This window comes from Crenobacter caeni, from assembly GCF_010435965.1.
Taxonomy (GTDB): Bacteria; Pseudomonadota; Gammaproteobacteria; order Burkholderiales; family Chromobacteriaceae; genus Craterilacuibacter; species Craterilacuibacter caeni.
This window is the reverse complement of record NZ_JAAGAA010000002.1, coordinates 110241-164818: the sequence shown is the minus strand read 5'-3', so window position 1 is coordinate 164818 and position 54578 is coordinate 110241. Positions and strand designations below refer to the sequence as shown.

The 54578-nt window shown below is 63.9% G+C and carries 61 protein-coding genes (2 of these 61 cut by a window edge); 19 read left to right on the top strand and 42 right to left on the bottom strand.

Going from position 1 to position 54578, the window contains the following annotated elements; all coding sequences use genetic code 11:
* On the top strand, nt 1–195 hold the 3' end of the coding sequence (yaaA, locus tag GZH52_RS02860; protein ID WP_163315003.1) for a peroxide stress protein YaaA. The gene continues 582 nt to the left of window position 1, outside the view; the window shows 195 of its 777 coding nt (coding positions 583–777); the start codon falls outside the window, past its left edge; the stop codon is at nt 193–195.
* 57 nt (nt 196–252) lie between these two features.
* Here the strand turns inward: yaaA and GZH52_RS02855 are convergent, their stop codons facing one another.
* The 4 genes from GZH52_RS02855 to GZH52_RS02840 all read right to left on the bottom strand — a co-directional run bounded on the left by GZH52_RS02855 (nt 253) and on the right by GZH52_RS02840 (nt 4470).
* The gene (locus tag GZH52_RS02855) at nt 253–528 is read right to left on the bottom strand and encodes an acylphosphatase (protein ID WP_163315002.1); all 276 of its coding nucleotides are present in this window, start codon (nt 526–528) and stop codon (nt 253–255) included.
* A gap of 168 nt (nt 529–696) precedes the next feature.
* On the bottom strand, nt 697–891 hold the full coding sequence (locus GZH52_RS02850; protein WP_203525597.1) for a hypothetical protein: 195 nt from the start codon (nt 889–891) through the stop codon (nt 697–699).
* A gap of 191 nt (nt 892–1082) precedes the next feature.
* A complete protein-coding gene (gene metG, locus GZH52_RS02845; RefSeq protein WP_163315001.1) occupies nt 1083–3140 on the bottom strand; it encodes a methionine--tRNA ligase in 2058 nt (685 codons plus the stop codon).
* Nucleotides 3141–3201: 61 nt separating this feature from the next.
* Complete coding sequence (locus GZH52_RS02840; RefSeq protein ID WP_163315000.1) at nt 3202–4470, bottom strand: MFS transporter; 1269 nt, start codon at nt 4468–4470, stop codon at nt 3202–3204.
* Nucleotides 4471–4753: 283 nt separating this feature from the next.
* Here GZH52_RS02840 and apbC point away from each other — a divergent pair, with 283 nt between their 5' ends.
* Nucleotides 4754–5845, top strand: coding sequence for an iron-sulfur cluster carrier protein ApbC (gene apbC, locus GZH52_RS02835; RefSeq protein ID WP_163315170.1), 1092 nt, complete (start codon nt 4754–4756; stop codon nt 5843–5845).
* Between the two features lie 59 nt (nt 5846–5904).
* Nucleotides 5905–6687, top strand: coding sequence for a glutamate racemase (gene murI / locus GZH52_RS02830; protein ID WP_163314999.1), 783 nt, complete (start codon nt 5905–5907; stop codon nt 6685–6687).
* On the opposite strand, the gene GZH52_RS02825 is transcribed toward murI, so the two are convergent.
* Together GZH52_RS02825 and GZH52_RS02820 are read right to left on the bottom strand one after the other, a co-directional pair.
* Nucleotides 6679–7839: an aminotransferase class I/II-fold pyridoxal phosphate-dependent enzyme gene (locus tag GZH52_RS02825; protein ID WP_163314998.1), complete on the bottom strand. Its 1161-nt coding sequence runs from the start codon at nt 7837–7839 to the stop codon at nt 6679–6681. The two genes, murI and GZH52_RS02825, sit on opposite strands and share 9 nt — an antisense overlap.
* Nucleotides 7840–7952: 113 nt before the next feature.
* Complete coding sequence (locus GZH52_RS02820) at nt 7953–8732, bottom strand: basic amino acid ABC transporter substrate-binding protein (RefSeq protein WP_163314997.1); 780 nt, start codon at nt 8730–8732, stop codon at nt 7953–7955.
* A gap of 239 nt (nt 8733–8971) precedes the next feature.
* Here GZH52_RS02820 and GZH52_RS02815 point away from each other — a divergent pair, with 239 nt between their 5' ends.
* Both GZH52_RS02815 and GZH52_RS02810 read left to right on the top strand, forming a co-directional pair.
* A complete protein-coding gene (locus GZH52_RS02815; protein ID WP_136553674.1) occupies nt 8972–9109 on the top strand; it encodes an entericidin A/B family lipoprotein in 138 nt (45 codons plus the stop codon).
* Between the two features lie 115 nt (nt 9110–9224).
* On the top strand, nt 9225–9473 hold the full coding sequence (locus GZH52_RS02810; RefSeq protein ID WP_163314996.1) for a hypothetical protein: 249 nt from the start codon (nt 9225–9227) through the stop codon (nt 9471–9473).
* 3 nt (nt 9474–9476) lie between these two features.
* Here GZH52_RS02810 and GZH52_RS02805 read toward each other — a convergent pair whose 3' ends face one another.
* From GZH52_RS02805 to GZH52_RS02730, 16 genes are all read right to left on the bottom strand, one after another.
* On the bottom strand, nt 9477–10058 hold the full coding sequence (locus GZH52_RS02805) for a methyltransferase domain-containing protein (RefSeq protein ID WP_163314995.1): 582 nt from the start codon (nt 10056–10058) through the stop codon (nt 9477–9479).
* 88 nt (nt 10059–10146) lie between these two features.
* Nucleotides 10147–10275: a DUF3149 domain-containing protein gene (locus GZH52_RS02800; protein ID WP_136553668.1), complete on the bottom strand. Its 129-nt coding sequence runs from the start codon at nt 10273–10275 to the stop codon at nt 10147–10149.
* A gap of 179 nt (nt 10276–10454) precedes the next feature.
* Complete coding sequence (gene sucD / locus GZH52_RS02795; protein ID WP_136553666.1) at nt 10455–11339, bottom strand: succinate--CoA ligase subunit alpha; 885 nt, start codon at nt 11337–11339, stop codon at nt 10455–10457.
* Nucleotides 11340–11366: 27 nt separating this feature from the next.
* A complete protein-coding gene (sucC, locus tag GZH52_RS02790; protein WP_163314994.1) occupies nt 11367–12536 on the bottom strand; it encodes an ADP-forming succinate--CoA ligase subunit beta in 1170 nt (389 codons plus the stop codon).
* Nucleotides 12537–12638: 102 nt separating this feature from the next.
* Nucleotides 12639–12902, bottom strand: a complete 264-nt coding sequence (locus GZH52_RS02785; RefSeq protein WP_163314993.1) for a hypothetical protein — start codon at nt 12900–12902, stop codon at nt 12639–12641.
* A gap of 21 nt (nt 12903–12923) precedes the next feature.
* Nucleotides 12924–14357: a dihydrolipoyl dehydrogenase gene (lpdA, locus tag GZH52_RS02780; protein ID WP_163314992.1), complete on the bottom strand. Its 1434-nt coding sequence runs from the start codon at nt 14355–14357 to the stop codon at nt 12924–12926.
* A 40-nt stretch (nt 14358–14397) separates the two neighbouring features.
* Entirely contained in the window at nt 14398–14586 is a 189-nt protein-coding gene (locus tag GZH52_RS02775) for a hypothetical protein (protein ID WP_163314991.1), read from the bottom strand.
* Nucleotides 14587–14643: 57 nt separating this feature from the next.
* Entirely contained in the window at nt 14644–15897 is a 1254-nt protein-coding gene (gene odhB / locus GZH52_RS02770; RefSeq protein WP_163314990.1) for a 2-oxoglutarate dehydrogenase complex dihydrolipoyllysine-residue succinyltransferase, read from the bottom strand.
* A gap of 55 nt (nt 15898–15952) precedes the next feature.
* Nucleotides 15953–18781: a 2-oxoglutarate dehydrogenase E1 component gene (locus GZH52_RS02765; RefSeq protein ID WP_163314989.1), complete on the bottom strand. Its 2829-nt coding sequence runs from the start codon at nt 18779–18781 to the stop codon at nt 15953–15955.
* Between the two features lie 122 nt (nt 18782–18903).
* A complete protein-coding gene (gene gltA / locus GZH52_RS02760; RefSeq protein ID WP_163314988.1) occupies nt 18904–20193 on the bottom strand; it encodes a citrate synthase in 1290 nt (429 codons plus the stop codon).
* A 37-nt stretch (nt 20194–20230) separates the two neighbouring features.
* Entirely contained in the window at nt 20231–20479 is a 249-nt protein-coding gene (locus GZH52_RS02755; protein WP_136553650.1) for an FAD assembly factor SdhE, read from the bottom strand.
* A complete protein-coding gene (locus tag GZH52_RS02750) occupies nt 20476–21186 on the bottom strand; it encodes a succinate dehydrogenase iron-sulfur subunit (protein WP_163314987.1) in 711 nt (236 codons plus the stop codon). The genes GZH52_RS02755 and GZH52_RS02750 overlap by 4 nt, the downstream gene beginning before the upstream one ends.
* Nucleotides 21187–21198: 12 nt before the next feature.
* A complete protein-coding gene (sdhA, locus tag GZH52_RS02745) occupies nt 21199–22986 on the bottom strand; it encodes a succinate dehydrogenase flavoprotein subunit (RefSeq protein WP_163314986.1) in 1788 nt (595 codons plus the stop codon).
* The gene (gene sdhD / locus GZH52_RS02740; RefSeq protein ID WP_163314985.1) at nt 22986–23330 is read right to left on the bottom strand and encodes a succinate dehydrogenase, hydrophobic membrane anchor protein; all 345 of its coding nucleotides are present in this window, start codon (nt 23328–23330) and stop codon (nt 22986–22988) included. The genes sdhA and sdhD overlap by 1 nt, the downstream gene beginning before the upstream one ends.
* Nucleotides 23324–23698, bottom strand: coding sequence for a succinate dehydrogenase, cytochrome b556 subunit (gene sdhC, locus GZH52_RS02735; RefSeq protein ID WP_163314984.1), 375 nt, complete (start codon nt 23696–23698; stop codon nt 23324–23326). Before sdhC ends, sdhD begins: the two co-directional genes overlap by 7 nt.
* A 207-nt stretch (nt 23699–23905) precedes the next feature.
* Complete coding sequence (locus tag GZH52_RS02730; protein ID WP_163314983.1) at nt 23906–24634, bottom strand: GntR family transcriptional regulator; 729 nt, start codon at nt 24632–24634, stop codon at nt 23906–23908.
* 196 nt (nt 24635–24830) lie between these two features.
* Between GZH52_RS02730 and GZH52_RS02725 the strand changes: the two genes are divergently transcribed.
* From GZH52_RS02725 to GZH52_RS02685, 9 genes are all read left to right on the top strand, one after another.
* Nucleotides 24831–25817, top strand: a complete 987-nt coding sequence (locus GZH52_RS02725; RefSeq protein ID WP_163314982.1) for a malate dehydrogenase — start codon at nt 24831–24833, stop codon at nt 25815–25817.
* A gap of 112 nt (nt 25818–25929) precedes the next feature.
* A protein-coding gene (prfB, locus tag GZH52_RS02720; RefSeq protein ID WP_349290631.1) for a peptide chain release factor 2 occupies nt 25930–27034 on the top strand; the annotation gives its coding sequence in 2 pieces (ribosomal slippage) (nt 25930–26010 and nt 26012–27034; 1104 coding nt in all).
* 67 nt (nt 27035–27101) lie between these two features.
* Complete coding sequence (lysS, locus tag GZH52_RS02715; protein WP_163314980.1) at nt 27102–28607, top strand: lysine--tRNA ligase; 1506 nt, start codon at nt 27102–27104, stop codon at nt 28605–28607.
* A gap of 169 nt (nt 28608–28776) precedes the next feature.
* Nucleotides 28777–30018, top strand: coding sequence for a tyrosine-type recombinase/integrase (locus tag GZH52_RS02710; RefSeq protein WP_163314979.1), 1242 nt, complete (start codon nt 28777–28779; stop codon nt 30016–30018).
* A gap of 189 nt (nt 30019–30207) precedes the next feature.
* A complete protein-coding gene (locus tag GZH52_RS02705) occupies nt 30208–30846 on the top strand; it encodes a hypothetical protein (RefSeq protein WP_163314978.1) in 639 nt (212 codons plus the stop codon).
* Nucleotides 30843–31055, top strand: a complete 213-nt coding sequence (locus GZH52_RS02700) for an AlpA family transcriptional regulator (protein ID WP_163314977.1) — start codon at nt 30843–30845, stop codon at nt 31053–31055. The genes GZH52_RS02705 and GZH52_RS02700 overlap by 4 nt, the downstream gene beginning before the upstream one ends.
* 142 nt (nt 31056–31197) lie before the next feature.
* Entirely contained in the window at nt 31198–32322 is a 1125-nt protein-coding gene (locus GZH52_RS02695; RefSeq protein ID WP_203525595.1) for a toprim domain-containing protein, read from the top strand.
* Entirely contained in the window at nt 32312–33952 is a 1641-nt protein-coding gene (locus GZH52_RS02690) for a DUF3987 domain-containing protein (RefSeq protein WP_163314975.1), read from the top strand. Before GZH52_RS02695 ends, GZH52_RS02690 begins: the two co-directional genes overlap by 11 nt.
* A complete protein-coding gene (locus tag GZH52_RS02685; protein ID WP_163314974.1) occupies nt 33949–34389 on the top strand; it encodes a hypothetical protein in 441 nt (146 codons plus the stop codon). The genes GZH52_RS02690 and GZH52_RS02685 overlap by 4 nt, the downstream gene beginning before the upstream one ends.
* A gap of 148 nt (nt 34390–34537) precedes the next feature.
* Here GZH52_RS02685 and GZH52_RS16960 read toward each other — a convergent pair whose 3' ends face one another.
* Nucleotides 34538–34666, bottom strand: coding sequence for a hypothetical protein (locus GZH52_RS16960; RefSeq protein ID WP_275405021.1), 129 nt, complete (start codon nt 34664–34666; stop codon nt 34538–34540).
* 111 nt (nt 34667–34777) lie between these two features.
* On the opposite strand from GZH52_RS16960, the gene GZH52_RS02680 reads away from it, so the two are divergent.
* Both GZH52_RS02680 and GZH52_RS02675 read left to right on the top strand, forming a co-directional pair.
* Nucleotides 34778–35788 (top strand): IS5 family transposase, encoded by a 1011-nt coding sequence (locus tag GZH52_RS02680; RefSeq protein WP_163314973.1) that lies wholly within the window; start codon nt 34778–34780, stop codon nt 35786–35788.
* Nucleotides 35789–35991: 203 nt separating this feature from the next.
* Nucleotides 35992–38385 carry a hypothetical protein gene (locus GZH52_RS02675; protein ID WP_163314972.1) on the top strand — a complete coding sequence of 798 codons (2394 nt, stop codon included), beginning with the start codon at nt 35992–35994 and terminating at the stop codon, nt 38383–38385.
* Nucleotides 38386–38948: 563 nt separating this feature from the next.
* Here GZH52_RS02675 and GZH52_RS02670 read toward each other — a convergent pair.
* The 3 genes from GZH52_RS02670 to GZH52_RS02660 all read right to left on the bottom strand — a co-directional run bounded on the left by GZH52_RS02670 (nt 38949) and on the right by GZH52_RS02660 (nt 40447).
* The gene (locus GZH52_RS02670) at nt 38949–39287 is read right to left on the bottom strand and encodes a YmgD family protein (protein ID WP_163314971.1); all 339 of its coding nucleotides are present in this window, start codon (nt 39285–39287) and stop codon (nt 38949–38951) included.
* A 40-nt stretch (nt 39288–39327) separates the two neighbouring features.
* A complete protein-coding gene (locus tag GZH52_RS02665; RefSeq protein WP_239057990.1) occupies nt 39328–39672 on the bottom strand; it encodes a hypothetical protein in 345 nt (114 codons plus the stop codon).
* Nucleotides 39673–39787: 115 nt separating this feature from the next.
* Nucleotides 39788–40447 carry a Crp/Fnr family transcriptional regulator gene (locus tag GZH52_RS02660; protein ID WP_163314970.1) on the bottom strand — a complete coding sequence of 220 codons (660 nt, stop codon included), beginning with the start codon at nt 40445–40447 and terminating at the stop codon, nt 39788–39790.
* Nucleotides 40448–40553: 106 nt separating this feature from the next.
* Between GZH52_RS02660 and GZH52_RS02655 the strand changes: the two genes are divergently transcribed.
* Complete coding sequence (locus GZH52_RS02655; protein WP_163314969.1) at nt 40554–41480, top strand: sensor domain-containing diguanylate cyclase; 927 nt, start codon at nt 40554–40556, stop codon at nt 41478–41480.
* A 65-nt stretch (nt 41481–41545) separates the two neighbouring features.
* Here the strand turns inward: GZH52_RS02655 and GZH52_RS02650 are convergent, their stop codons facing one another.
* Nucleotides 41546–42913 (bottom strand): TrpB-like pyridoxal phosphate-dependent enzyme, encoded by a 1368-nt coding sequence (locus tag GZH52_RS02650; RefSeq protein WP_163314968.1) that lies wholly within the window; start codon nt 42911–42913, stop codon nt 41546–41548.
* A gap of 173 nt (nt 42914–43086) precedes the next feature.
* On the bottom strand, nt 43087–44493 hold the full coding sequence (gene hemN, locus GZH52_RS02645) for an oxygen-independent coproporphyrinogen III oxidase (protein WP_163314967.1): 1407 nt from the start codon (nt 44491–44493) through the stop codon (nt 43087–43089).
* A gap of 113 nt (nt 44494–44606) precedes the next feature.
* Between hemN and fnr the strand changes: the two genes are divergently transcribed.
* Entirely contained in the window at nt 44607–45356 is a 750-nt protein-coding gene (gene fnr / locus GZH52_RS02640) for a fumarate/nitrate reduction transcriptional regulator Fnr (RefSeq protein WP_136553624.1), read from the top strand.
* A gap of 1 nt (nt 45357) precedes the next feature.
* Here fnr and GZH52_RS02635 read toward each other — a convergent pair whose 3' ends face one another.
* The 3 genes from GZH52_RS02635 to GZH52_RS02625 are packed head-to-tail and all read right to left on the bottom strand — an operon-like array spanning nt 45358 to nt 47424.
* Nucleotides 45358–45819 (bottom strand): NAD(P)H-dependent oxidoreductase, encoded by a 462-nt coding sequence (locus GZH52_RS02635; RefSeq protein WP_163314966.1) that lies wholly within the window; start codon nt 45817–45819, stop codon nt 45358–45360.
* Nucleotides 45816–46697, bottom strand: coding sequence for a DUF1853 family protein (locus tag GZH52_RS02630; RefSeq protein ID WP_163314965.1), 882 nt, complete (start codon nt 46695–46697; stop codon nt 45816–45818). The genes GZH52_RS02635 and GZH52_RS02630 overlap by 4 nt, the downstream gene beginning before the upstream one ends.
* Complete coding sequence (locus GZH52_RS02625; RefSeq protein WP_163314964.1) at nt 46666–47424, bottom strand: RNA methyltransferase; 759 nt, start codon at nt 47422–47424, stop codon at nt 46666–46668. Before GZH52_RS02625 ends, GZH52_RS02630 begins: the two co-directional genes overlap by 32 nt.
* Nucleotides 47425–47562: 138 nt before the next feature.
* Here GZH52_RS02625 and GZH52_RS02620 point away from each other — a divergent pair, with 138 nt between their 5' ends.
* Nucleotides 47563–48354, top strand: coding sequence for an inositol monophosphatase family protein (locus tag GZH52_RS02620; RefSeq protein ID WP_163314963.1), 792 nt, complete (start codon nt 47563–47565; stop codon nt 48352–48354).
* Nucleotides 48355–48580: 226 nt separating this feature from the next.
* Here GZH52_RS02620 and GZH52_RS02615 read toward each other — a convergent pair whose 3' ends face one another.
* The 11 genes from GZH52_RS02615 to GZH52_RS02565 form a co-directional block, all read right to left on the bottom strand.
* Nucleotides 48581–49057, bottom strand: a complete 477-nt coding sequence (locus GZH52_RS02615) for a lysis system i-spanin subunit Rz (RefSeq protein ID WP_163314962.1) — start codon at nt 49055–49057, stop codon at nt 48581–48583.
* Between the two features lie 239 nt (nt 49058–49296).
* Nucleotides 49297–49737 (bottom strand): lysozyme, encoded by a 441-nt coding sequence (locus tag GZH52_RS02610; protein ID WP_163314961.1) that lies wholly within the window; start codon nt 49735–49737, stop codon nt 49297–49299.
* Nucleotides 49734–50189: a hypothetical protein gene (locus GZH52_RS02605; protein ID WP_163314960.1), complete on the bottom strand. Its 456-nt coding sequence runs from the start codon at nt 50187–50189 to the stop codon at nt 49734–49736. The genes GZH52_RS02610 and GZH52_RS02605 overlap by 4 nt, the downstream gene beginning before the upstream one ends.
* Nucleotides 50190–50225: 36 nt before the next feature.
* Nucleotides 50226–51236, bottom strand: coding sequence for a reverse transcriptase domain-containing protein (locus tag GZH52_RS02600; protein ID WP_163314959.1), 1011 nt, complete (start codon nt 51234–51236; stop codon nt 50226–50228).
* Nucleotides 51237–51280: 44 nt separating this feature from the next.
* Nucleotides 51281–51568 (bottom strand): hypothetical protein, encoded by a 288-nt coding sequence (locus GZH52_RS02595; protein WP_163314958.1) that lies wholly within the window; start codon nt 51566–51568, stop codon nt 51281–51283.
* On the bottom strand, nt 51544–51906 hold the full coding sequence (locus GZH52_RS02590; protein ID WP_163314957.1) for a four helix bundle protein: 363 nt from the start codon (nt 51904–51906) through the stop codon (nt 51544–51546). Before GZH52_RS02590 ends, GZH52_RS02595 begins: the two co-directional genes overlap by 25 nt.
* 34 nt (nt 51907–51940) lie before the next feature.
* Nucleotides 51941–52996 (bottom strand): phage major tropism determinant, encoded by a 1056-nt coding sequence (locus GZH52_RS02585; protein WP_163314956.1) that lies wholly within the window; start codon nt 52994–52996, stop codon nt 51941–51943.
* Complete coding sequence (locus tag GZH52_RS02580) at nt 52996–53337, bottom strand: hypothetical protein (RefSeq protein ID WP_163314955.1); 342 nt, start codon at nt 53335–53337, stop codon at nt 52996–52998. The genes GZH52_RS02585 and GZH52_RS02580 overlap by 1 nt, the downstream gene beginning before the upstream one ends.
* Entirely contained in the window at nt 53322–53609 is a 288-nt protein-coding gene (locus GZH52_RS02575; RefSeq protein WP_163314954.1) for a hypothetical protein, read from the bottom strand. The genes GZH52_RS02580 and GZH52_RS02575 overlap by 16 nt, the downstream gene beginning before the upstream one ends.
* 4 nt (nt 53610–53613) lie before the next feature.
* A complete protein-coding gene (locus GZH52_RS02570) occupies nt 53614–54195 on the bottom strand; it encodes a YmfQ family protein (RefSeq protein WP_163314953.1) in 582 nt (193 codons plus the stop codon).
* Nucleotides 54186–54578, bottom strand: the end of a protein-coding gene (locus GZH52_RS02565; RefSeq protein ID WP_163314952.1) for a baseplate J/gp47 family protein. Its footprint extends 699 nt past the window's final position; the window shows 393 of its 1092 coding nt (coding positions 700–1092); its start codon lies beyond the right edge, outside the window — the gene reads right to left on this strand; it ends in the stop codon at nt 54186–54188. The genes GZH52_RS02570 and GZH52_RS02565 overlap by 10 nt, the downstream gene beginning before the upstream one ends.

Genomic DNA, 54578 nt, shown 5'->3' with positions numbered 1-54578 from the left:
GACAGCAAGGATGGTGGGCCGTTCAAGATCGTCAGCTTCTACGCGAAGCGCGCGCGCGGCCTGATGGCGCGCTGGGCCGCCCAGCACGGCGTCGACGACCCGCAAGCGCTGAAAGACTTCGACGTCGACGGCTACCGCTTCGACGCGGCGCGCTCCGGCGAACACGAGTGGGTGTTCTGCCGCTCGCACGGCTGAAACCGCCGGTATGAAAAAAGCGCGCCGTGGGGCGCGCTTTTTTCATACCGGCCCCCTTTACAGGGTCGGCTTGCGCTCGAAACCCTCAACCGCCTCGGCGCTGACCTCGCTCGCGTCGACACGGTCGACCCGCGCCGAGAGCGGCCCCTGATGCGCCCATTCGACAAAGCCCGCGACGGCCGACGGCTCGCCTTCGACCCAGGCTTCGACCGTGCCGTCTACCCGGTTACGCACCCAGCCGGCCACGCCCAGTTCGCGGGCACGGGCGACCGCGGTGTCGCGGTAGTAGACGCCCTGTACCTTGCCGTGAATGCGCAACAAACATGCCTTCATTTTCTTCCGACTCCAGATTACCTGCGCGCGCCCCGCCGCGCCGCTTCGTCGGCCGCCCGCCCGAACGGGGCCAGGGCTGCGGCCAAAAAGACCAAGGGCCGCAACGCGGCCCTTTCGTCATCCGCTTGCGGCACCGCAGCACCGCAAGTCATCCAGTGTAGCAGGCGTTCAGCCGTTGGCCGCGTTCAGGTACGCTTCCGCCGGGTAAATCGCGCTCTCGCGGCCGCCCTTGGTGTCGAAAGTGACTTCGACCATGCGGCCGGCCGGGGCAACCTGCAATACGGTGAAACGGTCGACTTCGCCGTTATCCTTGTGCTCGTGAACTTCGTGGCCGGGCTGCAGCTGGCTGACCTTGATCATCATCGTCTCATTCCTCTCTTTTATTTTTGATATCTGTAGAAAATTGCAACAAAGCATTCGATATCTCGCAATCTTCAAGTAAAACGAATTAATCACCTGCTGTCAACAATAGACGACTTCCTGCCTGAATGCCGTAGATAAAAGACAACCCCCCTGCTCCGGAAGGAGACAGGGGGGTTGTCTTGTCATACGTTTTAACCAATACGCATACCCGGCTGTGCACCGGCGTCGGTGTCGAGCAGGAACAGGCCCTGCGCGTCGTCGGTGCCCGACGCGCAAACGATCATGCCGGCCGATACGCCAAAGCGCATCTTGCGCGGCGCGAGGTTGGCCACCACGATCACGCTGCGGCCGACCAGCTTTTCAGGCTCGCCGTACGCCTTGCGGATGCCGGAGAAGATGTTGCGGGTCTCGAAGCCGAGATCCACGGTGAATTGCAGCAGCTTGTCCGAGCCTTCGACGAACTGGCAGGCGAGCACCTTGCCCACGCGCAGGTCGACCTTGGCAAAATCGTCGATGGTGATGGTCTCGGCCAGCGGTTCACACTGGGCGGCAGCGGGTGCGGTGTTCTGTTCCATGCTTTGCTTGTTCGCTTCAATCAATTTGTCGACCAGTGCAGGCTCGATGCGCTGCATCAGGTGCTGGTAAGGCTGGATCACGTGGGCAAACAGCAGGTTCTCGCTGTCGGACCAGGTCAGCGGGTCGATGCCGAGGAAAGCCTCGACGCCTTCCGACAGCTTGGGCAGCACCGGCTTGAGATAAATCGTCAGCAGGCGGAAGGCGTTGATCAGCACCGAGCACACTTCCTGCAGGCGGGCATCCTGCCCTTCCTGGCGCGCCAGCTCCCACGGCTTGTTGGCGTCGACGTAGGCGTTGACGAGGTCGGCCAGCGCCATCACGTCGCGCAGCGCCTTGGCGTACTCGCGCGCCTCGTAGGCGGCGGCGATGGTCGCGGCCTCGCGCTGCAGGCGGACCAGCAGTTCGTTGTCGGCGATGGACGACGCGAGCTGGCCGCCGAAACGCTTGGCGATGAAGCCGGCGGCACGGCTGGCGATGTTCACGTACTTGCCGACCAGGTCCGAGTTCACCCGCGCGATGAAGTCGTCGAGCGACAGGTCGATGTCCTCGATGCGCGCGTTGAGCTTGGCGGCGATGTAGTAACGCATCCACTCGGGGTTCAGCCCGCACTCGAGGTAGCTCTTGGCGGTGATGAAGGTGCCGCGCGACTTGGACATCTTCTGGCCGTCGACGGTCAGGAAGCCGTGCGCGAACACGCCGGTCGGCGCGCGGTAGCCCGCGTATTTCAGCATCGCCGGCCAGAACAGCGCGTGGAAGTACAGGATGTCCTTGCCGATGAAGTGGTACATCTCGGCGGTCGAGTCCGGCTTGAAGTACTCGTCAAAGTCGATGCCGGTGCGCTCGCACAGGTGCTTGAACGACGCCATATAGCCGATCGGCGCGTCCAGCCACACGTAGAAGTACTTGCCCGGTGCGTCGGGGATCTCGAAGCCGAAGTACGGTGCGTCACGCGAGATGTCCCAGTCCTGCAGGCCGCCTTCGATCCACTCGTTCATCTTGTTGAGCGACTCGTGCTGCAGGTGCGCCATGCGCACGCCGTCGGCGCGCAACGTGGCGCCGGCGGTCCATTCCTTCAGGAAGTCCGCGCACTCGCCCAGGCGGAAGAAGTAGTGCTCGGAGCTTTTCAGCACCGGCGTCGCACCGGACACCGCCGAGAACGGGTTCTTCAGCTCGGTCGGGCTGTAGGTCGCGCCGCACACCTCGCAGTTGTCGCCGTACTGGTCCTTGGCGCCGCACTTCGGGCACTCGCCCTTGACGAAGCGGTCCGGCAGGAACATCTGCTTTTCCGGGTCGAACAGCTGCTCGATGGTGCGCGAAACGATCTTGCCGTCGGCCTTGAGCTTGCGGTAGATGGTCTCGGCGAACGCCTTGTTTTCAGGGCTGTTGGTCGAGTAGTAGTTGTCGTAACCGATATGGAAACCGGTGAAGTCGGCCAGATGCTCGGTGCGGACCTGCTCGATCAGCGCCTCCGGCGTGATGCCGCGCTTCTCGGCCGCCAGCATGATGGGCGTGCCGTGGGTATCGTCGGCGCACACGTAGTGGCAGTCGTGGCCGCGCATCTTCTGGAAACGCACCCAAACGTCGGTCTGGATGTGTTCGACCATATGGCCAAGATGGATCGCACCGTTCGCGTACGGCAGCGCACTCGTCACCAGTATCTTGCGTTTTGTCATCTGTCTGTCCTGAACCGGAAAACCAATCGGCCGATTATATCAGCGCCCGGCGATGCTCGCCTCAGCCCTGCTCCGCACACAGCGCAAGCTCGCCCTCGTCAGCTTCCGGCTGCGATGCCGGCTCGGCACGCTCGGCCATAGCCAGCGGCACCATACGGCTGGCAACCAGCGCGAAGGCCAGGGCGTAACCGAGCGCCAGCGTACCGAAGCCGGCGAGCCCGCCCGCGCGGTACGCCCAGCGCAGCGTCTCGATGCCCAGCGCGTAGGAAGCCATGCACAGCATGCTCATCGCCGCCGACACCGTGCCCTTGCCCTCGTTGCACGAGGTCAGCGCGAAACGGTAGAGCACGCCGAAGGCCATGCCTTCGGCGAACGCCATCAGCGTCATGCCGCCGGCCATCCAGTACTGCGGCGCATCCGACAGCAGCACACCGCCCAGCAATACGGCAACCCCAAGCGCGACCGGCCCGCGGGCGAGCAACGCAGAGCGGCCAAGCGGCCAGCGCTCGGCAACGGCGGCCAGCACCAGGTTGCCGAGGATCAGGCCGGCGAACACTGGCACCTGCAGCACGCCGTACTCGAACGAAGACAGGCCGAGGTCCTCGACCAGCAGCACCGGCGACAGCGCAATCCAGCCCATCAGCGGCATCGCGATCAGCGGGATGCACAGTGCGGAGAGCACGAAGCGTCGGTTGGAAAACACCTTGCGGTAGTCGCGCGCGAAGGCGGAGAGCGGCAGCTTGTCGTGGCTGGGCTTGACCGTTTCCGGCATGAAGCAGGCGAGGCCGACCAGCGCAACGAAGGACACGGCGGCGATCAGCGCGAAACCCAGGCGCCACGGCGCGAACTCGATCAGCGTCGCGCCGGCCAGCGGGCCGGCCAAGGGCGCGATCAGCGCGACGTTCGCCATCAGCGCGGTCACGCGCACCGCGGTGTTCTCCGGGAAGGCTTCCTGCACGGCGGCGTAGCCGACCGCGTTGATGAAGCACAGCCCCACCCCCTGCAGCACGCGCAGCGCCATGAAGCTCTGGATGTCGTCGACCAGATAGGTCGCCAGGCACGCGAGCGTGAACCACGCGACGCCGAACAGGAGCACCGGGCGGCGGCCGATGCGGTCGGATAGCGGGCCGGTCAGCCACGGCAGCAAGGCGCCACCGGCGAGGAAGGCGGTCATCGACAACGGTGCCCACGACACGTCGACCGCGAATTCGCGGGTGACGGCGAGCATTGCCGGCTGCACCATGTCGTTGCAGATGTAGACGGCGAACTCGAACAGCACGAGGGCCAGCGGGAACAGCAGGGAAATGCGGGGATGGGCTTTGGCGTTCATTCTGTAAAGAGCGGGCGCGCGACGCGCGCACGAAAGGCGAAAAAGGGCGCGATTCTACGCCCGGGCGCCAGCGGCGGCCAGAGCCGCCCGCGCTTTTACCCACAGCGCATTTCCGGCGAGCGCGATGGTTCACAATGCCATCGCGCTCGGCGTATCATCGCGCCAGCACCCGGCATCCGCCACGCAAACCAGAACAAGCAGCCATAGCGACTTCAGCCCACCCATGTTTTCCAAGATCCTCGCCCACTTCAGCGCCAAAGACGCGCAAGGAGACACCGCCGCCATGGAACTGACCGCACAAACCGTGCTCGACGCCGTCGGCACCCTCGTCGACCCGAATACCGGCAAACCCTACGTCGCCGGCAAGGCGGTCAAGCCGCCGCGCATCGACGCGCACACGCTCGCGCTCGACGTGGTGCTGCCCTACCCGGCAGCCAGCCAGCTTGACGCCGTGCGCGAGCGTTTCGAGGCGGCGCTCGCGCCCATCGCGGGCGGACGCAAGGTCGAGGTGACGGCCAGGAGCCAGATCGTCAGCCACAGCGTGCAGCGCGGCGTGCCGCTGCTGCCGGGCGTGAAAAACATCGTGGTGGTCGCCTCGGGCAAGGGCGGCGTCGGCAAGTCGACCACCGCGGTCAACCTGGCACTGGCACTCGCAGCCGAGGGTGCGCGGGTCGGTTTGCTCGACGCCGACATCTACGGCCCGTCTCAGCCGCTGATGATGGGTGTCGCCGACGCCAAGCCCGAACTGGTCGAGGACAAGGGGCTCGCCCCGGTGCTCAGCCACGGCGTGCAGGTGATGTCGATCGGCTTCCTGGTCGACCCCGACCAGGCGATGGTGTGGCGCGGCCCGATGGTCAGCCAAGCGCTGCAGCAACTGTTGAACGACACCCGCTGGGACGACCTCGACTACCTGGTCATCGACATGCCGCCGGGCACCGGCGACATCCAGCTGACGCTGTCGCAGAAGGTGCCGGTCACCGGCGCCATCGTCGTGACCACGCCGCAGGACATCGCGCTCTTGGACGCGCGCAAGGGCTACACCATGTTCCAGAAGGTCGGCGTACCGGTGCTGGGGCTGGTGGAGAACATGGCGATCCACGTGTGCTCGCAGTGCGGCCACGCCGAACACATCTTCGGCGAGGGGGGCGCGTCGAAAATGGCGGCCGACTTCGGCGTCGAGGTGCTGGGCGCGCTGCCGCTGGACATCCGCATCCGCGAGGCGGTCGACGCCGGCACGCCGACCTTGGTCGCCGACCCGGACGGCGAACTGGCCGCCACCTACAAGGCGATCGCGCGCAAGGTCGCGGTCAAGGTCGGCGAAAAGGCGCAGGACTTCTCCGGCCGCTTCCCGAAGATCGTCATCCAGAACGGCTAAGTTCTCTCCGGCGCGGGTCTCCCCGCGCCGTCTTCATTCACCCAGGCAGGATTCAAGGCATGATCGGCATGTTCGACTCGGGACTCGGCGGGCTGTCGGTGTGGCGCGAGCTCACCCGCCAGTTGCCCGGCGAGCCGGTCATCTACTTCGCCGACCGCGCGTGGTGCCCGTACGGGCCGCGCTCGCACGCGGAGATCGCCGCGCGCAGCGAGCGGATCGCACACTGGCTGTTCGACCAGGGCGCAAGCTCGCTGGTGATTGCGTGCAACACGGCAACCAGCGCGGCGGCGGCGCCCTTGCGCGCACGTTACCCGCACGTACCCATTATCGGCATGGAGCCGGCGATCAAGCCCGCCGCGCTCGCGACCGAGACCGGCGAGATCGCGGTGCTGGCCACCCGCGCGACGCTCGCCGGCGACAAGCTCGAACAGCTGGCTGCACGCTACCGCCAGCAGGCGCGCATCCGCCTGTTGCCGGGCGACGGCTTTGTCGAGGCGGTCGAGGCGGGTGAACTGGACTCACCCAACGCACGCCAAGTCGTCGCGCGTGCGCTCTCGCCCCTTGCCGGCACCCGCACCGACCAGATCGTATTGGGCTGCACGCACTACCCCTTCCTCGCGCCCCTGATCGCCGAAGCGGCGCCGCAGGCGACGCTGATCGACCCGGCCTCCGCCGTGTGCCGGCAGGTGCGCCGCCTGATCGCACTTAACGCGCTGGAAACGCCCGCCGGCGAGCCGCCCCGCTACCGCTTCGTCACCACCGCCGGCGCCACGGACATGCAGGCCTTCATCGACCGGGTGCTCGGCCGCGATACGCGCGTCGAGACGCTGGCGCTAGACTGAGCGCGCGCCCAGCGCCGCGATGCGTTCGATCGCTTCGGCGAGCCGTTCGATACCGGTGGTATACGCGATGCGCAGATGCGCGCCGGCACGGTGCGTGCCGAAGTCCGCCCCCGGCGTCAGCGCGACGTTCGCCTCCTCTAGGATGCGCGCGCAGTACGCGTAGCTGTCGTCGGTCACCGCGCTCACGTCCGCGTACACGTAGAACGCGCCGTCCGGGCGCACCGGCAACTGCCAGCCAAGCGCGGGCAGCGCGGCAAGCAGAAAGTCGCGCCTGGCCGCGAACACCTGGCGGCGCCGTTCGACCTCCTCTGCCACTTCGGGCGTAAACGCGGCGAGCGCCGCCTGTTGCGCGATCGCGCTCGGGCACAGGAACAGGTTCTGCGCGAGACGGATCGCCGGCTCGATCAGCGCGTCGGGCACCACCAGGTAGCCCAGCCGGAAGCCGGTCATCTGCCAGGTTTTGGAAAAACTGTTGATGACCAGCGCGTCCGGCGCGACGGCGAGCGCGCTCTGCGCCGGCCCGTCGTAGCTGAGCCCCTGATAGATCTCGTCGACGATCAGCCCGGCATCTTTCTCGCGGCACAGCACACCGAGCGCGCCGATCTCGGCCGCACTCAACGAAGTGCCGGTCGGGTTGGCCGGCGTCGCCACCATCAGCGCGCGCGTGTGGTCGCGCCAGACAGCCCGCGCGAGCGCTGCGTCCAGCTGGTAGCGCGTAGCCGGCCCCACCGCGACGCTTTGCACGTCGCCGCCAAGCAAATGCACGAAGTGGCGGTTGCACGGGTAGGTTGGGTCAGCCAGCAGCACGCCGTCGCCCGGCGACACCAGCAGCGACAAGGCGATCAAGAGCGCGCCGGACGCGCCCGGCGTCACGATCACCCGCGCCGGGTCAAGTTCGATCCCCTGGTGCCGGTAGTCGGCCGCGATCGCCTCGCGCAGCGCGGGCAGGCCCTGCGCCGGCGTGTAGAAGGTCTGCCCGGCGCAGAGCGCCGCCTGCGCGGCGTCGACGATGGGCTGCGGGGTCGGGAAGTCCGGCTCGCCGATCTCGAGGTGGATCACGTCACGTCCCGCCGCTTCCAGCGCGCGGGCGCGCTCGAGGATCGCCATCACCTCAAAGGGCGCGATACGCGCCAACCTAGCTGCCAACTGCATGTCGCCACCCATGACGTAAAAATATCGATCTGACCACAGTTCGCCGCCGTCCACCAGCGGCGCAAGAAAATGCCCCGGACGCGCCGGGGCATGTTCGGGAGCTGGTCTCGTGCTTAGCTCTGGCCGAAGTACTTGTCGTGGATGGACTTGAAGGTACCGTCTTCCTTCACCTTGCGGATGCCGGCGTTCAGCTTGTCCAGCAGCGCCTGGTCACCCTTGCGCACGGCCATGCCGTAGTACTCCTTGTCGAAGTCGATGCCCTCGACGATGTCGAGCTTGTCGGCGCCATTGTACTTGATGAAGTTGGCCACCACGCCGTTGTCGCCGATGGACGCCTGCACGCCGCCGTTCTCCAGCTCCTTGAGCGCGAGTTCGAGCGACTCGAAGCGCTTGATGTCGGTACTGGTCGCGCCCAGCAGCTTCTGCGCGATGGTGTCGCCGGTCGAGCCGGTCAGCACCGAGACCTTCATGCCCTTCAGCGCCTCGGCGTTGGCGATCTGTTTGCCCTTGGGCAGCACCACCAGCTGGGTCGCCTCGAAGTAAGGCTCGGTGAAGTCCATCGTCTCCTTGCGCTGCTCGGTGATGGTGATCGCCGACATCAGGAAGTCGCTGTCGCCGTTGGCGAGGCCGTTGAAGATTCCTTCCCACGGGGTATTGCTCATCTCAACCTTGATGCCGGCCGCGTCGGCGACCGCCTGCGCAAGCTCGATCTCGAAGCCCTGCAGCTTGCCGTCGGCGCCAACCGACTCGAACGGCGCGAACGCGGCGTTCACGCCCATGCGGTAAACCTGCGGCTCGGCCGCAGCCTTCGCGGGTTCGGCCTCCTGCTTGCCGCCGCATGCGGCGAGCACGACCGAGAGTGCGACCATCGTTGCCTTGACCCAGTGTTTCATGACTTGTCCCTTCGACTTTGTTGGCGGGCCCGTTCTGACGGGATAATTTATTCAAATTGGTTAATTAGGATAAAGCAAAAGCTGCCAACAGTCTGCAAATTGCCAAGCAAAAAATATCAAAAAACAGGAGGTTCAACGCAGGAAATCCGGAAAGCCCAAGCTGCCGCGGTGGCGGAGCGCGCCGGCACGGCCTATGTTGTCAAAGGCCACCGTGCGCCACCGACAAGAAAGGGAGCAAGATGAAGACGATCATGCTGGTCCTGATGGGGACCTTGCTGCTGTCCGCCTGCAACACCATGGCGGGAATGGGTCAGGATGTCTCGGCGGCCGGAAGCGCCGTCAGCAACGCGGCCGACGACGTGAAAGCCAAGATGTAGCTCCACAGGGAATCCGGGCTTAACAGCGGACGATGATAGGCACATAATCAGGCAAGCGCCGTCACCATCCGGCTTCTTTCACGAGAGGCGGCGGCGCAGCCACCAGGAGTCGAACATGCCCGTTCTGCTTGGTCTTGCCCTTGCCCTGCACGCCTGCTGGCCCGTACTCGGCCGCCAGCTCAAGGGGTGCGCCGTCACGCCCCGCCACTGCCAGTTCGCGCTCCTTGCAGGCTGCGTCGAGATCGGCATCGCCGGTCTCCTGCTCGCCTCGCACGACGCGCTCGCGGTTTGGCTGTTTGCCGCGCTGCCAAGCGCCGTCTACCTCGCTGCCGTCTCGATCGATGTGCTCGGCGCCGACGCGTAAGCGTCAGCGCCGCCGCCAGCTCATCCAGAACTCGCCGCCGGAAAACACCGGCAGGCTGTCGTCCATCGCCTCGCACTCGACGCAGTCGAACGCATCGCCCAGCAAGTCGTTAAGCAGCTGCCGGCTCGCGCCGAACGGCGGCCCCTTCGGCCGTTCGGCGATAAAGAACGCGCCGGCAAGCCAGCCACCGGGGCGGACCAGGCGTGCCATCGCCTCTGCGTAGGCGGACCACAGCCTGGGCGGCAACGCGCACAGGAAGGCGCGTTCGTACACCCAGTCGTAGGGCCCTGCCAGCGCGAAGACGTCTCCTTGGCGCACATGGCGCGCGTAGGGGCCGAGTGCGTCGCGTGCGGCCGCAAGCGCGGCCTCGCTGAAGTCGACCCCGTCCGGCGTGAAGCCGGCGTCGGCAAGGTAGGCGACCTCGTAGGCGGCGCCGCAGCCGGGCAGCAACACCTCCCTGCCCGGCCGTTGCCGCGCAACAAAAGCCGACAGCGCGGCGGGAATGCAACCCGCGCTATCCCAGGGCTTGACCCCGCCCAGGTATCGGGTTTCCCAGAAGTCAGGCTGGCTACTGTCCTGTGCCATGTCTGTTCCACGCGCAAAGCAATGACTATAGCATCAAACAAAAAAGGCGGCCGTCACGGCCGCCAATGGCTCTTCCTTCCTGCAAGACCTACTTGCCACCCCGGGTACGCTGGTAAATGACCATCAGGATCACGCACACGATGACGGTGGTCACCCCGATCACCGCCAGGCTCGCGACACCCACCTCGTCGGACAACAACTGACGCCACAATTCCATCTCGACCTCCCGATAATGTCATTTAGATTAACGTCAGCTTAGATGACCGGAATGCCGGCAGGGTTGATCAAGGTCAAACCACGCCCATTCCCCGCGACGCGCAGCCGCACCGGCACGCGCGCGCCACAAATGAAAAACGCCCCGCAAAGCGGGGCGTCTAGTCAAACCGGCGAGCCGGATCAGATCATGTTCTTGCTCTTGAGGAGTTCATACATGGTCTTGCCGATTTCGGCCGGGCTGCGGGTGTAGGCGATGCCCGCACGCTCGAAGGCCTTGAACTTCTCTTCGGCCGTGCCCTTGCCGCCGGAGATGATCGCGCCGGCGTGGCCCATGCGCTTGCCCTTCGGCGCGGTGACGCCGGCGATGTAGCCGACCACCGGCTTGGTCACGTAGGCCTTGGCGAACTCGGCCGCCTCTTCCTCGGCCGAACCGCCGATCTCGCCGATCATCACGATCGCGTCGGTGTCCGGGTCGTCCTGGAACAGCTTGAGCGCGTCGATGTGGCTGGTGCCCGGGATCGGGTCGCCGCCGATGCCGATACAGGTCGACTGGCCTAGACCCAGCGCGGTGGTCTGCGCGACGGCTTCGTAGGTCAGCGTGCCGGAGCGCGACACGATGCCGATGCGGCCCGGATTGTGGATGTGCCACGGCATGATGCCGATCTTGCACTCGCCCGGGGTGATGATGCCGGGGCAGTTCGGGCCGATCAGGCGCACGCCCGCTTCGTCGACGGCCTTCTTCACGTACAGCATGTCCAGCGTCGGCACGCCTTCGGTGATGCACACCACCAGCTTCACGCCGGAGTCGATCGCCTCGAGGATGGAGTCCTTGGCAAACGCTGCCGGTACGTAGATCACCGAAGCGTCAGCCTGGGTCTCGCGCACCGCGTCCTTCATGGTGTTGAACACCGGCAGGCCCAGGTGCTCGGAACCGCCCTTGCCCGGGGTCACGCCGCCCACCACCTTGGTGCCGCACTTCAGCGCCTGCTCGGCGTGGAACGTGCCGTTCTTGCCGGTGAAACCCTGCACCAGCACCTTCGTGTCTTTGTTAACGAGAACGCTCATCTTGATTTCCTTGTTCGGTGCTGGTGATTACAGGGCGGCAACCGCGGCGACGATCTTCTCGGCCGCGTCGTTCAGGCCCTGCGCGGAGGTCAGCTTCAGGCCGGACTCTTCCAGCAGCTTGGCACCCAGCTCGGCGTTGTTGCCTTCCAGGCGGACGACGACCGGCACGGTGACGTTGACTTCCTTCACGGCGGCGATGATCGCCTCGGCGATCATGTCGCAGCGCACGATACCGCCGAAGATGTTGATCAGCACGCCCTTGACCGAGCTGTCGGCCAGGATCAGCTTGAACGCCTCGACCACGCGCTCACGGGTGGCGCCGCCGCCGACGTCCAGGAAGTTGGCCGGCTGGCCGCCCTTGAGCTTGATGATGTCCATGGTCGCCATGGCGAGGCCGGCGCCGTTGACCATGCAGCCGATATTGCCTTCCAGCGCGACGTAGTTCAGGTCGAACTCGGACGCCTTCACTTCACGCTCGTTCTCCTGGCTCTTGTCGCGCAGCGCGGCGAGGTCGGCGTGGCGGAACAGCGCATTGGAGTCGAGGTTGATCTTGCCGTCGACGCAGGCGAGTTCGCCGTTCTCGCGCAGCGCGAGCGGGTTCACTTCGAACAGGGCGAAGTCGTTCTCGACGAAGGCCTGGTAGGCGCCCAGCATCAGCTTGCTGAACGCGGCGACCTGGCCGCCCTTCAGGCCCAGCGCGAACGCGGCGTCGCGGGTCTGGAACGGCTGCATGCCGACCAGCGGGTCGACTTCGATCTTGATGATCTTCTCCGGGGTCTCCTCGGCGACCTTCTCGATCTCGACGCCGCCTTCGGTCGACACCATGAACACCACGCGCTGGCTGCCGCGGTCAACCACCGCGCCCAGGTACAGCTCGCGCTCGACCGGGTACATGTCCTCGCACACCAGCACCGAGTTCACCGGCTGGCCGGCCGCGTCGGTCTGGTAGGTGACCAGGTTCTTGCCGATCAGCGTCGCGGCGACGTCGGCCGCCTCTTCGCGGGTCTTCACCACCTTGACGCCGCCGGCCTTGCCGCGGCCGCCGGCGTGCACCTGCGCCTTGACGACGGCGAACTTGCCGCCCAGGGTGTCGTACGCCGCAGCGGCCTCTTCCGGCGTCTTGGCCAGAATGCCCTTTTGCACCGGCAGGCCGTAACGGGCCAGCAGCTCTTTAGCTTGGTATTCGTGCAGGTTCATCTATGGTTTCCTCTTATGGATTCGGGCAGCCGGCACAAGGCCGCCCTCAGCTGTACCCTCGGGGTGTGCCCTCGGGCCAGGACTTACGCTACGGGTAATTCTTCAGGCCGCGAACACGGTGCGGACCGCGACGATCATCGCGCAGCCGACGGCGGCCACAAGCAGCGGCCCCATCAGTCGGCGGCGTGCAGCCGCCGACATCAGGAACACCGAAACGGGGAAGGTCGCGCCGGCCAGGAACAGGCGCACGCCCTTGACGCGGTCGTACACCGACGCCTCGTCGAACGCCACCTTGACCGCCCACATCGCGCCGGCCACCACCAAGAGCACGCCGAGCATCACCGCGTTGGCAATCAGGTCAGCCATCAATCCTTCCCCCTGCCGCGCTTAGCCGTGCAGCGCGCGCTTGTCGGCTGCCAGCGCCGCCTCGTGCACCACCTCGGACAGCGACGGGTGGGCGTGGACGATGCGGGCCAGGTCTTCGCTCGCCGCCTTGAATTCGAGGGCGAGCACGCCCTCGGTCACCAGTTCGGACACCATCGGGCCGATCATGTGCACGCCGAGGACGCGGTCGGTCTTGGCGCAGGCGAGCAGCTTGACGGTGCCTTGCGCGTGGTCCATGCCCAGCGCGCGGCCGTTGGCGGCAAAGCCCGAGGTGCCCTTCTTGTACTCGACGCCTTCGGCCTTCAGCTGTTCTTCGGTCTTGCCGACCCAGGCAATCTCGGGGCTGGTGTAGATCACCCACGGAATCGCGCCGAAGTCGACGTGCGGCTTCTGGCCGGCGATGCGCTCGGCCACCGCGACGCCCTCTTCCGACGCCTTGTGCGCCAGCATCGGGCCGCGCACCACGTCGCCGATCGCCCACATGTTCGGCAAGTTGGTATGGCAATGGTCGTCGACGACGACGAAGCCGCGCTCGTCGACCTGCAGGCCGACGTTGGCGGCGCCCAGGCCGTCGGTGTTCGGCACGCGGCCGATCGAGACGATCAGCTTGTCGAACTCGCCAAGTTTTTGCTCGCCGTTCAGCTCGTAGGCGACGGTCACCTTGTCGCCCAGGTTCTTGATCTCGCCGATCTTCACGCCCAGCTGGATGTCGAGGCCCTGGTCGCGGGTGAAGGTGCGCAGCGCCTCCTTGGCGATCTGCTGGTCGGCGGCGGAGAGGAAGGTCGGCATCGCCTCGAGGATGGTCACCTCGGCGCCCAGACGCTTCCAGACCGAACCCATCTCCAGGCCGATCACGCCGGCGCCGATCACGCCCAGGCGCGCCGGCACGGCGGCGAGGTTCAATGCGCCTTCGTTGTCGAGCACGGTCACGTTGTCGACGGCGACGCCCGGCAGCGGACGCGGACGCGAACCGGTGGCCAGGATCACGTGGGTCGCGTGCACGGTGTCGACGACGTTGCCGTCGACCGCCACTTCAACCACCCAGCGCTCGCCCTCGCGCGCCTTGAGCGAAGCGACGCCGTGCAGGCTGGCGACCTTGTTCTTCTTCAGCAGGAAGCCGATGCCGCCGGTGAGCTTGTCGACGATGCCGTCCTTGCGCTCGATCATCGCCGGTACGTCGATCTTCACGCCCTCGACGGTGATGCCGTGGCGCGCGAAATCGTGCTGCGCGGCGTGGAAGTTCTCGCTCGACTGCAACAGCGCCTTGGACGGGATGCAGCCGACGTTCAGGCAGGTGCCGCCGAGCGCGGGCTTGCCGCGCTTGCCGACGAAAGCGTCGACGCAGGCGGTCGAGAAGCCCAGCTGGGCCGCGCGGATGGCGGCCACGTAACCGCCGGGGCCGCCGCCGATCACGACGACGTCAAACTGTTGACTCATGGTTTCCCCTTGTTGTGCCCGGTGCGCCACGCGCGCCGGGTCAGGATGTCTTGCTTACGGTCAGAAGCAGCAGGCCAAAACCGATCATGAACAGGGTGAGGACGATCTTGCCGAACAGCGAGAACCAGTCCTCCTTGACCCCCATGCTGCGCTTCTTCACCGTCAGGAAGGCCAGCGCGAAGCCGGCGAGGATGGAAGCGATTCCGTAGAACCAGTCAGGGATAGTCATAAAGCTCCGTTCATGTCTTGCGGCGGCCCGCCGCGCGAACGCGGCGGGCCGTCTGGATTACAAATCAAGGATGAGGCGGGCCGGGTCTTCCAGCAGGTCCTTGATGGTCACCAGCGTCAGCACCGCCTCACGGCCATCGATGATACGGTGGTCGTAGGAGAGCGCAAGATACATCATCGGGCGCACCACCACCTGACCATTTTCAACGACCGCGCGGTCCTTGGTCGCGTGCATGCCGAGGATGGCCGACTGCGGCGGGTTGATGATCGGGGTCGACATCATCGAGCCGAAGGTGCCGCCGTTGGTCACCGAGAAGGTGCCGCCGGTCAAATCTTCCAGCGCGAGCTTGCCGTCACGCGCCTTCACCGCGAAGTCGGCGATCTGCTTTTCGATCTCGGCGATCGACATCTGGTCGGCGTTGCGCAGGATGGGTACCACCAGGCCGCGCGGGCTGCCCACCGCGATGCCGATGTCGAAGTAGCCGTGGTAGACGATGTCGTTGCCGTCGACCGAGGCATTCACCACCGGGAACTTCTTCAGCGCGGCGACCGCGGCCTTGACGAAGAACGACATGAAGCCGAGCTTGACGCCGTGCTCCTTCTCGAACTTGTCCTTGTACTTGGCGCGCAGGTCCATCACCGGCTTCATGTTCACTTCGTTGAAGGTGGTGAGGATGGCGTTCTGCGACTGGCTCTGCAGCAGGCGCTCGGCGACGCGCTGGCGCAGGCGGCTCATCGGCACGCGCTGCTCCGGGCGGTCGGACAGCAAGGCGCCGACGTTGACGGCGGCCGGGGTCGACGAGAGCGCGGTGCCGCTGGCAGCGGCGGCCGGCGCGAGCACCGGGCCTGCCTGTGCCGGCGCGGCCGGGCGCGCGGCCGCAGCGGCGGCGACGTCTTCCTTCAGGATGCGGCCGTCGCGGCCGGAACCGGCGACGCCGGCGAGGTTCACGCCGGTCTCGGCGGCCAGCTTGGCGGCGGATGGCATCGCAGCGCCGCCAGGCGCGGCGGCCGGAGCGGCGGCAGCGGCCACCGGCGCGGCCACGGTGGCGGCCGGGGCGACGTCGCCTGCCTTGGCGGCAGTGTCGATGCGCGCCAGCAGTTGGCCGGAGACGACGGTCGCGCCGTCAGCTTCGATCAGCTCGACGATCACGCCGGCCTGCGGGGCCGGCAGTTCGAGCACGACCTTGTCGGTTTCCAGGTCGATCAGGTTCTCGTCGCGGGCGACGGCTTCGCCAACCTTCTTGTGCCAGCTCATCAGGGTGGCTTCGGACACGGACTCGGGCAGTTGCGGGACTTTGACTTCGATGATCATGTTCTTCTCCGTGCGGGGCCGGCCACCGGCCCCGCCTTGCAGGTCAGGTGTTGTCTTATTTGCCGAACGACAGGGCTTCTTCGACGAAAGCCTTCAGTTGCGCGACGTGCTTGCTCATGTAACCGACTGCCGGCGACGCCGAGGATGGGCGGGCGGCGAACGACAGCGCCTGCTTGGCGCCCATCAGGTCTTCCAGGCGGTGGCGGATCTGGTACCACGCGCCCTGGTTCTTCGGCTCTTCCTGCACCCACTTCACTTCGCGCGCGTTCGGGTAGCGCGCAAGTTCGGCGGCGAGCTGTTCGGTCGGGAACGGGTAGAGCTGCTCGATGCGCACGATGGCGACATCCTGCTCGAGCTCGCGCTCCTTGCGGCCGGCGACGAGGTCGTAGTAGACCTGGCCCGCGCACAACAGCACGCGCTTGACCTTCTTCGGGTCGGCGATGCCGGCGTCGCCGATCACCGGGCGGAAGCTGCCCTGGGTCAGGTCTTCCAGCGGGCTCATCGAATCCTTGAAGCGCAACAGGCGCTTGGACAGGAAGATCACCAGCGGCTTGCGGTACGGGCGCAGCATCTGGCGGCGCAGCAGGTGGAACATCTGTGCGGCTTCGGACGGCATCACCACCTGGATGTTGTGCTCGGCGCACAGCTGCAGCCAGCGCTCGAGGCGGGCCGACGAGTGTTCCGGGCCCTGGCCGTCGTAGCCGTGCGGCAGGATGTTGGTCAGGCCGCACAGGCGGCCCCACTTGGTCTCGCCAGAGGCGATGAACTGGTCGATTGCGACCTGCGCGCCGTTGGCGAAGTCGCCGAACTGCGCTTCCCAGATCACCAGCTGGTCAGGCGCCGAGCACGCGTAGCCGTACTCGTAGGCGAGCACCGCTTCCTCGTTGAGGATGGAGTCGATCACCAGGAAGTCGCCCTGGTTGTCCGACATGTTGCGCAGCGGCACGTAGGCGCCGTCGTCCCACTTCTCGCGGTTCTGGTCGTGCAGCACGGCGTGGCGGTGGCTGAAGGTGCCGCGGCCGGAGTCTTCGCCGGAGATGCGCACGCCGTAGCCGGATTCGACCAGGCTTGCGTAAGCCAGCGTCTCGGCCGCACCCCAGTCGACCGGCTGTTCGCCGTTCGCCATCGCGACGCGCGCCTTGAGCACCTTGTCGACGGTCGGATGCAGCTTGAAGCCTTCCGGCACCTGGGTGACTTTGGCGGTCAGGCGCTGCAGGTCGGCCTGCGGCAGCGAGGTGTCGGTCGGGTGCGCCCAGTGGGTGCCGAAGAACGGCGTCCAGTCGACCGCGAAGTCGCGGTGGTAATTGGTCAGCACGGTCTGCTCGACGTGCTCGCCCTTGTCCAGCGCGTCGCGGTAGGCCTGGATCATCGCCTGCGCCTCGTCGGCGGAGAGCACGCCCTCGGCGGCCAGCCGCTCGGCGTACAGCGCGCGCGCGCCCGGATGCTTGGCGATCTTCTTGTACATCATCGGCTGGGTCAGGTACGGGTCGTCGCCCTCGTTGTGACCGAGCTTGCGGAAGCAGACGAGGTCGATCACCACGTCCTTGTTGAACGTCATCCGGTAGTCGAGCGCGGCCTGCATCACGAAGCACACCGCTTCCGGGTCGTCGCCGTTCACGTGGAAGATCGGCGCCTCGATCATCTTGGCGACGTCGGTACAGTAGGTCGTCGAGCGGATGTCGCGGGTGTCCGAGGTGGTGAAGCCGACCTGGTTGTTGATCACGATGTGCAGCGTGCCGCCGGTGCCGTAGCCGCGGGTCTGCGACAGGTTGAAGGTCCCCTGGTTGACGCCCAGGCCGCCAAAGGCGGAATCGCCGTGCAACAGCACCGGCACCACCTGGCGGCGCTCGCTGTCCTTGCGGCGCTGCTGGCGCGCGCGTACCGAACCCTCGACCACCGGGTTGACGATTTCGAGGTGCGAGGGGTTGAACGCCAGCGACACGTGCATCGGGCCGTTCTGGGTCGGGATGTTGGACGAGAAGCCCATGTGGTACTTCACGTCGCCGGAGGCGAGCTCGACCGCCGGCTTGCCTTCGAACTCGGCAAACAGGTCGCGCGGCAGCTTGCCCAGCGTGTTCACCAGCACGTTCAGGCGGCCGCGGTGCGCCATGCCGATGATCAGTTCCTGCACGCCCTGCTCGGTGCCGTGCTGGATCAGGTGGTCGAGCGCGGCGATCATGCTCTCGCCGCCTTCCAGCGAGAAGCGCTTCTGGCCGACGTAGCGGGTATGCAGGTAACGCTCGAGCGTCTCGGCGGCGGTGATCTGCTTGAGGATGCGGCGCTTCTTGTCGGCGTTGTAGCGCGGGGTCGACAGTTCGCCCTCGAAACGCTTCTGCACCCAGTGCTTCTCGGCACTCTGCGTCACGTGCATGTACTCGACGCCGATATTGCCGCAGTAGGTCTGCTTCAGGCGGGCGAGGATCTCGGACAGCGGCAGCTTCTGCGGGCCAACCAAGGACCCCACGTTGTACTGCACCGCCATGTCGGCGTCGGTCAGGCCGTGGGTGGCCGGGTCAAGCTCGGGCACCTGCGCCTGGTCCATGCGCTTCAGAGGGTCGAGGTTGGCGTGGCGCGAGCCGAGCACGCGGTAGGCGGAGATCAGCTTGAGCACCGCGACCTGCTTTTGCATCGACTCCCACTCGGCGACCGAGCTGACGCGCTGGCCGGCGGCGGGCTTCTTGGCCAGCTCGACGAAGGACTGCTGGATCGGCGCGTGCGGCACGTCGCGCTCGGCGGCGCCCGGCGCCTGCGCAAGCTTGTCGAAGTAATCGCGCCACTGGTCGGGAACTGTCGTCGCATCGGTGAGGTACTGCTCGTACAGTTCCTCGATAAAGGGGGCATTCCCGCCAAACAGGTAGGAATGACCGTACATGGATTGCATCATGGGTTGGACCCTTTGATTCGGTTGTTGACGGCTACCAGAAGCGCTCTGGCAAGTGGCCCCACTTGCCGCAGCGCTCCCGCGCGGAAAAAGGCTGGCCGCCGAAAGCGGCCAGCCTGCCAGGCTTAGCGGTCGGACAGCTGCTGCACGTCGCGTCGCGGCGAGCCGGTGTACAGCTGGCGCGGACGGCCGATCTTCTGCTGCGGGTCGGAGATCATCTCGTTCCAGTGGCTGATCCAGCCGACGGTGCGGGCCAGCGCGAAGATCGGGGTGAACATCGACACCGGGATGCCGATCGCGGAGAGCACGATGCCCGAGTAGAAGTCGACGTTCGGGTACAGCTTGCGCTCGATGAAGTACGGGTCTTCCAGCGCGATCTTCTCCAGCGCCATCGCCAGCTTGAACTTCGGGTCGTCCTGCAGGCCCAGTTCGCCCAGCACCTCGTCGCAGGTCTGTTTCATGATCGCCGCGCGCGGGTCCATGTTCTTGTACACGCGGTGGCCGAAGCCCATCAGCTTGTAGCGCTTGTCCTTCACGCCCTGCATGAACTCGGCGACGTTGTCGACGCTGCCGATCTCGTCGAGCATCTTCAGCACGGCCTCGTTGGCGCCGCCGTGCGACGGGCCCCACAGGCAGGCGATGCCGGCGGCGATGCACGCGAACGGGTTGGCGCCGGACGAGCCGGCCAGGCGCACGGTCGAGGTCGACGCGTTCTGCTCGTGGTCAGCGTGCAGGGTGAAGATGCGGTCGAGCGCGCGGGCGAGCACCGGGTTCACCACGTACTCTTCGCACGGAGTCGAGAACATCATGTGCAGGAAGTTCTCGGCGTAGGTCAGGCCGTTCTTCGGGTAGGAGAACGGCAGGCCCTTGTTGTAGCGGTAAGCCTGCGCGGCGATGGTCGGCAGCTTGGCGATCAGGCGGTGTGCCGACACTTCGCGGTGGTGCGGGTCGGTGATGTCGAGCGAGTCGTGGTAGAAGGCGGACAGCGCGCCGACCACGCCGACCATCACGGCCATCGGGTGCGCGTCGCGGCGGAAGCCCTTGAACACGGTGAACATCTGGTCGTTCAGCATGTTGTGGCGCAGGATCTTCTTGTCGAAGTCGGCCTTCTGCGCCGGAGTCGGCAGTTCGCCGTTCATCAGCAGGTAGCACACTTCGAGGTAGTCGCAGCGCTCGGCCAGCTGTTCGATCGGGTAGCCGCGGTAGTAGAGCTGGCCCAGGTCACCGTCGATGAAGGTGATCTTGGACTCGCACGAAGCGGTGGCGAGGAAGCCCGGGTCGAAGGTGAACATCCCGGTCTTGCCGAAGGTGCGGATGTCGACCACTTCCGGGCCCAGGGTACCGGCGAGCACCGGCATTTCGATGGTATCGCGGCCTTCGTTGAAGGTCAGCGCAACTTTCTTGTTGGTTTCCACAGCTAAACTCCCATGTGATGGTTGGTGCAGCCCGCTCTTAAACGGAACGCAGCATGGCGACGATGGGTGCCAGTTCGGCATCTTCTGTGTCGGCCTTGCCGTTAACGAGATCCAGAAAATCGGTGTCCGGCAGTTCGAGCAGCCGCGTGTACGCGGCAAACTCGGCCGGGGTCAGCGCGTCGTAACGCGTCTCGAGGAACCGGGTCAGCACCAGGTCCAGTTCGAGTAGCCCCCGGCGCGAGCGCCAGCGGATCCGTTTCTTTTCGATCGGATCGATTTCACTCATACCGCGCGCTTGACCATCAGGTCCTTGATCTTGCCGATCGCGCGGGTCGGGTTCAGCCCCTTCGGACAGACGTCGACGCAGTTCATGATCGTGTGGCAGCGGAACAGGCGGTACGGGTCTTCCAGGTTGTCCAGACGCTCGTTGGTCGCCTCGTCGCGGGTGTCCGCGATAAAGCGGTAGGCGGCCAGAAGGCCCGCCGGGCCGACAAACTTGTCCGGGTTCCACCAGAAGCTCGGGCACGAGGTCGAGCAGCACGCGCACAGGATGCACTCGTACAGGCCGTCGAGTTCCTTGCGGTCTTCCGGCGACTGCAGGCGCTCGCGCTCGGGCGCCGGCGAGTTGTTGACCACGTACGGCTTGATCGAGTGGTACTGCTTGAAGAACTGCGTCATGTCGACGATCAGGTCGCGGATCACCGGCAGGCCCGGCAGCGGGCGCAACTCGATCGGCTGCTTGAGGTCGCGCACGTCGGTCAGGCAGGCCAGGCCGTTCTTGCCGTTGATGTTCATCGCGTCCGAACCGCACACGCCTTCACGGCAGGAGCGGCGGAACGACAAGGTGTCGTCCTTGACCTTGAGCTTGACCAGCGCGTCCAAGAGCTTGCGGTCGGTCGAGTCGATCTCGACCGCGATGTCCTGCATGTACGGCTTGGCGTCCTTCTCCGGGTTGTAGCGATAGACGCGGAACTGGATGGTTTCGGTAGTCATGGGTCTGTCGCCTCAGTAGGAACGGGTCTTCAGGGCAATCGTGTCGACGGACAGCGGCGTCAGGTTGACCGGCTTGTATTCGAGCTTGTTGCCGTCGCGGTGCCACAGCGTGTGCTTGAGCCAGTTCTGGTCGTCACGGCCGTTCGGCGTCGCCTCGCAGTCGATCGCGTCGTCGCGCACGTGCGCGCCGCGGCTCTCGGTACGGGCGTTGGCCGAGATCATGGTCGCCTTGGCCACCTCGATCAGGTTTTCAAGCTCCAAAGCCTCGATGCGCGCGGTGTTGAACACCTTGGACTTGTCGCCGATCTCGGTGGTCTTGACCATCTGTTCGACTTTGAGGATCTCCTCGACGCCCTTGGCGAGCATGTCCTTGAAGCGGAACACGCCGCAGTGCGTCTGCATCACGCGCTGCATCGCCGAACGTGCCTCGTGCACATCGGTGCCGTTCTTCTGGTTATCCAGGCGCGCAACACGCGCGAGCGAACGCTCGACGTCGCCCATCGAGAGTTCCGGCAACTCGGCCGGCTGGGTCTTGATGAACTCGATCATCGAGTTGCCCGAACTCTTGCCGAAGACCAGCAGGTCGAGCAGCGAGTTGGTGCCCAGGCGGTTGGCGCCGTGCACCGACGCACACGCGCATTCGCCGGCGGCGTAGAAGCCCTTGACGATAGAGGAGTGGTTGTCGGTGGTCGACAGCGTGACCTCGCCCTTGAAGTTGGTCGGGATGCCGCCCATCTGGTAGTGGCAGGTCGGCACCACCGGGATCGGCGCCTTGATCGGGTCGACGCCGGCGAACTTGATCGAGATCTCGCGGATGCCCGGCAGCTTGGACATGATCACCTCGGGGTCGAGGTGGGTGATGTCGAGCAGCACGTGGTCCTTGTTCGGGCCGCAACCACGGCCTTCGTTGATCTCGGTGACCATCGCGCGCGACACCACGTCGCGCGAGGCGAGGTCCTTGGCGTTCGGCGCGTAGCGCTCCATGAAGCGCTCGCCCGCCGCGTTGCGCAGGATGCCGCCTTCGCCGCGCACGCCCTCGGTGATCAGCACGCCCGCGCCGGCGACGCCGGTCGGGTGGAACTGCCAGAACTCCATGTCTTCCAGCGGGATGCCTGCACGCGACGCCATGCCCAGGCCGTCACCGGTGTTGATGAAGGCGTTGGTCGACGAGGCGTAGATGCGGCCGGCGCCGCCGGTGGCGAACAGCGTCGCCTTGGCCTGGAACACCACCACTTCGGAGGTTTCCATTTCCATGGCGACCACGCCCTGCACCGCGCCGTCCTCGTCGCGGATCAGGTCGAGCGCCATCCACTCGACGAAGAACTGGGTGTTGGCGCGCACGTTGCGCTGGTAGAGCGCGTGCAGCATCGCGTGGCCGGTACGGTCGGCCGCCGCGCACGCGCGGCGAACCGGCTTCTCGCCGAAGTTCGACATGTGGCCGCCGAACGGACGCTGGTAGATGGTGCCGTCGGCGTTGCGGTCGAACGGCATGCCGAAGTGCTCGAGCTCGACGACGACCTTCGGCGCCTCGCGGCACATGAATTCGATCGCGTCCTGGTCACCCAGCCAGTCCGACCCCTTGACGGTGTCGTACATATGCCAGTGCCAGTGGTCCTGCTCGGAGTTGCCGAGGCTGGCGGACACGCCACCCTGTGCGGCGACGGTATGCGAGCGGGTCGGGAACACCTTGGTGATCACGGCCGTTTTCAGGCCGGCTTCGGACAGTTGCAGCGCCGCGCGCAGGCCGGCACCGCCCGCCCCCACGATCACCGCATCGAAATGACGAACAGGAATGCTCATTACAGACCCCAGACAACTTTAACCGAGTACATGAAACACGCGACCAGCCACACGATGGTGAACACGTGCAGGGTCAGGCGCAGGCCGACCGGCTTGACGTAGTCCATCCACACGTCGCGGATGCCGACCCACACATGCAGGAACAGCGCGAGCAGCGTCACCTGGGTGAAGATGCGCACCCAGGTCTCACCGAACAGGGCCTTCCAGCCGTCGAAGTCGGAGGGGATGGACAAGAGCAGCAGCACCAGCGCGACGGTGTAGGCGACCATGATCACCGCGGTGACGCGCTGCATCAGCCAGTCGCGCAGGCCGTAGTGCGCGCCGATAACGTGACGATTTACCATACGAGAACCCCCAGGATCACGGTCAGGGTCAGGCTCACGGCGAGCACCGCCTTGGCGGTGGCGCGAGCGGTTTCAAGTTCCAGGCCCTTGTGGACGTCGAGGAACAGGAAGCGGATGCCGGCGCAGAAGTGGTGCAGGTAAGCCCACAAAAAGCCGATCAGCACCAGTTTCATCAGCGGGTGGGCGATGACGGCGCGGAAGGTTTCGAAATCCGCAGCGGAACTGAGCGATCCGGCGAACAGGTACATCAGAAGAGGCAGGGAGAGAAAGAGCGCGACACCACTGACCCGGTGCAGGATCGAGACAATGCCCGGCACGGGCAGCCTGATCTTGGCCAGGTCGAGGTGCTTCGGTCGTTGCTTCTGCATATGGCTTCCTAAGAGTGCTTCTTGACCAAGCGGTTGTAACCAGGCTTCGCGAAGCGAAGCCGCCGAGGCGGTCGACCGTCTGCGCAGTCTCCACACCCGTTTCGTCATATTGATGCAATGCACCGCATGCAATATGACCGAACGATTCTAACAAAGACCACGACCCCATTCACGCTATCGGCATTTTTTTGCCGCATCGCCGCAGTCTCAGACCCCTACCGTGTACGCCAGCCGCTCGGTCAGGCACAGGCGCTGCCGCCATACCGTGCGCTGCCCCTCGGTGTCGTCGAACAGTTCGAGCACCGACAGCACGGGCACCCCTGCACCCACCCCGAACAGCGCCGCGTCCTCGCGCGCGAGCGACTGCACCCGGTACTGCGCGAGCGCAGGCTTCACGCGAACCCCGAAGCGGGCCACCAGTTGGGCGACCCCCAGCGAGCGCGAGCGCAGGGTACGTGCGTCGACCCCCTCGAAACGCTCGGCCGACAACAGCACCTCGTCCAGCGCGACCGCCTCGCCGCCGCGCCGCCACAAAAAACGCAGCTGGTGCAGCGCAGCGTGCCGGCGCAGGCCGAGCACTTCGGCGACCTCCTCGCTGGCGGCGACACGGGAGACGCCGAGCAACTCGCGCGACAGCGGGTCGGGGCTCTCGCCGACCAGTACCGGCGACACCAGCCGCGCGTGCCCCCAGTCGCTCTCGGGTGGCGCGACAAAGGTTCCCTTGCCCTGCACCCGCTCGAGCACGCCGTCGGCGACCATCTCGCCCAGCGCCTTGCGCACCGTACCCTGGCTGACTGAAAGCTGGGCTGCCAGCTCCCACTCGCTGGGCAGCGGCTCGCCCCCGTCCCATTCACCGTCGCAAACGCGCTCCAGCAACAAGGCCCTCACCTGCTTGTACAGGGGCTCCCGACTGACCACGCCCGCACGCTTTCCCATGCTTTTTACCACCGAATTCCATTCGAGTAAACAGAAGTCTTATATAAGACACATGATCGCAATCATAACGCCGCCCAGGACAGCCGGCAACACGAGAACAAAGCAGCACAAATCAATAAAGTCCCGTGTTACACTCGCTCGCACTCTTTATTGCAGAGCACAAGTGCCAAGCCGTTTATCAAAGGAGAATAAGCTGATGAAAGCCCCCGTACGTGTTGCCGTGACCGGTGCAGCCGGCCAGATCGGTTACAGCCTGTTGTTCCGCATCGCCAGCGGCGAGATGCTGGGCAAGGACCAGCCGGTCATCCTGCAGATGCTGGAGATTCCGAACGAAAAGGCCCAGCAGGCGCTGCAAGGCGTGATGATGGAGCTGGAAGACTGCGCGTTCCCGCTGCTGGCCGGCATGGTCGGCACCGACGACGCGATGGTCGCATTCAAGGACGCCGACTACGCGCTGCTGGTCGGCGCGCGTCCGCGCGGCCCGGGCATGGAGCGTGCCGACCTGTTGTCGGCCAACGCCGAGATCTTCACCGCGCAGGGCAAGGCGCTGAACGCCGTCGCCAGCCGTGACGTCAAGGTGCTGGTGGTCGGCAACCCGGCCAACACCAACGCCTACATCGCGATGAAGAGCGCGCCGGACCTGCCGGCCGGCAACTTCACCGCCATGCTGCGCCTGGACCACAACCGCGCCGCCAGCCAGATCGCCGCCAAGACCGGCAAGCCGGTGTCCGCGATCAAGACGCTGACGGTATGGGGCAACCACTCGCCGACCATGTACGCCGACTACCGCTTCGCCACCATCGGCGGCGAGAGCGTGAAGGAAATGATCGGCGACGAAGCATGGAACCGCGACGTGTTCCTGCCGACCGTCGGCAAGCGCGGCGCCGCAATCATCGCGGCACGCGGCCTGTCCTCCGCCGCTTCCGCCGCCAACGCGGCGATCGACCACATGCGCGACTGGGCGCTGGGCACCAACGGTGAATGGGTGACCATGGGCATCCCGTCCGACGGCAGCTACGGCATCCCGGAGGGCGTGATGTACGGCTTCCCGGTTACGTGCGAAAATGGCAAGTACACCATCGTGCAGGGCCTGGAGATCGACGAATTCAGCCGCGAGCGCATGAACGTGACGCTGAACGAGCTCGAGGAAGAGCGCGCCGCCGTCGCCCACCTGCTCGCCTGATCTGCAGCACCTAGAATGAAGCGCACCTTACGGGTGCGCTTTTTTGCCTTTTTTGCCGCCGGCACGATATATTTGCATCTACTAATTCTCTGACGTTCAGGAGACCCCAATGATTGAAGCCGAAGTCCTCAACCAGATCGATGCCAAGATGGACGACCTGGCCGCCCGCCTGACCGACATTCGGGGGTATCTTTGACTACGACGGCAAGAAGGACCGTCTGGAAGAAGTCTCCCGCCTGACCGAAGACCCCGAAATCTGGAACGAGCCCAAGAAGGCCCAGGAACTCGGGCGTGAGCGCAAGGCGCTCGAGGACGTCGTGCTGGTGATCGAGGGTATCACCGCGACCGTCGCCGACAGCCGCGAGCTGTTCGAGATGGGCAAGGAAGAAGGCGACGACGACACCGTGCTCGCCGTGCAGGCCGACCTTGGCGACGCCGAGGCCAAGCTCGCCCAGCTCGAGTTCCGCCGCATGTTCAACGACCCGATGGACCCGAACAACTGCTTCGTCGACATCCAGGCCGGCGCGGGTGGCACCGAGGCGCAGGACTGGGCCGGCATGCTGCTGCGCATGTACCTGCGCTGGGCCGAACGCCGCGGCTTCAAGGTCGAGGTGCTCGAGGAGTCCGAGGGCGACGTCGCCGGTATCACCAGCGCGACGATCAAGATCGAGGGCGAGTACGCCTACGGCCTGCTGCGTACCGAAGTCGGCGTGCACCGTCTGGTGCGCGTGTCGCCGTTCGACTCCAACGCGCGCCGCCACACCTCGTTCTCGTCGGTATTCGTCTACCCCGAAGTCGACGACTCGTTCGAGATCGACATCAACCCGTCCGACGTGCGTACCGACACCTACCGCGCGTCCGGTGCCGGCGGCCAGCACATCAACAAGACCGACTCGGCGGTGCGCCTGACGCACATGCCGACCGGCATCGTCGTGCAGTGCCAGAACGACCGTTCGCAGCACCGCAACCGCGACGAGGCGTGGCAGATGCTGCGCGCCAAGCTGTACGAGCTCGAGCTGAAGAAGCGCAACGCCGCCAAGCAGGAACTCGAAGACAGCAAGACCGACGTGGGCTGGGGCCACCAGATCCGTTCCTACGTCTTTGACCAGTCGCGCATCAAGGACCTGCGTACCGGCTACGAAGTCGGCAACATCAAGGCAGTGATGGACGGCGACCTCGACGGTTTTATCGAAGCTAGCCTCAAGCAAGGGGTGTAGTCATGTTGGTCAATCTGACCCGTATGCGGTGCCGACACCGCGCTATTTGCAGCCAAGTGGAGTGAAAATGTCTGAACACGAAATCGCATCGCCCAGCCAGGACGAAAACCAGATCATGGCCGAGCGCCGCAGCAAGCTTGCCGAAATCCGCAAGCAGGGCGTCGCCTTCCCCAACGACTTCCGCCGCAAACACATGGCAGGCGACCTCGCCCGCCAGTGCGAAGGCAAGGACAAGGAAGCGCTGGAAGCCGAGAAGATCGAAGTCGTCGTTGCCGGCCGGATGATGCTCAAACGTGTGATGGGCAAGGCCAGCTTCGCGACGCTGCAGGACAGCACGGGCCGGATCCAGCTCTACATCAACGACCAGGGCGTCGGCGAAGCCGTGCACGAGGCGTTCAAGCACTGGGACCTGGGCGACATCCTCGGCGCCCGTGGCGAACTCTTCCGCACCAACAAGGGCGAGCTGTCGATCAACGTGACCGAGCTGCGCCTGCTGTCCAAGAGCATCCGCCCGCTGCCGGACAAGTTCCATGGCCTGGCCGACCAGGAGCAGAAGTACCGCCAGCGCTACGTCGACCTGATCATGAACGACGACTCGCGCGACACCTTCATCAAGCGCTCCAAGATCGTGCAGGCCGTGCGTGACGTGATGGTCGGCGAAGCCTACCTCGAAGTCGAAACGCCGATGATGCACCCGATCCCGGGCGGCGCCGCGGCCAAGCCCTTCGTCACCCACCACAACGCGCTGGACATGCCGCTCTACCTGCGCATCGCGCCGGAGCTGTACCTCAAGCGCCTGGTGGTCGGCGGCCTCGAGCGCGTGTTCGAAATCAACCGCAACTTCCGCAACGAGGGGATGAGCACCCGCCACAACCCCGAGTTCACCATGATGGAGTTCTACGAGGCGTACTGCGGCTACGAGCGCATGATGGAAATGACCGAGAAGGTCATCCGCGCCTGCGCGATGGCGGCCTGCGGCACCACCCGCATCAGCTACGGCGGCAAGGACGTCGACCTGGAGAGCCCGTTCGCGCGCTTCACCATCGTCGGCGCGATCAAGCACTACAACCCGCAGTACACCGACGAGCAACTGGCCGACGAGGCGTGGCTGAAGAGCGAGATCAAGAAGCTCGGCGGCAAGCTGCCGCCGGCACCGGGCCTGGGCAGCCTGCAGCTCGCGCTGTTCGAGGAATGCGCCGAAGGCCTGCTGTGGAACCCGACCTTCATCATCGACTACCCGGTCGAAGTCTCGCCGCTGGCCCGCGGCTCGGACGCCAACCCGGCGATCACCGAACGCTTCGAACTGTTCGTGGTCGGCCGTGAACTGGCCAACGGCTACTCCGAGTTGAACGACCCGGAAGACCAGGCCGCGCGCTTCATGAGCCAGGTCGAGCAGAAGGACGCCGGTGACGACGAGGCGATGCACTACGACGCCGACTACATCCGCGCGATGGAGTACGGCCTGCCCCCGACCGGCGGCTGCGGCATCGGCATCGACCGTCTGGTGATGCTGCTGACCGACGCCCCGTCGATCCGCGACGTGATCTTGTTCCCGCACATGAGGCCGGAGTAATTTCCTAGCCGTTCCTAGACATTTCTAGGATCACCCTCAAGACCCCCGCCAGCAAAGGCTTTCGGGGGTTTTTGTTTCCAAGTCTTTCCTAGGAATCCCCATTGAAGCGCAGCATTTTTTGGGGTACGGTCTGGGGTACAGAAATGCCGATACCCCTTGGAGCTCACTCATGGCACTGACTGCGCTGGACTGCAAAAACGCCACCCTCAAGCCAGACGGGAGAATGAACATCCTGTACGACGAAAAAGGTTTGCGGCTCTTGGTCCGGCCATCCGGTACCAAGTCATGGCAGTTCAAGTACCAGTCGTCGGGGAAGAGTCAGGTTTTCACCATCGGCACCTTCCCTGAGCTATCGCTGAAGGAAGCGCGAAGCAAGCGAGACGAGTTGCGACGACAGCTGGCACAGGGCATCGACCCACAAGCCGAGAAACAGCAGCAGGAGCGCGCAGCGCGCGTTGCTGCCGCCAACTTATTTGAAGCGCTCACCGAGGAATGGCTTGAGATCATGGGCGCCGAGTGGGCTCCACGTCACCTCGCGGGCGTAAGAACCTCACTTCAGCGTTATGTGCTCCCCGTCCTAGGCAAGCGCCCCATCAGCGACATCGCTCCGATGGAGGTCTTGGCACTGCTCCGCGTCCCGGAGAAGGCAGGCAAGCTCGATACGGCAAAACGCCTACGCGAACGCATCAGCGCCATTTTCAAGCTGGCCATCGCAACCGGCCGCTGCCGCTACAACCCTGCGGCCGACTTGGACCGAGCGCTGAAGAGCCCCATCAGCAAGCCACGAGCAGCCCTTCCCTATTCAGAAGCACCAGCCTTCATTGCAGAGGTCGAAGCGAATCCGACCCTGACGAGGCAAACCCAGCTGTTGTTCAAGCTACTTGTCATGCTGGGCACTCGCATCGGCGAGACGGTGCAAACCGAGTGGGCACACTTCGACCTTGAAGCAAGGACCTGGACGATCCCCCCTGAGATTCGCAAGGTGAAGCATCGTTTGAAGCCTACGGCAGAGTCTCATGCAATTCCCCTCCCCGAACAGGCGATCCCGATTTTGGAGGAATTGCGCCAGTTGTCTGGAAGCAGCCCCTTCGTGTTTCCAAACCGCGATTCGATCAACCGCCCGATGTGCCCTGACACGCCACGAGTGGCCCTACGACGGATGGGTTTTGATGGCGAGAAGCGCCTCAAGATCGACACTCATGGATTTCGCGCCACCCTATCGACATGGGCGAACGAGCAAGGCTACAACCCGGACGCCATTGAACGCCACCTCTCTCACATCGAGCGCAACCAGGTCCGTGCCGCCTACAACCGGGCGCGCTACTCGACCGAGCGTTCAGAAATTTTGCAAGCGTGGGCTGATTGGCTCGAAGGTAGAATCATGACTGTTGAGCAATTGGCCAAAACGTAGAGCTTAATTTTCGATGCCGTCGCAGCTTCTTGGCCGAGGCTGCGACGCGTAGCAATGCTACAAGCCTGGTGCGACTGTATCTACAACCAAGAAACCATAAAAAATGGCGCTTTTTGATCAAAACAAGTCGCATCCAACAAAACGAGCGCGACAAAAAAATGGTGTAAGATACAAGCCCGCTACATCTTGATGAGAAGACATACCAAACATCAACTAAAGATGAAAAACTCAACTACCACCAATCCAAAATTTATTGGATCAAGAAAACCCAATTCAATGGTTTCGTCTTTTTTAAAGAAAAAGAATGAATCAATGGTTGCGGTAATCACAAATCGCATTGAACTCGCCATTGATAAGACCATATTTGATCATGAAAATTCGATGGAGACGTCTCTAGCAGCAGAGCAAGAAATTATAAAAATTCTCGCTGAAGAGAAATACAATTGGCCCTGCGTAGGTTCAGCAGCCCATTACCGCCATATCGCCTCATGCAAAATGGCTAGGCGCATTTCTGCCTTTTCATCACTACAGAAAGATTATGCTCATCCTCCAAAGAAAATAAGCAAAACTTGCTCTCGTCGGGTCGCCAGGTCTAGATCAACCAAGACAGCCGCTCGTCAGACTTCGTCTGGGCTTTCGGCCGACCCCGACCCCGAGCCTCGACGGCGCACCTCTCATTTCCGCTCCAGCCTGAGCTGCATTGCTGCAGCGTGGCAACTCCAACGCCCTGACAACCCAAGGGCAACGCAATCGACTACCGCCACCACTGACCGCGCCTTTGTGCCGGCCAGCGTATCGCCTATTGCCGTTTGGAGTGCCGCAGCATGACAACTCACACCATCATTCGTCGTCCCCATGTTGAAGAAAAAACCGGTCTGAGCCGCTCGGCTATCTACGACCGCATGAATCGAAAATCACCGCGTTACGACCCAACCTTCCCGCGCTCTATCCGCCTAGGGGGTGGAGCAGTCGGATGGGTCGAGGCTGAGTTAGACGCCTGGATTCAATCCTGTATCGACGCCCGTAATGCCGCATGAAAACACCAGTCATGACGATGCAACCGACGTTGCAGGTATGGCCGCGTCTGCGCGCCGTGTTTGAACTGGCCTTTAAAGCCGTAGTTTTCGCGCACAAAGGAGTCGCCGCCGTGGAGGTGACCTCTGCAGGTAGGGGAATTTAATGATGGACTATCACGACATCGCACTGGCGAGCATCAAACACCACGCGGCTCTTGGCCTGGACAAGACAAAACGCGCCACTCCGAGAGGAGGCAGGGACGGCGCGTGCACTAATCGACCGCGCCTCGATTTTAGCTTGGTGGCAGGCTACGCCGCAGGCAATTGGCCAATGATCCTGATGCAATCCGGCATAGCCGCCGACTACCTGACCCGCAAGCACGGCAAGTGCCCTGGCTGTGGTGGCAGGGATCGTTTCCGCTTCGACGACCTGGACGGGCGCGGCACGTTCGTCTGCGGACGTGGCGGCGATCAGATGGCCGGCGACGGCTTCGCGCTGCTGGCACACGTCCACGGCTGGCACACGTCCGAGGCGCTGCGCTTTGTCGCTGACGTGCTTGGTCTACAAGCGGGCGCAGAAGCACCTGCAAGGCGGGCACAGCCGCCTAAAGCCGCACAGACACCCGTTGACCGTTCAGAAGCCGTGCGCCGCATCTGGCGAACTGCAAGTCCGCTGACGGGCGATTGTGCAGGCTCGCGCTACCTGCAAGGCCGTGGCCTGACGCCGACCAGCTATTCGACGCTGCGCGCGCACCCTGCCCTGCCGTACTGGCACGACGGCCAGGAGGTCCACACCAGCGCCGCACTGGTCGGCATAGCTCAGGACGTACACGGCATCGCCACTGGCATCCAGCGCATTTGGCTGGACGGCAACAGCGGCAAGGCCATCATCGAGCACGACGGCGAACAATTGCCTTGCAAGAAGATGCTTTCCCGCCATGGCGGCGCAATGGCTGGCGCTGCCGTCCGCCTGGGGGAACCGGCCGATGGCCGGCTGATTGTCGCTGAGGGTATCGAAACCGGCCTTGCCTGCCGCGAGTTATGGCCAGCGTGGCCGGTTTGGTGTGCGCTGTCCACCAGCGGCATGAAGTCTCTTCAAATGCCCGAGAATGTGCTCGAAGTGGTGATCGCCGCCGACCACGATGCCAACCAAGCCGGCGAGATCGCCGCCAAGGCACTGGCCGACCGCCTGACCGCTGACGGCGCAGCGGTGAAGATCGCACTGCCGCCGATGGTGGGCGATTGGCTTGACGTGCTGAACGGGAAGGAGGCCAGCCATGTTGCGTGAAGCCATCGACCTGAATGCACTGCCCACACACCAGCTTGAAGCGCCCGAACCGTTCGAGCACAACTTCGCGCCGACCCCTTGGCTGTCGGACTGCTTGCCTGAGGGCATGGCAGGGGCTGCTACTGCCATTGCCAAGCAGGTGAAGGCACCCGCGGCGCTGGCTGGCTTCGCTGTGCTGCACGCGGTCGGGCATGTAGCGCAGCGCATTGCCAACGCAAGGCGCCCGCACGACCCAGAGAGCGGCATGCCTTGCAGTCTGTTCCTGCTTTCCTTGGCGGACTCCGGGGACCGCAAGAGCGAGTGTTACCGGCTCGCCAGCAAGCCGATCATCGACGCCGAGCGCAAAGCGCGGCAAGGCCATGAGCAGCACCGCCAGCGACTTGAGGCGGAATGTGCAGGCAAGCCGGCCAAAGAGCACGCAGGCATCTTGGCTGACCTGGGCGCCGACCCTCGGACGATTTACACCGAGGCAACCATCGAGAAGATCACGCAAGACTGCTGTAATGGTTCGAGGCCGGCGCTGTCGTGGTCGAGCGATGAAGGCGCGCAGTTCTTCGGCGGCCATTCGATGAAGGGCGACAACGCTACCGCACTCATGGGCGTACTGACCAAACTGTACGACGGTTCCGGTATCGAACGCTCCCGCATCAGTAGCGGGTCGGGCTTCCGCTACGGCGTGCGCCTCAGCTTTTTCCTGAGTGCGCAACCATCTGTTGTGAAGTCGGCACTGTCCGATGAACTACTGAGGTCGCAGGGCTTGCTTGCACGCTTCCTGCTGTCTGTGCCGGCAAGTCTGAAGGGATCGCGCTTCATGAGCGTCGAGGACATGGCGCCGCACGGTCATCTACCCGAGGTCGCCAGCTACTGGCGCACGCTTGAGCGCATGAACAATTCGCCGTGGCAGACCAATGAGTTCGGCGACCTTGATCTACCGATTGCGGCATGGTCGGTCGAGGCCACCGAGATTTGGCGCTTGCAATTTAACCAGGTAGAGGCCGAACTTTCCCCGTGTGGAGAGTTAGCCGGCATCTCGGCGTTCGCCGCCCGCTGCGGGGAGAATGCCGCCCGTGTAGCCACCGTCTTTGCAGTGTGGGGCATGTTCCATACTGGCCGGGCTGACAGAGTGGTGACAGCCGACGATATGCGGCGTGCTTGGGAGCTGGTGTGGTACTCCATCAATGAGTGGCTACGCTACTACCAAGGTTCGGCTTTGTCCGCTGTCGAGCGCGACGCCAAGGCGCTGCTTGAGTTCCTACAACGCGAACCGGCCAAGTGGGCGCGGTTCACCCGAAATGAGCTTGGGCAGCGTGTAAACAGCGTGCTTCGCAAGGATGCCGAACGTCGCCGCCTTGCCATTGCGGAGCTGGTTGATCGTCGCTGGCTAGTCGAGCACGGCGGACACCTCCACCTTGTTGGCCCTGTCGAGCCAGAGGCTGGCATTTTACCTACTGCTGTTGCTGTTCCTGCTGTATCCGCTGTATTGGTGGACAAGCAAGCCGAGCGCACAGCAAATACAGCAGAAACAGCAACAGCAAGCTGTAATGCGCAAGCCGATGCTGAGATTCAATGCGCCAACCATCACACCGCAAAGCATGTAGATTTGGACGCTGACGACGAGGTCTGGATATGAGCGCTGCCAGGATTATCAAGGATGTAATCGAGGCAGGAGCGACGATCAAGGTTGAAGATGGAAGACTGCTGATCCGACCGGCATCCGTTGTACCTGATCTAACGGTGGCTGCTCTGAAGGCACACAAATTGGAGGTAATCGAGGCGCTCGCCCCTGCGAACGACCCAATTCCACCTAGCCCTATACGGCCAACCATTCGCTTCAGGTTGGGTGCAACGAGCGGCGGCAATACTGGCGGTACGGTGATCGGTGACGACCTCCCCGAGATGGTACGCGAGTTGGTCGAGCGATACGGTAGTCGGCTTGATCTGGACGACCTTCAGGAACGAGCCGCCGAACGGTTCGCTATCGCAGCTGAGAGTTCGACCGATGCTGAGGCTCAGCGTATAGCGATGGCCGAAATCGTAGCAGCAATCCAATCAGCGAAGCATAACTAGACTTAATCGACCCCGCTCCGCGGGGTTTTTCACAATGAGAATATTAAAAAATCGGCATTCGCAAATAGTTCACAAGGAATAATGATTACAAATGACTACAAATTTTTGCTGCCCTCCACCCACAATCAGGCACCACTTCACTCGTAAGTCATGAAAGATTGAGACCAAGAACCCGCTCACGCTCCTGGTCTGACCAAGCCGTCGCCTTGCGTTTCATGCGCAGGCTCATCTTGCCGTTGTGCCCCATCGGAACGGGGCGCACCAGGTTGAGTACCATCTTTACGCAAGTCGGACCGAAAGAAGTCTCACCCACACCGTGCGTACAAGGGGACTTCCAGAAACCTCCCGTTCTGGCATGATCTGAGCATGCACTGACCGAGATGCCCCGATGAAGAGCCTGTTCGCTGCCGAAGAACGTGAAAGCAAGCTGTCCAAGCTGGGTGATCCGCTGGAGTCGCTGGATCGCCATGTCGACTTTGCCGCGCTGGCGGCCAGTGTCGACCGCGCATTGCCGAGGCCGCACCGCTACTTTGGCGGTCGGCCGCCGTACCCGACCGAGTTGATGACCCGCCTGCTAGTCATCCAACAGCTGTTCAACTTGTCCGATCCCCAACTCGAGTTCCAGGTGCTCGACCGGGCCAGCTTCCAGCGCTTTCTCGGCATCCGCGACAGCGGCAAGGTGCCTGATCGCAATACGGTGTGGGCCTTCCGCGAGCGCTTGGTGCAGGCAGGCCTGGGCGCAAGCTTATTCGACGAAGTGAACCGCCAACTACAAGCCGAGGGCTACTTGGCCCGTTGTGGCCAGATCATCGACGCCACCTTGGTGCCGGTACCGACTCAGCGCAATGGACGGACCGAGAACGCGCAGATCAAGCAGGGCGAAACACCGGAGGACTGGTCGGCCAAGAAGCGGGCACACAAGGATGTCGACGCCCGCTGGACCGAGAAGCACGGCAAGCAGACCTTCGGCTACAAACTGTCGGTGTCGACCGCCTGTCGCTACAAGCTGATCCGCACCGTGCATATCAGTCCGGCCAACGAAGGCGATCAGACCCATCTGTTGAAAGTGCTCGACCAGAGCAATACCAGCCGGGATCTGTACGCCGACCGGGGCTACACCGCGCTGGAGGTTCTCAAAGCGTGCGGCTGGCGGCAACACATCCAGCGCCGCGCCAAGCCGAAACAGGCACTTTCCGACACTCAGGCTGGGCGAAACCGACGTATCGCCAGGATCCGTGTACGTGGTGAGCATCCGTTTGCGGGTCTGCGTGCGCTGGGTGGCAAGTTCCTGCGCAGCGTCGGCTTGGCACGGGCGAATTTGCAGTTGCATCTCAAAGTGCTGACCTACAACCTGAAGCGGTTGTGTTGGCTGAAAAACAACGGGGTGGCCGCCTTCTGACGCCCAGAGTGCGTCCGGAGCCCAAGAAATACGGGCTTCGGATGAAAAAGCAGCAGGATCTGGTACGATAGCAGCGCCAAATTGCTGAAAATTTAATCAGCGGATGGCTTGCTTACCTCCCAGCCGTCTGGAAGACGGTTTCTGGAAGTCCCCTAATATGCGGAGTATTCGATGCACTCCCTAATCCAGATCGAGGAAAAAACATGAACTTGATTGCCGCGCTTGCGAAAGCAAAGTCAGAGGAAGATGTCAAAGATGCCTATATTAAGGCATTGGGACTGAAATCCATCACCAAGGGATTGATTGATATTAGAACTGATGAAGTTTGGTTTGAGGCGAAAGACGAATCAACCCCTCCTGTGCTGATGTTCGCTCAACTTCTCTTTTATGTTCGTGATGCAAGGAAGAAGGGAGAGCATATCCCCCCTCTTCTGGCGGTGATTGACAGGGAAAAGGCAGCCATTATGGAGACCGCCAAAGCGCTGCCAATCATGACCGACAAGACAATTAAATGGCCTAAATCGGCCTCTAAAGTTGACAAAAAGGTCGCCGCCCAAGTCGCCCCCCACATTGAAACTCATTTCGTCGTCTACAAGATGGACAGCAACGAAAAGGAGTTCATTTCAACCGTAAAGGCAGCGATCAAGGGCGGAAAAATCATTCGAACCCCCATTACGCCCGACAACCTCAGACAGGTTTTTGATAAATGGGTAGATTTGGTTGGATCCGAAATTGAGGGTGTCAGTGAAACAGACTTCGCCCTTCTTTTCTTTGCCGACATTATGCACGATGGAGTTAAAGCGGCAGTCAAGAATTTGCCTGCGAGGCTTCTCCATGAAGATGATAAGCCTCTCTTCCTGCTAAACGGAAAGACCTATGAGCTTTCTAGCGAGAAGGGATACCGCAACTTCTGGGCGATTTATCACCGGCCGCCAGATGAGGAATACAGAAGCTATCTCCTGGAGCGTAGAGACAGTCTACTGCCCCTGGATGAGCGCAGCTTTAAAGGGGCCTTTTACACGCCCCTTCACATCGTAGATAAAGCCTATGACTTTCTGGCCGAGGCTTTGGGAAGGAATTGGCAGAAAAATTATTTAGTCTGGGATATGTGCTGTGGCGTCGGTAATTTGGAGGTGAAGCACTCAAACCACCGAAATATCTTCATGAGCACCCTGGACCAGGCTGATATTGATGTTATGACGGCTAGCCGCACTTGCGTGGCTGCAAGCAAATTTCAGTATGACTACCTGAACGACGACATCACCGACCGCGGCGAATTTGACTACTCTCTGACCAATAAAGTCCCCAAAGAACTTCAGCAGGCAATTGCGGACGCAAAGGCCAAAAAGAAGGGGGCAAAAAAAATTCTCGTCCTAATTAATCCGCCCTATGCAGAGGCTATGAATGTCGACAACACTACAGGGTCGTCAGGAAAGAATTCGGAACAGAAGTCGGGAGTTGCGACGACCAAAATTGGGGCGCTCATGGGTGGTCTTGGCTACGCCTCCAGAGAGCTTTTCGTACAATTTCTGGTGCGAATTCAAAAGGAACTCCCCAACTCTAAAGTTGCGATATTCAGCAAGTTAAAATACGTCAATGCCCCCAACTTCAAGGAGTTTCGCGAACAGTGGCAGGCGAAGTACATTGATGGGCTTGTAGTCCACAGCAAGGCTTTTGACGGCTTGAAGGGGGAATTCCCCATTGGCTTCCTCGTTTGGGATTTGAGCAAGAGGCAAGCGACACATGAGATTAAAACGAAAGCCCTGAGTCGATCAGGAGAGATCGTAGGCGAGAAAATCTTCTATAAAGAAAATGACCGGAAGCCATTGAGTGAGTGGTTCATTCGGCCCAGATCGAACAAGCAGGATGCACTGCCCCTGAAGAATGCGATAACACCCACAACCAGCACCAAGGACGTCAGAGGCAGCAAGTGGGCTGATGGCGCCATCGGCAGCATGATCGCTTTCGGAAACGACGTGCAGCATGCTTCGAAAGGAACGGCCTTGCTGTCTTCCGGTTACGGAAACGCTGGATCCTTCTTTGTCACGGCAGACAACCTCTGGAAAGCCGCGATAATTTTCACGGTTCGACGGATCATCAAGCCAACCTGGCTTAATGATCGTGACCAGTTCTTGCAACCCACCCAAGAACCCTCTGACGAATTCCAATCAGACTGCCTGATCTGGATGCTTTTCAATACAAGCAATCTCAGCGCCGGAGCAAATGGCCTGGAATGGAATGGCAAGAAATGGTCGTTGGTCAATCATTTCATCCCATTTTCAGAGGAAGAGGTTGGTGCAAGTGGCCGCTTTGAATCCGATTTCATGAGCAAGCACATGGGTAAGCAGAAGCTGAGCAAACAAGCCAAAGCCGTACTTGATGAAGGCCGGAAAATCTGGGCAAAGTACCACTCAATCAAGTTCGAGAAAAAGATCCGGGAAGAGTTCAAGTTGAATCGTCCTGATGCTGGGTGGTATCAAATTCGAAAGGCACTTGAGGCCAATGGCGAAACGGACTTTACAGACTTCAGGGATGCCTATGGCGCACTGAGCATGAAAATTGCGCCAAAGGTTTTGGAATATGGATTTTTGAAGTAGCTTGAGCAGAGAGGCAGCATGCCGCCGATGACAGAATTCCATTATCATTCTTGGTGCTGATGAGAGGAATCGAACCTCCAACCTACTGATTACGAATCAGCTACCAGCTGATAGAAGGTATCGGCAATGCGCTTCTGTTCGGCCAGCACCGCGGCATCGATTCCGCGTATCCCGTGGCTGCCACCCCCGGCGGCTACCCGTACGTGGTTGGCCGCATGTCAGCGGCCGACTCCCTCGCGAGGGAGTGCCTCTTGGATCGCAAGTCCCACTAGTACGGACGACGCAGGACCGTCCTCGTTACAGCGGTTAGCACGGCACAGAACAGGGTACAAAACTGGGTACACTTACGAATAGCACACATTGAAATCTATATATATCAATGGGTTAATTAGCAAATACGCCCTCCGCACATGCGCCCAGAGTAAGCATACGGTCCGCGCATACGAAACCCCGCAGGCTCGCGCCTGCGGGGTTTTTTGATCCGAAACAGCCGACGCCGAAGCGCACGCACGAAAAAGCCCGTACCTTATGGCACGGGCTGCGGGTTCCGGGTGGGGAATGAATTACTTGCTGGCGACGCTGCGCATCGCGCGGTCGACCGCGTTGATCAGCAGGCCGTCCGGGTCCTTCTTGCACACGTCGCCCATCACCTTGACGACACGCGCGTCGAGGTCCTTCGCCGGCTTGATCTTCAGGCCACGCGCTTCGACGCTGGCGTTCCCCATGCTGGCCACCACGTCGGCGACGTAAGCTGCGTCGGTCTTCGCCTCGGCACTCGCTTCGGCGCAGGTCATCAGGTATTCTGAGGCCAGGCCCGGCAGCTTGGCCGGTTCGGCCGCCGCGGCGGTACCCGCAAATACCGAAGCGAGCAGGCCCAGCGCAATCATCGTCGTCTTTTTCATCGTTACACTTCCTTGTTCTTGATCGTTCGTTACGTATTGCTTACTGGTTCAGCAGCGCGCCGCCGGCACCGCCGATCACCGCACCCTTGAGCGCACCTTCGATGCCGTTGCCGGAGAGCAGGCCGAGACCCGCGCCGAGCACCGCGCCGGTCTTCGCGCCTTCGCGCGCCTTGTAACCCTTGTAGCCCTTCTGGCCGACCGCGCCCAGGCCGCCACCGACCACCGCGCCGCCGATCGCGCCCTTCAGGCCGTTGCCGGAAAGCACGCCGACAGCGGCGCCGAGCACGGCGCCACGCTTGACCTTGCCGGCATGAGCCGCCGCGGGCATCGCCAGCGTTACGGACGTCAGCACCACCAGCAGGGTGCGGGAAATACCTTTACGCATTTGCATACCTCCGAAGAATCCATTTTGGCGTCAGTCTAGGCAGGTGAACGTACGGATGCCACGCGGAGTGAAGTAGTTCACACTCGCTTTTCTTTATCCGACTTGCTGCACCGTTTTAAAAGCGCGCGGGCAAGGGACGCAGCAGGCGGATACCGCCCTCCTCGTCGACGCCGACGTAGCCGCCGGCCTTCAGTTCGCGCAGGATGCGGTTGACCATCTCTCGGCTCAGACCGATGCGCTCGCCAAGTTCGCGCTGGGTCAGCACCATCCGGGGCGCGAACGGGCGCTGCCGGGTATAGGTATCGATGTTTTCCAGCACGCGCTTGAGGCGACGGTAGCCGCTGGGTTCGGCGAGCATGGACACGAAGCCCAGCAGGTGGTGCACCGACTGCGCAAGCTGGCTGGCCACCGCGCGCCAGCGCGCGGGGTCGGCGTCGAAGGCGGCCACCAGTGCGGCGTTGGGCAGGATCAGGCAGCGGGTGTCGCGCAGCGCGTGGATGGCGACACCGTAGGCTTCGACGCTGAGCAGGCCGTGCAGGCCGATGATATCGCCGGGCAGGATGTAGCCGTAGTTGAAGCTGCGCCCGGGGCGCTCGCCCGCCGCGTACGCCGCCATCAGCCCGTATTCGACCAGGATGACCCGGTCGGCGGCCTGCTCGGCCGTGCAGACCTCGCTGTCGGCAGTGAAGGTGTGCTCGCTTGCCTGCGCGCGCAGCGCCTCGCGCTCGGCAGCCGGCCAGCCGGCAAACAGGGGAAAAAGAACGGATAGGTCCATCTGGCTTGAATGCCTCGCCTGTCAAAGGTTCACTGGCGACATCATACCCCCTCAAAAAAATGCAGGCCTCCGTCTAGACTCAGTTCATGACAGGAGGGACACATCGATGCTGCCCGACGAGAAGGCATTCCAATCTCTGATCGACACCGTGCAAGGCGCGCTGTTGCTGCTCTCGCCCGAAGACGGGCGCGTATTTGCCGCCAACCAGCTGGCGGCCATCCTGCTGGGCGTACCGCACGCGGAGCTGCTTGGCGAGTCCTTCTTCCAGCATCTGGTCAACCGGGCCGACGAGCAGAGCCTGCTGGACAAGCTGGGCACGCAGGGCATCGTGTACAACGAGGCCGTCACCGTGCAAAGCCGTGCCGGGCGCAGGTTCGAGGTGCAATTGTCGCTGCGCCATATCGATTTCCAGCGCCGGGTGCTGATGGTCAGCTTCAGCGACCGCACCGAGCTTGCGCTACTCGGACGGCTGCTCGAGAGCGAACGCGGTGCGCTGGAGAAGATGCTCAAGCTGGTCCGCGAACTCAAGCCTGCCGCCGAGATAGGCAACCCCGACGACTACCTGTCCGGCGTGCTCGACATGCCCGCGCTGTTCGCGGGCCTCGCGCAGGAAGTCGGCCGTGCCGGCCGTTACAACCAGCCCCTGTCGGCGATGCTGGTTTCGGTCGAAGGCGTGGGAGGTCAGGAACTGGACGCGGAAACCGCTGGCTACATCCGGCGGATGACCGGCAGCCTGTGCCTGCAAAGCGCACGCGACAGCGACCTGGTCGCCCGCCGCGACGACGGCTGCCTGCTGATGGTACTGCCGCACACCCCGCTACAGGGAGCGACCCGCGCCGCGCGGCGCCTGATCGCGCAGTTCAGCCGCCAACGCTTCAGCGTCGGCGCCGAGGAGCGCAACGCCGCGGTGTGCATCGGGCTGACCTCGCTCAGGCGCGACGAGACCTCGCTCAAGCCACTCATCCAGCGCCTGGACACCGCTTTGGCGCGCTCGCGCGCGCAGGGGGTGAACACCCTTTCCCGCCAGCCTTGAGCCAGCGTGATCCACGCAAAAACGGCCGGGCGATGCCCGGCCGTCCCGTTTGATGCCGCCGCCACTCAGGCGTCCGCGGCCACCCTGGGCAGGCGCGCCAGCGCGTCGCGGATCGCTTCGGCCGGGTAGTCGAAGTCCTCGAGCTCGCCGGCGAAGTAGCGGTCGTAGCTTGCCATGTCGAAGTGGCCGTGGCCGGACAGGTTGAAGAACAGCGTCTTCGCCTCGCCGCTTTGCTTGCAGCGCAGCGCCTCGTCGATGCACGCGCGGATCGCGTGGCAGGACTCGGGCGCCGGGATGATGCCCTCGCTGCGCGCAAAGGTGACGCCGGCCTCGAAGGTCGCCAGCTGCGGCACCGACACCGCCTCGACCAGCCCTTCGTGGTAGAGCTGCGAGACCAGGCTGCTCGCGCCGTGGTGGCGCAGGCCGCCGGCGTGGATGCCCGGCGGCATGAAGTCGTGCCCCAGCGTGTACTGCTTCATCAGCGGGGTCAGCCCTACCGCGTCACCGAAGTCGTACGCGTAGTGGCCGCGGGTCAGGCTCGGGCAGGAGGTCGGCTCCACCGCGACCAGCCGTACCGGCTTGTTGCCGGCCGCGTTGTCGGCGAGGAAGGGGAAGGCAATGCCGCCGAAGTTGGAGCCGCCGCCGCACGGCGCGAAGATCATGTCCGGCCAGTCGCCGGCGATCTCGAACTGCTGCTTCGCCTCCAGTCCGATCACGGTCTGGTGCAGCAGCACGTGGTTGAGCACCGAGCCCAGCGCGTAGTTGGTGTCGGCGCGGCCGGCCGCCTCCTCGACCGCCTCGGCGATCGCCAGGCCCAAGGAACCCGGGCTGCCCGGGTTGGCCGCCAGCGCGGCGCGGCCCGACGCGGTCAGTTCGCTCGGGCTTGCCAGTACCTCAGCGCCCCAGGTCTGCATCATCGAGCGGCGGAACGGCTTTTGCTGGTAGCTCACCCGCACCATGTACACGCGCACGTCGATACCGAACACGCCGCCGGCGAACGACAGCGAGCTGCCCCACTGGCCGGCGCCGGTCTCGGTGGTCAGCCGGGTGATGCCCTCGCGCTTGTTGTAGTAGGCCTGCGGCAGCGCGGAGTTGAGCTTGTGCGAGCCAGCCGGGCTCGCGCCCTCGTACTTGTAGTAGATTCTGGCCGGGGTGCCCAGCGCCGCTTCCAGACGGTGCGCGCGAACCAGCGCGGTCGGCCGCCACAGCCGGTAGAGCTCGCGCACTTCCTGCGGGATCGGGATCCAGCGCTCGCGGCTGACCTCCTGTTCGATCAGCGCGTCGGGGAAGATCGCCGAGAGCGCGTCGCTCGACAGCGGCTTGCCGTCGGCACCGAGCACCGGCTCGGGCGGGTTCGGCATGTCGGCGACGACGTTGTACCAGTGGGTCGGAATCGCGGATTCGGGCAGCAGGATGCGGGTGGTCTGTGGCATGGACACTCCTCGGTCAGTTCGATGGGCAACTAAAAACGGTGCAGGCAGATGACGTCGTGGGCGAACACGGGTTCGCGCTGGATCAACCGGAACATGAAAAAACCCCGTCAAGGACAGGGTTCGAGGGTACATGACAAACAGCTTGAGCGACAAGCCGCGGCCGGGGCTGCCGATCAGATCGTCTTCGAGTAGCGCGCGTGGGTCGCCTTCTCGCGCAGGTGGCGGTCGAACACCATCGCGATGTTGCGGATCAGGAAGCGACCGCGCGGGGTCACCAGCAGGAATTCGCCGTCGAAGGACAGCAGTCCTAGCCGTTCCAGTTCGGCGAGCCTCGGCATCTCGTCGGCGAAATACTCGGCAAACCTGATGCCGTACACTTCCTCGATCGCCGGCACCGACAGCGAGAAGCGGCACATCAGCGCCTGGATTACCGCACGGCGCAGCACGTCGTCGCCGTCCATCCGGTAGCCGCGCATCACCGGCAGCTTGCCCTCGTCGAGCGCCGCGTAGTAGGCGTCGAGTTCCTTCTGGCTTTGCACGTAGCTGCCGCCGACCTTGCCGATCGACGACACGCCCAGGCCAACCATGTCGCAGTCCGCGTGCGTCGAGTAGCCCTGGAAGTTGCGTTGCAACCGCCCTTCAGCCAAAGCGCGCGCCAGATCGTCGTCGGGCTTGGCAAAGTGGTCCATGCCGATGAACACATAGCCGGCCGTCTCCAGCGCGGCGACCGCGTCCTGCAGGATGTCGAGCTTGACCGCAGGCGCCGGCAGTTCGGCTTCATCGATGCGCCGCTGCGGCATGAAAAGCTGCGGCAGGTGCGCGTAGTTATAGAGCGCGACGCGGTCCGGACCGATCGCGATCACCTTGGCGAGCGTCGCAGCAACCGACTCGCGCGTCTGCAGCGGCAAACCGTAGATCAGGTCGACGCTGACCGAACGGAAGCCCGCCTCGCGCGCGGCGTCGATCACCTCGACGGTCTCCTCCTCGCTTTGCACGCGGTTGACCGCCGCCTGCACCGCCGGGTCGAAGTCCTGGATGCCGACGCTCATGCGGTTGAAGCCCAGCGCGGCCAGATGGAACACCGTGTCGCGGCCGACCTTGCGCGGGTCGATCTCGATCGAGTACTCGCCCTCGGGCAGGAAGTCAAAGCGCGACTTGAGCATGCCCATCACGCGCTCGAGCTGCGCGTCGGACAGGAAGGTCGGCGTGCCGCCGCCAAAGTGCAGCTGGGCGACCTTCTCGCGGCTGCCGACCGCGCGGCAGACCAGGTCGACCTCCTTTTCCAGGTAGTCGAGGTAGCGGTCGGCGCGGGTCTTGTCCTTGGTGATGATCTTGTTGCAGCCGCAGTAGTAGCAGACGGTGTTGCAAAAAGGCACGTGCACGTACAGCGACAGCGGGCGTCGGTTGGCGCCGATCTTGCGCTGGCCAAGCGCGCGGCGGTAGTCGACTTCGCCAAAGGCCGGGCCGAAACGGTCGGCGGTCGGATAGGAGGTGTAACGCGGGCCGGCGCCGTCCAGCTGCTCGATCAGCTTGCGGTCGAATTCGCAACGGGTCGGCGAATAGAGAGGATGTGCATTCATATAATCTGGTTTCTATGGTCATTCTGCCGCCACAATGGTAAATTCGCACGGTTGTTGCCAACCCCGCTTTGACCAACGTCAAGCTTCTTGTCCCAAGCGCCTTGGATTTTTCGATGCCCGAACAGAACAACAGCAACCTGCACGCCATGAAGGTGACCTGCTCGAACTGCACGCTGCGCGAGCTGTGCCTGCCGATCGGCCTGAACCGTGAGGAGCTGTCGCAACTGGACGCGGTCATCCGCCAGAGCCGCCGCTTCCGCCGCGGCGACTACCTGTTCCGCAGCGGCGAGCCGTTCAAGTCGCTGTTCGCGATCCGCACCGGTTTCTTCAAGACCTGCATGTCGAGCCAGGACGGGCGCGAACAGGTGACCGGCTTCCATATGTCGGGCGAGCTGCTCGGCATGGACGGCATCTCGGCCAACGTGCACGGCTGCGACGCGATCGCGCTGGAGGACAGCGAGGTGTGCGAGCTGCCGTTCTCGCGCATGCAGTGCCTCAGCCGCGAGATCCCGTCGCTGCAGCACCACTTCTACCGGTTGATGAGCCGCGAGATCGTACGCGACCAGAGCATCATGCTGCTGCTGGGCAACATGAAGGCCGAGGAGCGGCTGGCCGCTTTCCTGCTCAACGTCTCGCAGCGCCTGGCCACCCGCGGTTTCGCCGCCAACGACTTCATCCTGAGGATGAGCCGCGAGGAAATCGGCAGCTTCCTCGGCCTCAAGCTGGAGACGGTCAGCCGCACGCTGTCGAAGTTCCAGCAGCAAGGCTGGATCACCGTCGACCACAAGCACATCCAGCTCGTCCAGCCCGAAGCGCTCAAGGCGCTGATCTCCGGCTGCACGCACGCGCACCAGCACGCCTGAGCTACCACAGCCCGACCCCGAGACCGGCGGACAATGTCCGGCCGGCCTCGCGCGCGGCCTCCAGCGCGGCTTCATCCGGCTCGCCGCAAACCACCTGCACTGGCAGCACCTCGTTCATCCGCCAGCCGGTCACGATCCGCCTGACGCTCGAGACCGCGCCGCTGCCGTCGTTGCCGGCCGACACCAGCACGCCGAACGGCCGCCCGGCGAGCGCGTGCTCGCACGGGTAAAAGCAGCGCTCGAAACAGTCCTTCAGCCCGCCGGCCATATAGCCGAACTTCTCCGGCGTCGCAAACAGCAGCGCGTCTGCGGCCAGCAGCTCGTCCGGCCCGGCCTCCAGCGCGTGGCGCATCTCCACCCGCACCTCGTCGCCCGCGCACTCGCGCGCGCCCCCGGCGAATGCTTCGGCCAGCTGCAAGGTGCGCCCGCCCTGCCCCGCCCACACGACAAGCAAAGTCTTCATCCGTCCCCCTCCCTGGCCGCCAGGGCAAGCCAGCCTGCCGGCAGCACGAAACCGCGCGCGCATTCGAGCCAGACGCCGTCCGCCTCGCGCAGCTGCGCGACAAGCTGCGGCCGCGTGATGGCGGCCAGTCGCGTACGCAGCGCCGTTTCACTGACCGGCTCCGTGGCGGCCGCGCACGCGGGCGACAACCAGCACGCGTGCGCAAGATGCAGCCAGCCATCGGCACCGGCAAGCGCGGGCCACGGCTCGCCGATCGCAGCGAACCAGCCGTCCGCGTGTGCAGGCTGCCAGCGCGCGGCCGGCACGAAACGCCAGCCGGCCAGCCACGCCGCCGCCTGGCACCCTGCAAAGCCATCCGGCAGCAAGGCGCGCGCGGCCGGGTGGCGGGAGAGCGCGAGCTGCCTTAACAGCTTGGCCGACTTCAGCGCCCAACTGTCGTTGGGCGCCGGGCCGAGCAGGCGCCCCGGTTCGACTTCGAGGTAGAACTTGCAGGCAAGCTCGACATGCCAGGGCTCGCCCGAGAGCCTGAGCAGGAAGTCGAATTCGCCGACGGTATGCGCAGCGCTGTCGCGCACCGCGAGGCCGTGCGCGACCAGTTCCACGTCCGGCGCATGCGCGCACCAGAAGCCGAACAGCGCTTCGGCGTAGTGGCCGAGCCGGCGCCCCGGGCGCGCGGCAAGCCAGGCCTCCAGCGGCGCGGGGTTCCGCGAGAGCGCGAAGAGCGCGTCCTGCCAGCCGGGGCTCAGCAGCCGCTCGCGCGGCAGTTGCGGGGAAAAGGGGAAAGGCGCGCGGCTGCCGAGCAGCCACGCGAGGTCGCGCACCGCCTGCGGCGCGCCAAGCAAGGGCTCAGCGACCGTTGCGGTCCGGGCCGAGCGCACGGTTCACCTGCTTGAGGAAGCCGCGCAGGATGTCGACCTCGTCGCGCTGCAGGTCGGCCCGCGCGAACACGCCGCGCATGCGCCGCATCAGCCGCTCGCCGTTGCGGCGGCGGAAGAAGTCTAGCGCGTCCATCGTCTGTTCGAGGTGCTGGCAGAAGCCCTCGACCTCGGCGAGCGTCGCCTGCTCGCCCTCGGGCTTCAGGTAGTCGACCGCGAAGCCGGTGTGGCTGAACAGCTCGTAGGTCATCACCTGCACCGCCATCGCCAGGTTCAGCGAGAAGTAGTCGGGGTTGCCGGGGATGGTCACCAGCCGGTTGCACAGCAGCACCTCTTCGTTGGACAGGCCGAAGGTCTCGTTGCCGAACACCAGCGCGACCTGTTCGCCGCCCTGCGCCCGCGCGACGAGCTCTGGCGTCGCCTCGCGCGGTGTCAGCAAAGGCGACGCCAGTTCGCGGCGGCGGCTGGTCAGCGCGCAGGCGACGGTGACGTCGGCAAGCGCCTCGGCCAGCGTCGCGACCACCTGCGCGTTCTCCAGCACGTCGACCGCGCCGGAAGCGAGCACGTTGGCCTCCTCGCTCGGGAACACCTTGGGCTCGACCAGATAGAGCCGGGTCAGCCCCATCGTCTTCATCGCGCGCGCCGCCGAGCCGATATTGCCGGGGTGGCTGGGCCGGGCCAGCACGACGCGAATGTTCTTCAGGAAATCAGGGACTTGGGGTTTATTCATCGGCTCTTTGCGCGTACAATCGCGCCCATTCAATAGAAACCCCGCGCTCGCGCCGGGTTTTTTTGTTCCTTAACCAGATTACAGCACGTGGCGGCGCCGGAAGCGGCGGTGCCTGCGTGCACCTTACAGGGGTCGATCATGCATCCTATGCTCAACGTCGCGGTCAAGGCCGCCCGCCGTGCCGGCAACGTCATCCAGCGCGCGTCGCTCAACCTCGACACCATCCGGGTCGAGAAGAAGAAGTCGAACGACTTCGTCACCGAGGTTGACCGTGCAGCCGAAGAAGCCATCATCGACGTGATCCACGAAGCCTACCCGAGGCACGCGATTCTAGCAGAAGAGTCCGGCGCCAAAGGCATGGGTAGCGCCGAGTTCGAATGGATCATCGACCCCATCGACGGCACCACCAACTTCATCCACGGCCACCCGCAGTACGCGATCTCGATCGCGCTCGCGCACAAGGGCCAGATCCAGCAGGCCGTGGTGTTCGACCCCAACCGTAACGACCTCTACACCGCGACCCGCGGCGTCGGCGCCTTCCTCAACGACCGCCGCATCCGCGTCTCGCGCCGCATCCAGCTGAACGAATGCGTGATCGCCACCGGCTTCCCGGTGGTCGACCAGAGCATGATCGACACCTACCTTGCCATCCTCAAGGACGTGATCGGCAAGAGCGCCGGCGCACGCCGCGAGGGCGCCGCGTCGCTCGATTTGTGCAACGTCGCCTGCGGCCGCGTCGACGGCTTCTTCGAATTCAACCTCAAGCCGTGGGACATCGCTGCGGGCAGCCTGATCGTGCAGGAAGCGGGCGGCATCGTCACCGACATGCACGGCGAGCAGACCTGGCTCGAGTCTGGCGACATCGTCGCCGCCAGCCCGAAGGTGCTCGCGCAACTGCTGCAGATCATCGCCCCGCACGTCAAGGGCTGACGCGCCCCAGCGCATCGCGTAAAATTCGAACGCCCCGCCCGGCCTGCCCGGCGGGGCGTTTGTTTGTCCGAACCTCCAGCATAGGGCCGCCCATGAGCCAGACCCACACCCCGATGATGCATAGGGGTTAATCAATTGATTTAAAAGGCGGTAAATACACCGCAAATTAAAACCTATACCAAATCCCACACAAAGAACGATGACCGGATATAAGCCGGCCATCGTCTTATTCGGTGGATCTGTCTGCCGCGATCACGGCCTGGCAGGCAGCAAGCTGGCGGGTGACATCGTCGGCGTCTGCGGCGAGTCCGACAAGATCGTCAGCAGCCGCTGGGTGAAGTTCGGCGCGCGCGGCTGCATCACCGCTGCCGGGGCTGGCGGCAGCGCCGGGCACACTGCCGGCGGCGGCAAAGGCGACTGACAGGCGGCGAGTGCCAGCGCGCAAGTCAGCGCGCAGGCGGTTGATTTCAGTTTGCGCATCGGCACGCTCCTCCATGAGCTTCTTGTCTACCTCCGCGAGCGCCTGCTCGCGAGCTTGCGTTTTGCTGAGCGCGTCGGCCAGTGCGTCTGCGTGCGCCTGCTCTAGCTTGGCGCGCTCGTCCGTCCAGTCGGCACGCGTGCGCGCTGCACCGCTGCGGTAGCCGTCCGCGTAGGCCGCCAACGCAATCAGCGCGGCGACGACGATGTTGATCAGCAGCGGCATGGTCACCACCAGCGCACGACATGAATCAACGTGGCCAGCGCCAGCATCTGCACTGCGCGCACAACCCCTTTCACCAGAGTCATTCCGACACGATCTGCACCCTGTTCGCTCATACGTCCCCCTATACTCAACGGGTTGAACCGATTAAAATTCATTCACGTCTAGCCTTCCCTTCCAAGGTGAAAACGAGAAACCCCGGCACAGCGCGAACTGTCCGGGGTTTCGGCTTTTTGGGGCGTTCAGCCAATAAACAGCGCCCGCTCCGCATTGCGGCGGCGGGTCAGCCCGGCAAGCTCCCGACCGCCAGCCTTGTTCCAGCGCAGGAACTCTTCCGCCGCGCCGGCCACGTCGCCCGCGCGCAGCTTGCGCAGCAAGGTCGAGCCGCGCAGCGCACCGGCGCCGCAGTTGTAGGCAAAGCTCACCAGCGCGTCGAACTGGTGCTGGCGCACGGTTAGGCCAGAGAGCATGGCGGTAACTTGCGGCGCGAAGCGGCCGAGATCCGCCTCGAGCAGGCGGGTGGCCTGGTCTTCGGTCAGCGCGGCGTCGCGCAGGTTGTACTCGGTCGGCGCGACGACGTGGCCGTAGCCGATGGTCAGCTTGCCGGCCGGGCAGCGGTATGCCTTGGGCTCGAAACCCTCGAACTGCTTGATCAGGTCAACGCAGGCTTTGCTCGGTGTCATTGTGCGCCCCCGCCAAAACGCCCATTCAGCAACCGCTGCCACCAGCTGACGTCACGCAGCAGCTGCAATACGAGGTTCATGACCGCGAGTAGCAAATACGCGGAAAACGTCCCGACGAGGCCGATACTGCCGCTGCCAAGACCCCACCACTCACCGGCAGCGAGGCCGCCGAAGTACGCAGCCACGCAGCTCGCGCACAGCAAGATCATCCGCTCCGGCCACGGGCGATCACGCAGCTGCAGGCTGAGCAGAAGGCTGCCGACAATGGCACCAGCCAGCGCAGGCAGGTGAACCCCGACCGCTGCACCACCTTTCCCCGTTCCTGCCACGGCAGAGGCAGAGAGTCCGGCGGCGAGCGCGGCAACCGCTGCCGTCGTTAAGCTGCGCAGCGCGAACATAGCAACAAGCGCCGTTGCCAGTGCGACAAGAACAACAACCAGCCTTTTCTTCATTACTGCTCCCATAAAAAAACCGCCTTCCGGCGGTGTTCATAAATCAACGTAAAGCTTCGCTCTCAATCTGTGCGTATCCGCCCGCCTGGCGTGGGCATCCCACGCCAGCACTCGAGCCAGCAAGGCGTCGCGCGTGCTCGCCCCTGTCTTGATCCGCGCCCGCATCTGCTTGATGTCGCGCCTGAACTTGACGATGGATCGCTTGCGCAGCAGGCGGTGGGCCGGCCAGATGCGGTAGCCCAGCATGTTCACGCCGAAGCTGGCGCGCTGCAGGCTTCGCTTCGAGAAACGCAGTCCGAAGCCGGCGGCGCGCCGCTCCAGCTTGTCCAGATACAGCTGTGCTTCGATCTTGCTGGCGAATAGCGCCACAGTGTCGTCCATGTAGCGCAGGTAGCGTTTCACCCGCAGTTCACGCTTGATCCACTGGTCAAGCTCATTGCCCAGCAGGTTCGCCAGCCACTGGCTGGTCAGATTGCCAACCGGAATGCCGACGTCGCCTGGCGTGCTGTCGATAATCTCGTCCAGTAGCGCCAGCGTGCCAGGGCAGGTAATGCGGCGACGGGCGACGCGTTTGAGGTCGGCATGACGCAGGCTGGCGAAGTATTTGCTGAAGTCGGTCTTGGCGACCCATACATCGGCAAGCGGACGCTGTTTGCTCATATCGCGCAGCCAGCGCTGAATGCGGTCGGCGCCGATGTGCGTGCCTTTGCCGGTTCGGCAGGCGTAGGTGTCGTCGATCATCGCCTTGTCCCAGCGCGCCTCGACGATGTTCAGGATGGCGTGCTGCAGCACGCGGTCACGGAACGGTGCAGCCAGAATCTCGCGCCGCTTTGGCTCGTAGACGACAAAGCGGCGATAGGCGCCCATGCGGTAGGTGCCGGTGATGATCTCGCACTGCAAGCGCGCCAGCTCGTCAAACAGATTGGCGGCAAAGGTCTCGACCTCTTCGCGGGCACGCTTGCCGCGGCGTGCCTTGCGGTAAGCGTGCTCCAGGTTGTCCCAGTCGGCGATCAGGCCGATCAGGTTTTCTTGTTCGGGTATTTGCATGGTGGGTTGGCCGCGCGCGGCGATAGCGACGCGCGGCCCTTTTGTTATGTTCGGCCTTGCGGCCGGGTGATGCTGGCTGATCCATTCGGATTCTGGGTCCCGGCGATCACGCGCCGGGCTCTCGTCCAATCTCCTGATGCGTCACTGACGCCGCGCACGCCAATATTGCCATTCGCATTCCACGGATTCGCATTGAAATTGAGCGTGCGCGCCCCATTGCGGACTCCCTCATTCCAATTGCCTCCGCCGATCACATAGCGCCACGCGCAGTGGTTGACCTGGCCGCGTCGAAACCCATCATCACCCATCAGGCACGGACGCTTGCGCGCCATGCGTGACTCATTGCGGCCAACTGCCTCAGCAGGCCGCCCGTTTTGGCTGGCGGCGCAGCGGCCGCCATCACATGCCCGACCCAGCGCGCCGAAACCAGCTTGCGTTCTACCCCAATGCGCAGCAGCGCATGCAGGTAGTCGACCGCCTCGCACAGCGCGTACACCTTGCTCTTGGTGCCGGCGGCCGCCGCGGCAATGGCCAGCTTGGGTAGCGCATAGAGCGCGTCCTCGAGCTGGCGGCCGTAGCGGTAGCGCTGCGCGCGCGGGATCTTGTCGAGCACCGGCATCGCCGAGACGATCAGCTGCTCGGCTATCGACAGAATCTTCAGGTCTTGCATGTCTTACCGCCGGCTGCCGCCGGCGCCTATCAAGTTACAAGGGATCACTGACGCCGCGCACGCCAATAGAGCCACCCGCAGTCCACGGAGCCGCACCGAAATCGAGCGTGCGCGCCCCACCGCGGACTCCCTCACCCCAACCGCCTCCGCCGACCACACGGCGCCACGCGCAGAGGTGGACCTGGCCGCGTGCATACGCCGCGTCCTGCCCGGTGTTGACGACGGTTGCGTCCCACGCATAGGCGTTGGTGCTGTTGCCGATGTCGAAGTGGTTATCCAGCCGCTCCCACAGCGAGCCAGCCGCGTCGACTACGCCGACGCACGATACCGACTTGGCGACCTGCCCGGTGTTGCACGGCCCGGTGTTGGTGGTGGCCGTCCAGGCGGTGTCGTTGTTGCCGTCGGCGCCTTGCGGGGCACCGTATGCGTAGCGGATGAACTCTTCGACCGTCGGCAGGCGCTTGCCGGCGTTGAAGATGCCCTGCCCGAGATCCAGTTCGTTGTAACCGCCCGTCGAGCGTACCGGCGTCACGCCGAAACGCGGGCCGAACACCACGTCTGGCCAGCTGCCGCTGACCACGCTATTCAGATAGATGTCCACCCACGCGCCGCCCGGCGCGATCTCGACCATGCCGGAAGGCTCGGCTTGCGGGCGATGCTGCAAGTCCCACACCGAGTTTGGCACGATGCTGGTCAGCGGCGCGTAGGCGGACGCGTAGCGCTGGGCGGTCGGTCGGGTGCGGCCAACGTGGAAGCCGCCGATCCGGCGACTAGTGCTGGCCGAGTAACCAACCGGGAAGCTGATGTTCTTCGAGCAGACGATCTTGGCGATGCCGCTCGAGTGCTGGCAGGCGTACAGATAGACGTCGTCGCCCAGCGTCAGTGCGGTGAAGCTGCTGTCGCGGTTGGCGGCGGCGAACGGATCAAAGCCCGTCTGCGCGGCGATCAAGTAGCCTCGCATGTTGCCGCCAATGTTGACCATGCCCTCGGGGATAGTCAGCGTGTCGCCGGCTTCTTTGGCGATCTTGCCTTGCATGGCAAAAAACCCGGCGGCCATCGCCGGGATGATGAATTTGTCGCCCTTGGCCATTACATTGCCTCCAGCGCGGCGATGCGCGCGTCAATTTCCGCCCAGGTAAAGCCCAGCCGCAAGGCGAAGGCGTCCGGGTCGCCTTCACGGCGCAGCTGGCTGCGTACGCCGGTTTCAGGGTCTGCCGTCACGCAATAGGCCGGCATCTCGCCATCCGGCGCCTCGCCGTCGGCCAGCTTGCGGTCGAACACATACTGGTAACGCTGCTCGAGCAGGCCCCGGTAGTGCGCGGCCAGCGCTTTCGGGTAGACCTCGCCGGCGGCGACCATCGCTTCGACTTCGTCGAAATCGGCGCGGGTTTGCAGAATCTTCGGGATGCCGTGCATTAGTTTTCGCTCCATGCGGGGATGTTGTTGACGGAGGCGGGCGAATAGAGCCCGGAGCCACTGACGATGGCCTTGATTGCAGTGAGCAGCTGGTCGCGCTTATTGCCATCCAGCGCGATGCCGGCGCCCTCGATAACGTTGCACAACTCTTCCTGCACAGAGTCGAAAAACTCGGCCCCTGGCGTCGTTGCTGGCACGCCGGTCTGCGAGTTGCCTGCGGTAAATCCGTGCTTTCCTGGACCGAACTTGTCCAGCGCGGGATTGCGGTTACTGCCTACTCGTTGCATATTTTCATGCTCCGTAGCTGATTAAAACGGTGGATGGCTGCGGGCACTCGCGCGCCATAATGCAGCTCAACTGGCTGTTACCCCAGGCGCTGAGCGGGTCTTCCACGCCGGACTCGCAGGTGCTGTCTTTAGCGTTAACTGCATCAGGCACCTTCAGCCGCCAGCTGAAGCGCCAGTCCTCGCTATACAGAGGGGCTTCGCAGCTCAGCTCGCAGCTGTGGGCGGCAAAGCGCTGGGTACTCGCGCCTGGGTAACCGAGCGCGGTGGCGATCTGCACGAAACGCGCGAGACGGGCGCCGCCGGCGTCGGTCAGGCGTGCCACCAGCGCGGCGCGCCGCTCAGCTAACGTCGGCGTGGCCACGCTGCAGCTGTCCGGCAGCCCTAGCGAGGCCTCCCAGTCGGGCAACATCGCCAGCGCGGTGTATGGATCGGCCTCGGCCAGCAGGCGCTGCAGCGCGACGTCGATGGCAGCCATCCGGCGAGCGGCCACCGCTACCCACGCCGTCAACACCGGATCTTCGCGCGACCAGGCCGGCCCGGGCGGCAGCAGCGCCCACAGCGCCTCGGTGTAATCGCTTACGTCCATGTGATCGTCCCCAGCTCGGCCAGCTCTCCGATCGTGCAGACAACATCTCCAGCCGGGGAGGTCAACACGTGGTCGAACTCACCGGGTGCTGCGCTGATCGCCTCGGTAAGGTGTGAGCGCGGGATGGTGATACCAGCAACGGGCAACTGCGTGCGGCCATCCTCGTCGCGCGCGACAGGAGAAGCCTCCGCTCTGACCACATCGACTAGTGCCGCCGTGACAGCGCTGCGTACCGCAGGAGTATCCGGAGATACGTGCAGCGTGAAGTTAACCGGTTTCTTGATCGGCGCGACGACGACGATTTCGCCCCACGGCGTGCCGGTTGTTTCCAAGTGCGCCCGCACCGCGGCGCACTCGGCTGCCGCCGGGTATGGGTTGCTATC

Coding starts and splice junctions, on each gene's coding strand:
- GZH52_RS02650 (WP_163314968.1), bottom strand. CDS start 42,913: ATGCCACAGACCACCCGCATCCTGCTGCCCGAATCCGCGATTCCGACC.
- GZH52_RS02660 (WP_163314970.1), bottom strand. CDS start 40,447: ATGGACCTATCCGTTCTTTTTCCCCTGTTTGCCGGCTGGCCGGCTGCC.
- GZH52_RS02620 (WP_163314963.1), top strand. CDS start 47,563: ATGCATCCTATGCTCAACGTCGCGGTCAAGGCCGCCCGCCGTGCCGGC.
- GZH52_RS02690 (WP_163314975.1), top strand. CDS start 32,312: ATGTTGCGTGAAGCCATCGACCTGAATGCACTGCCCACACACCAGCTT.
- GZH52_RS02710 (WP_163314979.1), top strand. CDS start 28,777: ATGGCACTGACTGCGCTGGACTGCAAAAACGCCACCCTCAAGCCAGAC.
- apbC (WP_163315170.1), top strand. CDS start 4,754: ATGGAACTGACCGCACAAACCGTGCTCGACGCCGTCGGCACCCTCGTC.
- GZH52_RS02815 (WP_136553674.1), top strand. CDS start 8,972: ATGAAGACGATCATGCTGGTCCTGATGGGGACCTTGCTGCTGTCCGCC.
- GZH52_RS02675 (WP_163314972.1), top strand. CDS start 35,992: ATGAACTTGATTGCCGCGCTTGCGAAAGCAAAGTCAGAGGAAGATGTC.
- GZH52_RS02750 (WP_163314987.1), bottom strand. CDS start 21,186: ATGACTACCGAAACCATCCAGTTCCGCGTCTATCGCTACAACCCGGAG.
- GZH52_RS02840 (WP_163315000.1), bottom strand. CDS start 4,470: ATGAACGCCAAAGCCCATCCCCGCATTTCCCTGCTGTTCCCGCTGGCC.
- GZH52_RS02755 (WP_136553650.1), bottom strand. CDS start 20,479: ATGAGTGAAATCGATCCGATCGAAAAGAAACGGATCCGCTGGCGCTCG.
- GZH52_RS02695 (WP_203525595.1), top strand. CDS start 31,198: ATGATGGACTATCACGACATCGCACTGGCGAGCATCAAACACCACGCG.
- GZH52_RS02705 (WP_163314978.1), top strand. CDS start 30,208: ATGAGAAGACATACCAAACATCAACTAAAGATGAAAAACTCAACTACC.
- lysS (WP_163314980.1), top strand. CDS start 27,102: ATGTCTGAACACGAAATCGCATCGCCCAGCCAGGACGAAAACCAGATC.
- sdhD (WP_163314985.1), bottom strand. CDS start 23,330: ATGGTAAATCGTCACGTTATCGGCGCGCACTACGGCCTGCGCGACTGG.
- odhB (WP_163314990.1), bottom strand. CDS start 15,897: ATGATCATCGAAGTCAAAGTCCCGCAACTGCCCGAGTCCGTGTCCGAA.
- GZH52_RS02765 (WP_163314989.1), bottom strand. CDS start 18,781: ATGATGCAATCCATGTACGGTCATTCCTACCTGTTTGGCGGGAATGCC.
- GZH52_RS02605 (WP_163314960.1), bottom strand. CDS start 50,189: ATGAAGAAAAGGCTGGTTGTTGTTCTTGTCGCACTGGCAACGGCGCTT.
- sucD (WP_136553666.1), bottom strand. CDS start 11,339: ATGAGCGTTCTCGTTAACAAAGACACGAAGGTGCTGGTGCAGGGTTTC.
- GZH52_RS16960 (WP_275405021.1), bottom strand. CDS start 34,666: ATGGTACTCAACCTGGTGCGCCCCGTTCCGATGGGGCACAACGGCAAG.
- GZH52_RS02615 (WP_163314962.1), bottom strand. CDS start 49,057: ATGCCGCTGCTGATCAACATCGTCGTCGCCGCGCTGATTGCGTTGGCG.
- GZH52_RS02575 (WP_163314954.1), bottom strand. CDS start 53,609: ATGCAACGAGTAGGCAGTAACCGCAATCCCGCGCTGGACAAGTTCGGT.
- GZH52_RS02725 (WP_163314982.1), top strand. CDS start 24,831: ATGAAAGCCCCCGTACGTGTTGCCGTGACCGGTGCAGCCGGCCAGATC.
- GZH52_RS02600 (WP_163314959.1), bottom strand. CDS start 51,236: ATGCAAATACCCGAACAAGAAAACCTGATCGGCCTGATCGCCGACTGG.
- GZH52_RS02665 (WP_239057990.1), bottom strand. CDS start 39,672: ATGCGTAAAGGTATTTCCCGCACCCTGCTGGTGGTGCTGACGTCCGTA.
- GZH52_RS02800 (WP_136553668.1), bottom strand. CDS start 10,275: ATGGAATTGTGGCGTCAGTTGTTGTCCGACGAGGTGGGTGTCGCGAGC.
- GZH52_RS02580 (WP_163314955.1), bottom strand. CDS start 53,337: ATGGAGCGAAAACTAATGCACGGCATCCCGAAGATTCTGCAAACCCGC.
- GZH52_RS02585 (WP_163314956.1), bottom strand. CDS start 52,996: ATGGCCAAGGGCGACAAATTCATCATCCCGGCGATGGCCGCCGGGTTT.
- GZH52_RS02700 (WP_163314977.1), top strand. CDS start 30,843: ATGACAACTCACACCATCATTCGTCGTCCCCATGTTGAAGAAAAAACC.
- GZH52_RS02670 (WP_163314971.1), bottom strand. CDS start 39,287: ATGAAAAAGACGACGATGATTGCGCTGGGCCTGCTCGCTTCGGTATTT.
- GZH52_RS02850 (WP_203525597.1), bottom strand. CDS start 891: ATGATGATCAAGGTCAGCCAGCTGCAGCCCGGCCACGAAGTTCACGAG.
- sdhA (WP_163314986.1), bottom strand. CDS start 22,986: ATGAGCATTCCTGTTCGTCATTTCGATGCGGTGATCGTGGGGGCGGGC.
- GZH52_RS02785 (WP_163314993.1), bottom strand. CDS start 12,902: ATGGCTGACCTGATTGCCAACGCGGTGATGCTCGGCGTGCTCTTGGTG.
- GZH52_RS02825 (WP_163314998.1), bottom strand. CDS start 7,839: ATGCAGTTGGCAGCTAGGTTGGCGCGTATCGCGCCCTTTGAGGTGATG.
- fnr (WP_136553624.1), top strand. CDS start 44,607: ATGCCCGAACAGAACAACAGCAACCTGCACGCCATGAAGGTGACCTGC.
- GZH52_RS02610 (WP_163314961.1), bottom strand. CDS start 49,737: ATGACACCGAGCAAAGCCTGCGTTGACCTGATCAAGCAGTTCGAGGGT.
- GZH52_RS02635 (WP_163314966.1), bottom strand. CDS start 45,819: ATGAAGACTTTGCTTGTCGTGTGGGCGGGGCAGGGCGGGCGCACCTTG.
- GZH52_RS02655 (WP_163314969.1), top strand. CDS start 40,554: ATGCTGCCCGACGAGAAGGCATTCCAATCTCTGATCGACACCGTGCAA.
- GZH52_RS02855 (WP_163315002.1), bottom strand. CDS start 528: ATGAAGGCATGTTTGTTGCGCATTCACGGCAAGGTACAGGGCGTCTAC.
- GZH52_RS02820 (WP_163314997.1), bottom strand. CDS start 8,732: ATGAAACACTGGGTCAAGGCAACGATGGTCGCACTCTCGGTCGTGCTC.
- sdhC (WP_163314984.1), bottom strand. CDS start 23,698: ATGCAGAAGCAACGACCGAAGCACCTCGACCTGGCCAAGATCAGGCTG.
- GZH52_RS02775 (WP_163314991.1), bottom strand. CDS start 14,586: ATGACTATCCCTGACTGGTTCTACGGAATCGCTTCCATCCTCGCCGGC.
- metG (WP_163315001.1), bottom strand. CDS start 3,140: ATGACAAAACGCAAGATACTGGTGACGAGTGCGCTGCCGTACGCGAAC.
- GZH52_RS02590 (WP_163314957.1), bottom strand. CDS start 51,906: ATGCAAGACCTGAAGATTCTGTCGATAGCCGAGCAGCTGATCGTCTCG.
- lpdA (WP_163314992.1), bottom strand. CDS start 14,357: ATGAGTCAACAGTTTGACGTCGTCGTGATCGGCGGCGGCCCCGGCGGT.
- GZH52_RS02595 (WP_163314958.1), bottom strand. CDS start 51,568: ATGGCGCGCAAGCGTCCGTGCCTGATGGGTGATGATGGGTTTCGACGC.
- hemN (WP_163314967.1), bottom strand. CDS start 44,493: ATGAATGCACATCCTCTCTATTCGCCGACCCGTTGCGAATTCGACCGC.
- sucC (WP_163314994.1), bottom strand. CDS start 12,536: ATGAACCTGCACGAATACCAAGCTAAAGAGCTGCTGGCCCGTTACGGC.
- GZH52_RS02625 (WP_163314964.1), bottom strand. CDS start 47,424: ATGAATAAACCCCAAGTCCCTGATTTCCTGAAGAACATTCGCGTCGTG.
- GZH52_RS02570 (WP_163314953.1), bottom strand. CDS start 54,195: ATGGACGTAAGCGATTACACCGAGGCGCTGTGGGCGCTGCTGCCGCCC.
- GZH52_RS02680 (WP_163314973.1), top strand. CDS start 34,778: ATGAAGAGCCTGTTCGCTGCCGAAGAACGTGAAAGCAAGCTGTCCAAG.
- GZH52_RS02730 (WP_163314983.1), bottom strand. CDS start 24,634: ATGGGAAAGCGTGCGGGCGTGGTCAGTCGGGAGCCCCTGTACAAGCAG.
- murI (WP_163314999.1), top strand. CDS start 5,905: ATGATCGGCATGTTCGACTCGGGACTCGGCGGGCTGTCGGTGTGGCGC.
- GZH52_RS02805 (WP_163314995.1), bottom strand. CDS start 10,058: ATGGCACAGGACAGTAGCCAGCCTGACTTCTGGGAAACCCGATACCTG.
- GZH52_RS02810 (WP_163314996.1), top strand. CDS start 9,225: ATGCCCGTTCTGCTTGGTCTTGCCCTTGCCCTGCACGCCTGCTGGCCC.
- GZH52_RS02685 (WP_163314974.1), top strand. CDS start 33,949: ATGAGCGCTGCCAGGATTATCAAGGATGTAATCGAGGCAGGAGCGACG.